The sequence below is a fragment of the Flavilitoribacter nigricans DSM 23189 = NBRC 102662 genome, from assembly GCF_002646595.1.
GTDB classification, from domain to species: domain Bacteria; phylum Bacteroidota; class Bacteroidia; order Chitinophagales; family Saprospiraceae; genus Flavilitoribacter; species Flavilitoribacter nigricans.
Genome location: NZ_PDUD01000037.1, coordinates 1 through 57,671, shown reverse-complemented (window position 1 = coordinate 57,671; position 57,671 = coordinate 1). Strand labels below are relative to the sequence as shown.

The 57,671-nt window shown below is 51.3% G+C and carries 32 protein-coding genes (1 of these 32 running past the window's edge); 14 read left to right on the top strand and 18 right to left on the bottom strand.

Annotated elements, in window-relative coordinates; all coding sequences use genetic code 11:
* The 7 genes from CRP01_RS30500 to CRP01_RS30470 all read right to left on the bottom strand — a co-directional run.
* Positions 1-3,518: the 5' portion of an Ig-like domain-containing protein gene (locus CRP01_RS30500; RefSeq protein WP_099153862.1), read on the bottom strand. The gene continues 256 nt to the left of window position 1, outside the view; the window shows 3,518 of its 3,774 coding nt (coding positions 1-3,518); the start codon lies at positions 3,516-3,518; the stop codon falls past the left edge of the window.
* 42 nt (positions 3,519-3,560) lie between these two features.
* The gene (locus CRP01_RS30495; RefSeq protein ID WP_099153861.1) at positions 3,561-6,398 is read right to left on the bottom strand and encodes an NPCBM/NEW2 domain-containing protein; all 2,838 of its coding nucleotides are present in this window, start codon (positions 6,396-6,398) and stop codon (positions 3,561-3,563) included.
* 172 nt (positions 6,399-6,570) lie between these two features.
* Positions 6,571-7,785, bottom strand: coding sequence for a DUF4998 domain-containing protein (locus CRP01_RS30490; RefSeq protein WP_099153860.1), 1,215 nt, complete (start codon positions 7,783-7,785; stop codon positions 6,571-6,573).
* A gap of 126 nt (positions 7,786-7,911) precedes the next feature.
* The gene (locus tag CRP01_RS30485; protein ID WP_099153859.1) at positions 7,912-9,117 is read right to left on the bottom strand and encodes a DUF5000 domain-containing lipoprotein; all 1,206 of its coding nucleotides are present in this window, start codon (positions 9,115-9,117) and stop codon (positions 7,912-7,914) included.
* Between the two features lie 18 nt (positions 9,118-9,135).
* Positions 9,136-11,094, bottom strand: a complete 1,959-nt coding sequence (locus CRP01_RS30480) for a RagB/SusD family nutrient uptake outer membrane protein (protein ID WP_099153858.1) — start codon at positions 11,092-11,094, stop codon at positions 9,136-9,138.
* Between the two features lie 26 nt (positions 11,095-11,120).
* On the bottom strand, positions 11,121-14,273 hold the full coding sequence (locus CRP01_RS30475; protein ID WP_099153857.1) for a SusC/RagA family TonB-linked outer membrane protein: 3,153 nt from the start codon (positions 14,271-14,273) through the stop codon (positions 11,121-11,123).
* A 419-nt stretch (positions 14,274-14,692) separates the two neighbouring features.
* Complete coding sequence (locus CRP01_RS30470; RefSeq protein WP_099153856.1) at positions 14,693-18,790, bottom strand: hybrid sensor histidine kinase/response regulator transcription factor; 4,098 nt, start codon at positions 18,788-18,790, stop codon at positions 14,693-14,695.
* Between the two features lie 770 nt (positions 18,791-19,560).
* Here CRP01_RS30470 and CRP01_RS30460 point away from each other — a divergent pair.
* The gene (locus tag CRP01_RS30460; protein WP_099153854.1) at positions 19,561-22,188 is read left to right on the top strand and encodes an MGH1-like glycoside hydrolase domain-containing protein; all 2,628 of its coding nucleotides are present in this window, start codon (positions 19,561-19,563) and stop codon (positions 22,186-22,188) included.
* A gap of 141 nt (positions 22,189-22,329) precedes the next feature.
* Here the strand turns inward: CRP01_RS30460 and CRP01_RS30455 are convergent, their stop codons facing one another.
* Complete coding sequence (locus CRP01_RS30455; protein WP_099153853.1) at positions 22,330-27,294, bottom strand: LamG-like jellyroll fold domain-containing protein; 4,965 nt, start codon at positions 27,292-27,294, stop codon at positions 22,330-22,332.
* A 394-nt stretch (positions 27,295-27,688) separates the two neighbouring features.
* Here CRP01_RS30455 and CRP01_RS30450 point away from each other — a divergent pair, with 394 nt between their 5' ends.
* From CRP01_RS30450 to CRP01_RS30415, 9 genes are all read left to right on the top strand, one after another.
* Positions 27,689-28,069, top strand: a complete 381-nt coding sequence (locus CRP01_RS30450; protein ID WP_099153852.1) for a hypothetical protein — start codon at positions 27,689-27,691, stop codon at positions 28,067-28,069.
* 159 nt (positions 28,070-28,228) lie between these two features.
* Positions 28,229-28,606 carry a hypothetical protein gene (locus CRP01_RS41995; protein WP_143473595.1) on the top strand — a complete coding sequence of 126 codons (378 nt, stop codon included), beginning with the start codon at positions 28,229-28,231 and terminating at the stop codon, positions 28,604-28,606.
* A gap of 119 nt (positions 28,607-28,725) precedes the next feature.
* Complete coding sequence (locus CRP01_RS30445) at positions 28,726-29,625, top strand: hypothetical protein (protein ID WP_143473594.1); 900 nt, start codon at positions 28,726-28,728, stop codon at positions 29,623-29,625.
* An 11-nt stretch (positions 29,626-29,636) separates the two neighbouring features.
* Entirely contained in the window at positions 29,637-30,071 is a 435-nt protein-coding gene (locus CRP01_RS30440; RefSeq protein WP_099153850.1) for a hypothetical protein, read from the top strand.
* 75 nt (positions 30,072-30,146) lie between these two features.
* Entirely contained in the window at positions 30,147-30,998 is an 852-nt protein-coding gene (locus CRP01_RS30435) for an MbnP family protein (protein ID WP_099153849.1), read from the top strand.
* Positions 30,999-31,100: 102 nt separating this feature from the next.
* Positions 31,101-32,159, top strand: coding sequence for a cytochrome-c peroxidase (locus tag CRP01_RS30430; RefSeq protein ID WP_099153848.1), 1,059 nt, complete (start codon positions 31,101-31,103; stop codon positions 32,157-32,159).
* 276 nt (positions 32,160-32,435) lie between these two features.
* Positions 32,436-33,290 (top strand): DUF6250 domain-containing protein, encoded by an 855-nt coding sequence (locus CRP01_RS30425; RefSeq protein ID WP_099153847.1) that lies wholly within the window; start codon positions 32,436-32,438, stop codon positions 33,288-33,290.
* 56 nt (positions 33,291-33,346) lie between these two features.
* The gene (locus CRP01_RS30420; protein WP_099153846.1) at positions 33,347-34,288 is read left to right on the top strand and encodes a tyrosine-type recombinase/integrase; all 942 of its coding nucleotides are present in this window, start codon (positions 33,347-33,349) and stop codon (positions 34,286-34,288) included.
* Positions 34,289-34,469: 181 nt separating this feature from the next.
* A complete protein-coding gene (locus CRP01_RS30415) occupies positions 34,470-36,620 on the top strand; it encodes a hypothetical protein (protein ID WP_099153845.1) in 2,151 nt (716 codons plus the stop codon).
* 35 nt (positions 36,621-36,655) lie between these two features.
* Here the strand turns inward: CRP01_RS30415 and CRP01_RS30410 are convergent, their stop codons facing one another.
* The 4 genes from CRP01_RS30410 to CRP01_RS30395 form a co-directional block, all read right to left on the bottom strand.
* Positions 36,656-37,372: a nuclear transport factor 2 family protein gene (locus tag CRP01_RS30410; protein ID WP_099153844.1), complete on the bottom strand. Its 717-nt coding sequence runs from the start codon at positions 37,370-37,372 to the stop codon at positions 36,656-36,658.
* 238 nt (positions 37,373-37,610) lie between these two features.
* Positions 37,611-38,582, bottom strand: a complete 972-nt coding sequence (locus tag CRP01_RS30405) for a glycoside hydrolase family 43 protein (RefSeq protein WP_099153843.1) — start codon at positions 38,580-38,582, stop codon at positions 37,611-37,613.
* A 744-nt stretch (positions 38,583-39,326) separates the two neighbouring features.
* Positions 39,327-39,980, bottom strand: a complete 654-nt coding sequence (locus tag CRP01_RS30400) for a hypothetical protein (protein ID WP_099153842.1) — start codon at positions 39,978-39,980, stop codon at positions 39,327-39,329.
* A 102-nt stretch (positions 39,981-40,082) separates the two neighbouring features.
* Complete coding sequence (locus CRP01_RS30395; protein ID WP_143473593.1) at positions 40,083-40,427, bottom strand: hypothetical protein; 345 nt, start codon at positions 40,425-40,427, stop codon at positions 40,083-40,085.
* Positions 40,428-40,649: 222 nt separating this feature from the next.
* Between CRP01_RS30395 and CRP01_RS30390 the strand changes: the two genes are divergently transcribed.
* Positions 40,650-42,083, top strand: coding sequence for a hypothetical protein (locus CRP01_RS30390; protein ID WP_099153840.1), 1,434 nt, complete (start codon positions 40,650-40,652; stop codon positions 42,081-42,083).
* A gap of 609 nt (positions 42,084-42,692) precedes the next feature.
* Here the strand turns inward: CRP01_RS30390 and CRP01_RS30385 are convergent.
* Positions 42,693-43,910, bottom strand: a complete 1,218-nt coding sequence (locus CRP01_RS30385; RefSeq protein ID WP_170110608.1) for a serpin family protein — start codon at positions 43,908-43,910, stop codon at positions 42,693-42,695.
* 707 nt (positions 43,911-44,617) lie between these two features.
* Here CRP01_RS30385 and CRP01_RS30380 point away from each other — a divergent pair.
* Positions 44,618-47,677 (top strand): SusC/RagA family TonB-linked outer membrane protein, encoded by a 3,060-nt coding sequence (locus CRP01_RS30380; protein ID WP_222845837.1) that lies wholly within the window; start codon positions 44,618-44,620, stop codon positions 47,675-47,677.
* 10 nt (positions 47,678-47,687) lie between these two features.
* Positions 47,688-49,436: a RagB/SusD family nutrient uptake outer membrane protein gene (locus CRP01_RS30375; RefSeq protein ID WP_099153838.1), complete on the top strand. Its 1,749-nt coding sequence runs from the start codon at positions 47,688-47,690 to the stop codon at positions 49,434-49,436.
* Positions 49,437-49,652: 216 nt separating this feature from the next.
* Here CRP01_RS30375 and CRP01_RS30370 read toward each other — a convergent pair whose 3' ends face one another.
* The 5 genes from CRP01_RS30370 to CRP01_RS30350 all read right to left on the bottom strand — a co-directional run bounded on the left by CRP01_RS30370 (position 49,653) and on the right by CRP01_RS30350 (position 57,095).
* Positions 49,653-50,960 (bottom strand): endonuclease/exonuclease/phosphatase family protein, encoded by a 1,308-nt coding sequence (locus CRP01_RS30370; protein ID WP_099153837.1) that lies wholly within the window; start codon positions 50,958-50,960, stop codon positions 49,653-49,655.
* Positions 50,961-51,010: 50 nt separating this feature from the next.
* Positions 51,011-51,562, bottom strand: a complete 552-nt coding sequence (locus tag CRP01_RS30365; protein WP_099153836.1) for a hypothetical protein — start codon at positions 51,560-51,562, stop codon at positions 51,011-51,013.
* Between the two features lie 32 nt (positions 51,563-51,594).
* Positions 51,595-52,599 (bottom strand): lipase family protein, encoded by a 1,005-nt coding sequence (locus CRP01_RS30360; protein ID WP_099153835.1) that lies wholly within the window; start codon positions 52,597-52,599, stop codon positions 51,595-51,597.
* Positions 52,600-52,611: 12 nt separating this feature from the next.
* Positions 52,612-54,333: a hypothetical protein gene (locus tag CRP01_RS30355; RefSeq protein ID WP_143473592.1), complete on the bottom strand. Its 1,722-nt coding sequence runs from the start codon at positions 54,331-54,333 to the stop codon at positions 52,612-52,614.
* A gap of 311 nt (positions 54,334-54,644) precedes the next feature.
* Complete coding sequence (locus tag CRP01_RS30350) at positions 54,645-57,095, bottom strand: histidine kinase (RefSeq protein ID WP_170110607.1); 2,451 nt, start codon at positions 57,093-57,095, stop codon at positions 54,645-54,647.
* Positions 57,096-57,340: 245 nt separating this feature from the next.
* Here CRP01_RS30350 and CRP01_RS30345 point away from each other — a divergent pair, with 245 nt between their 5' ends.
* The gene (locus CRP01_RS30345) at positions 57,341-57,523 is read left to right on the top strand and encodes a hypothetical protein (RefSeq protein WP_099153832.1); all 183 of its coding nucleotides are present in this window, start codon (positions 57,341-57,343) and stop codon (positions 57,521-57,523) included.
* The last annotated feature ends 148 nt before the right edge of the window (positions 57,524-57,671 follow it).

Here is a 57,671-nt window from a genome sequence, read left to right as displayed (position 1 = left end):
TAGACCACACTGAATTGCGCGGCCGCACCGTTGCCGTTAGCAGCTACGTCCACGGCGGCGTTTTCCGGGATATCCACCGTTACGGTTCCCTGTTCGACCGGTATCAGTTGTACGGTCCAAACGGTTCCGGCGCTAACTTCCTGCAGGCTATCCGTGGTAGCGTTGGTCACTACGATATCTTCCAGGCCGAAACCGCTAACACTTTCACTGAATGTGATCGTCAGCAGAATGGGTGAAACATCGGTCATTTCGCCCACCTCGGAAGTCAAGGCCACCGTCGGTGCCTGGCTATCGTAAACAATGCTAAATGAGGTAGCCTGCTTATTGCCGTTACCGTCGGTATCCATTACCACACCTTCGGCAATATCGACCGTAACCGTTCCGTCCGCCAGGGGTATAATGTAAGCTGTCCAGACCTTGCCCGGTGTTATTTCCTCCAGGGTGTAAACCACTCCGTTAGTCACTGTAATATCTTCCATGGTAAAATCCGCAACATTTTCGCTGAAAGCGATCGTTAGCGGGAACGGATTCATATTGGTCGCACCGTTGACCACGGATGACAACTGAATGGTCGGAGGCAGGTCATTATCCACCACGGCTCCAAACAATTCCAGCTCAGCAATATTACCGTAAGAAGCAGGGCCGCCGGCCCAGTATACGTAGCGATAGGGTGTATCGTCGGTGATCTGGCCGGTCGTCAGCGCATAGGCGGGCGGCGTTTCGGTTACAGTATAGAGTACGGTGTAATTGTTCAGGTAATTCGGGTCATTGGAGCCGCGCAATTCTGAATTAGAACCCTGACCGTCACTCAGACGCTGGGCCCAACCCGGACGCGGTGCGTATTTCCAGGACTTTAAGGTGGCTCCTTTTTTAGCTCCAAAATCGTATCCGACAAAACCGATGGTTTGCGGTCCTTCCACGTAGGTCTCAATATCGCCGTCGAAAGCTTTGTCATAAGTACATTCAGCGCACCATACGGAGGCGCCTTCCTGCCCGATCTGGGTGCCGATCAGCGGATTGCCGTCCGCATCGAGGAACTGCAGTTCCGCAATATTGGAGAAGGTACCGCCACCGCCAAACCAGTAGACATAGCGATAAGCGGTAGTGGAGTTGATCGTATCCTGCGTCAGGACACCTTCCACCGGAATAACTCCGATAGAATCCAGGCGCACATAATCGTTAAGGAAATCAGCGCTGTTGGAAGCCCGTAATTCCGAGCCATTCATCCGGTCGGCATATCCGGTACGGGGAGCATATTTCCAGTAAGCTACCTCGACCCCGGTGCCTTCCCCGAAATCGTAACCTACAAAACCCCAGTTTTCCCAGGTATCGATAAAGGAATCAAAATCACCGTCGAAAGCCTTGGTCAGATCCGCCGGATCATTGTTGGGCCAATTGGTCGTACTACCGATGAGGTCGGCAGAAGTGATCGGATCTTCCGTGCTGGCATTAAAGAAGACACTGAATTGGAGCGCCGCATTATTGCCCTTACCACCGGCATCGACCACTACATCCGCAGCAACATCTACGGTCACAATACCTTCTCCATCGGGAATAATGTCCGCGGTCCAGACCAGTCCGGCAGTAACCTCCTGCAGGTTGTCAGCAACACCGTTACCGACGGTGATATCCGACAATTCAAAACCCAAGACAGTTTCACTGAAAGTGATGGTTACCGGGATGGGTGAAACCGTTGTCGGCCCGTTTACACTGGACGTTATCATAACGGTAGGAGCTACATTGATGGCTCCGGAATACAGTTTCAATTCCGCAATATTACCATAAGAAGCCACTCCCCCACTCCAGTAGATATAGCGCCAGGGACCGTTGTTTTCCGCAATATTGGCCTCGGTCAACACATTTTCCGGCGGCGTTTCGGTAATTGTGGACAGTACCGTATAATTATTCAGGTAATCCGGATCATTAGAACCACGCAACTCCGTATTATAGCCCTGGCCATCACTCAGGCGCCAGGCCCAACCCGGACGGGGCGCATACCCCCACGCGGAAACAGACTGTCCATCCGGACCAAAATCATATCCGACAAAACCTATGGTTTGGGGTCCTTCCACATACGTATCCAGATCGCCGTCAAGAGCTTTGTCATAAGTGCATTCCGCACACCACTGGGAGCCACCTTCGTGCCCGATCGGCGTACCGCCCAGCGGATTGCCGCCGGCATCCAGGAACTGAAGTTCCGCAACATTGGAATAAGTGCCGCCACCGCCAAACCAGTAGATGTAGCGATACGATTCACTTGCGTTGATCATCACTTCGGTCAGAACGCTATCCACCGGATCCGTAGTGATGGTATCCAGGACCACAAATTCATTGAGGAAGTTCGAGCTGTTCGAGCCCCGTAATTGCGTTCCGTTCAGTCGACCGGCAAAGCCGCTGCGCGGAGCAAATTTCCAGGAAGCGATCGTTGCATCAGTACCTTCACCGAGATCGTAACCCACAAAACCCCAATTCTCCCATCCGTCTACGAAGGTCTCGAAATTATTATCGAAGGCATTGGTTAGCTGGGCCGGTTCGTTATTGGGCCAGTTCGTGGTACTACCGATCAAATTATCGGAGCTGAGCTCGTTGGTGTATAATTCCAGTTCGGCAATATTCCCGTAAGAAGCAACACCGCCACTCCAATAGATGTAGCGCCAGGGGCCGTTATCTCCGGCAATGGGAGATTGGGTGATCACATTTTCCGCCGGTGTCTCCGTAATGGTCGATAGCACGGTGTAATTATTCAGATAGTCCGGATCATTGGATCCGCGCAACTCCGTATTATAGCCCTGGCCGTCACTCAGACGATTAGCAAATCCCTGGCGGGGAGCGTAGCCCCAGCCGATGACCGATTGGCCGGCAGGACCAAAATCGTATCCGACAAAACCGATCGTTTGCGGTCCTTCTACGTAGGTATTCAGATCGCCGTCGAAGGCTTTGTCGTAGGTGCATTCCGCACACCACTGGGAGCCGCCTTCCTGTCCGATCGGGGTGCCGGACAAGGGGTCTCCGTCGGCATTTAGGAACTGGAGTTCCGCAATGTTGGAATAGGTGCCGCCGCCGCCGAACCAATAGATGTAGCGATAGGATTCGCCGGCATCCAAGGTAACTTCCGTCAAGATAGTATCCACCGGGTCCATCGTAATGGTATCCAGCACTACATAATCGTTGAGGAAATTGGAGCTGTTTGATGCCCGCAACTGAGAGCCGTTTAAGCGGCCGGCAAATCCCTGGCGCGGAGCGAATTTCCAGGAAGCGATCACCTCCTCGGTACCTTCCCCCATATCGTAACCGACAAAGCCCCAGTTCTCCCATCCGTCCACGAAGGTCTCATAATTACCGTCAAAGGCATTGGTCAGCTGGGCCGGATCGTTATTGGGCCAGTTCGTGGTACTCCCGATCAGATCAGCCGAAGTAACCCGGCTCTGAGCATTGAGTGCCGGTATCCCGCCCAGGGTGGTCAGGATGACGAGGACAGCGATAAGCTGCTTTTTGTAAAGTAGATATAATTGTTCCATAAAATCGTTTTAAATGTTCAAAATGAATAGTAATTGACCGAACTACGGTTGCACTGTCATCAGTGCGAACATATGCTTGTCAGTGGTTCTGATAACGAGTAATACAATTCCTTTGGCAGCCGCCGGGATCGGGACAACATCCGACCGTACTTTAAAGTCGGAAAGTTTTTGCCCCATCACATTGTAGACCTGTACGGCATCACCTACCTCCAAACCTTTCAGATACGGAGTACCTCCCTGCCGGTAAACGGTCACCTGCCGGGACGCTTCCGCCGCCGACTGAGTGGATGTGACCATCGTGCTCACTTCCAGGGTGGCTGAGGCCTTCGGATTGTACTCCGCATTTCCGCTGTAGCGGGCTACATAGGCAAATGTTCCGGATGTGGATAAAGAGGTAGAGTACTGCGCTTTTCCGGATTCATCCAACTGCAGGGTAGCCAGATCGACTCCATCCTGATAAAGCATGATCCATCCGCTTTGACTTACTGCATCGGCGGAGACCGCCATATCCAGCGTGAAATTGTCGCCGAGATCGACCTGGGTCGGACCGCTGAGCGTTACGGAGACCTCATCACTGCGATCCAGCGCAGCGATCCGGTATAGTTCCGCTCCGTGATTGCTGACCATCGGAGCGAATTCCAATCCGGAAAAGATCCCGATATCGGATCCAGCCCAGAGGTCCCGGACTGCACAGTCGCCGCTGAATCCCAGTTCCGGCAAATCCACCGGCAAAGTGATCGTACTGGTTTTCTGGGGCGACTCCGTAAACACCAGGAACTCCATCGAAACGCCTTCCGGCGCACCCAGCACTTCATCGTCAAATCCGCACAAGGACACAAAGCGGGTGTATCCTGCGGGCAGGTCGTATTCTATAATGGAATAGGAATTCACCCCGAGGCCATCGGCGTATACTACCCCGTTGACCGTGAGCGGGTTATTATCCAGACTGGTGTTCTTTTTCACCTGATCCCAACCGCTGGTAGCGCTCACCCAATCGAGGGAAGTTAAAGGCAGGGATTCGCCATTGGGTCCGAAAAGCGTCGGCTGGATCCAATCGGCGTGATCGTAGTTGAAGTTATCACCGGCATCCGTTACGACCAGGTAGAGTTTTTCCGCACCGGTAATATCTGCCGAAAGGTACTTACCGGCCCTTTGCATGGTCCGGCTGATCCTGCCGCTATTCGCAACCGCTTTATTGGGATCGACCTCCCGGGGGGTCGGATCGGCGGTGGCTACCATAAATTCCAGAGTAGGGGTACCCACCTGGCTGGTCCCGCCGATATCCAGCCCGGCAAAGGCGGTGAATCGCACGGTGTTGTCCGGAATTTCGTAAAGAATGATCGACTTGGAATGGGTACCGATCCCATTGTCATAGACAGTCCCGTCCACATTTAGCGGACCGCCCGTAACGCTTTGGTTTACCGCCACCGAACCCCATTCGGCCGTGGCGTATTCCCAGTCCAAGTCGGTGAGATTAAGGGTTGTTCCATCTTTCAGGTGAAGGGTCGGATTGATCCAATCCGCATGGTCAAAACTGATCCCGTCACTGGCGTCATCCACGATCAGGAACAGGGTATTGCTTCCTTCGGGGATCGGGATGTCGATATTCACACCGTAATCGTCCGTCAGGGTCGAGATCGGACCGCTCCGGTACAGCAGATGGTCTGTCGTTACAAATTCATTGCCCCCGGTATTGAAAAGCGCTACGTATTTATCTCCGTTGGACGGATCATCCGCAATCCAGGCAATTCCTCCGTCCTGACGGTACCATTGCTTATTGCCGACGGAGCTGTTGTGCATGAACAGTACCTCTTCGTTGGTTAGAAGCGCATTGGTAAAAGCATCATTATCCGGCAAATGCCCCCCAAACATAAGCGGTGATTTGAAAATGGACCAAAGACTCATCAGGGTATACTGTTCATCTTCGGTGAAATTGGTGTAGCGATCCACCCCGCGTTCTCCCCGGATGGCAATATGGCCCAATGGCAACATATCCGCGTCGGGCCAGGCCCCCGGAGAGATATAGGGCGCCCAATCGGCACAAACCCCGAACTGATAGTTCAGCTGACTCCAGTTGTCCCAGAAGTCGTCGACGGTACGCCACATATTGGCGTTCTCCTTTGCGTGCGCGTGCTGATCCAGCGGAGTTGCCCCCGGAGACATACTCAATACCATGGGCCGACCGGTATGGTCAATGGCCTTCCGGATCATTTCGATCTCCGGCGCATGGTAGGGCCTCGACAGGTCATCAATTTTGACAAAATCCACACCCCAGGCGGCATACAGCTCGAAGATGGAATTGTAGTATTCCTGGGCTCCTTCCCGGCTGGCGTCAATGGTGTACATATCCTTCAACCAGGTACATTCCAGCGCGGTGGAATAGATATCGGCGGCAGTTTTACCGTTCCCGCCCTTGATCGGCAGTTTATTGTTGATCGCTACTTTGGGTACTCCCCGCATGATATGGATACCGAATTTCAGCCCCAAGCCGTGCACATAATCAGCCAAAGGTTTGAAGCCCTGTCCGTTTAGTGAGGACGGAAAGCGGGTAGGTGACGGCAGGAATCTTCCGTATTCATCGTATATAAAAGTAGAGTTATTAAAGGCATTGTAGTGGCCGGAGGTTTGGTTGTCTACATACCAGCGAATATCGACCACAATGTATTCCCAACCGTGCGCAGCGAGGTTTTCCGCCATATAGTCCGCATTCGCTTTGACCTCCGCTTCCGTAACGGACGGGCCGAAACAGTCCCAGCTGTTCCACCCCATGGGCGGGGTTTTGGCCCACTGGTGGAAGTCCGGCTCGGTTGGGTCCTGTGCCCTGGCGTGCAGGACAAGCATAGTGGAAATAAAAAAGAGAATGGTTATTCTAATTGACATGGTCAAGGTTTGGCTTATTACGATATTCTGTGCAGTGTGAATGTCGGAATCCATACTACTGGACAAAATGAGAAACACGGGGTGACCAGGAGATTGGGAGAAAGGCAAAGCAATGCCCTTCTCCCCTTCTCCCTTTCTCCAAGTCTTCTTATCATCGGTGAATGTTCAGCTATTACTTGATCGCCAACTCAAAGGAGGTGATTACACAGTAATAGTTCCCCAACTGGGTCGTCACTTCTCCAATTGAGATTTCGGTACCATCTTCCGCTACGGTAAACTCGACGATATTCACGCCGGCACCGGTAATTCTTTTCGATCCCAAAACAGCTGGGCTGGTAGGGATCTCCTCCACGTCCGGCAAACCGTTTCCGGTAGCAATGGCGAGATAGGCGATAGCCTGATCATCACCGCTGCTGAAGTTGGTTTCGTAGACATTGACCTTCAACAGATAGGTGCCGGCATCTGCGGTAACGGTCTGGTAAATCTTACCATTTACGATCTCCGGCGATCCCCAGCCGGATTCGACATTGAAGGTATTTGCCGGCCGGTCGCAACATCCTCCATCCCAGCCGCCGAAACCGCCGTGGTTCTTGATCGGCTCGTTGGTAATCCAGGGTTCCGCCAGGATGCCCCATCTACCGGCATTTTCGGCAGCCATGAAAGGCGAAGCAGCGTTCCCTAAGGCCGGCACCCCGACCGGCTTGACCGAGAGGTAACCAGTGTAAAAGGTATCGATCGCGTTTCTTTCCGGTAAGTAAGCGGTACGAAGTTCATAAGAGGACCCTAGCATAAAATCGGTGATCTGGACACTGGCATCCTGGATGGGCACATATACAGTTTTCTGTTCCCCAGAAACGGAGGTATACAGCAACTCGGAACCGATCACCCCCGAACTTAAGTCCATGGAGGCAAAATTGACCGTGAGGTTATTCCCCACCAGTACATTATCGATCAATGGCCGGTTGAAGATCGAGTTAGCGTAACGTTCTCCGTATACTTCCGCCGTTACAAATTGAGATACCGAGCGATTGCCGACTCCATCGAAGGTCAAAAGCTCAAAATTGTAGATGTTCTCTTCCAGATCTTCAATCAGGACCGATACCGTGTCCACTCCGGCCGTTCGCACAATAGGGACCACGATGGAATCTCGTCTCAAATCCCAGTAGACTCTCAACTGTCTAACTTTGGGATCCGAGTTCAACAACCCATGAACACTGACCCGGTTTTTACCGGACCGGATTTCCACAGAATCGATCTTACCCGTATAGGTGATCTCACCACCCTGCGTGAATAGGTCGTAGTAATCACTTTCTTTGGTACAGCCACCTACCAGGAGCAGGGTGGCCAGGAAGAAAAAGCAGGAGTTGATTATGTTGTATTTTTTCATTGTTTTTTTTTGATGGTGGATGGTGGACGGTCGATGGTAGACGGTCGAAGGTGGACGGTAGACGGTGGTAATCTTCAGTTGAAGAGGTAACCGTCAACCGTCGACCCTCAACCATCAACCGTCGCCCTACTTCGGCGCACCATACATAAGCATCTCAGCAATAGCCAATGACTCCTGTCCGGCGAAATTCTCCAGGTTCTGAACCCGGATATAGCGGACGGGAGGCGCATCAAACGGTATTTCGAAATCCTCGCCCGCGGTTGCCGATAGTACGTCTTCATTACTCTGTTGGCCGTAAGGGAGGCCGGAGGGTTTGGTGACCTCATACTCTCCCAGCAAAGTCCATCCATCGAAGGAACCGGATGGGTCCGGTGTTTCGTTGGTTCCCCAAATCCTGAATTCCTTCATGGCACCCAGATAATAGTAGGTCTGCACGCCGCCGACCCATTCCGGGTATTGCCACATTTTTATCCGGCTCAACTTGGCCGTAGTACCCATATCCACCGTTACGGTGTGGTCCTGGCTGGGATCTGACCTCAGGGTCAACCAGACGTTTGGCCAGAAGAACTGACCGTCCCAGAGGTATTCCACCCGGTTTTCGGGATAGGGAGGCTGATCATTCAGTAACCGGACGGGGCGGTATCCGGAAGTGGGGATCAACGTTTCGTATAAAGGCTTGAGGGTAGTAAATAAGGTATCGGTAGTATTCAGCCAACGATCTCTGATGGTTATCGCAAAATCGACTGCGGTGGTATCGTACCCTCTAATACTCTGGTTAATGTCCAGACTGGATGTATAGATACTGTTGGGTAGCGGTTCCCAGTCGCCCAGATCATTCCGGTTCATCACCAGGATGGAAACGTCATCTTTGTCCTCATTCGTAGCGGTAATGCGCACGCCTCCGAAATCCGTTTCCACTTTTAGCGTGGAAAAGACATCAAAAATGGGGGCCAGCAGCGGATTCACCGAGATCTCTACCGGTTCTGATGCCACTTCACTGCGATTTACCGTACGTAATTGCACCGGCACATCCTGTTCGCCCCGAAACCCTTCCAACAGCATGAAGTTGTTGTAGAAAGAAGATTTTACCTCAACTGTTTCGCCATTTTCGAGGGTGTAATTCGCCCTGACGTAGAGTAGGTCTTCATCTTCCGGCAAAGTATACCTCAGCCGTACCTTACCTTTCAGATTCTCCACCTGAATATTCGTCAGCTGTCCCGGCGGATTGGAATTGCTTTCCAAAGGCACCGGACCTTCTTCGGCTTCGCAGGCGACGAACAGTAAGGCGGCCGATAACCAGATTGCTATATTTAAATAAAGTACCCTTTTCATGATGTTTGATGTTTTGAATTACCAGCCCGGATTTTGTACAAGGTTGGGGTTCTGTAATCTTGTATACTCACTGATCGGCCAGAAATAATCTCGTGGTGAAGCAAAACGCTGCCGGAAAATGGTCGTTACCTGGTAATAGCTTTCTTCATTCTCTCCGTAGATATTCCATCCCTGTACCGGCTCGTTCAATTCCTTGGCGGCTAATTTCCAGCGTCTGATGTCCCAGTAGCGTTTGCCTTCGAAGGCCAGCTCGATCCCCCGCTCCTGCTGGATGATCTTTCTCAAACCGTCTTTTGTGGTGTATTTGGAAGGATTGGTGGAATAAGCATCCCAGGACGCTTTCACCCCCTCCAGACCGGCTCGCGCTCTCACCTTATCCAGATAAGTGAATACTTCTTCTACGGGCCCCTGGGCCTCGTTGAGTGCCTCGGCGTAAGCGAGATACAACTCCGTCAGGCGCATTTCGGGCCAGGCGTATTCCCGGTAGGAATGAAAGCTGGTGTAGTTGTATCTGTAGTCGATGAGCTTTTTAAGGTAGTACCCGGTAACATTGTAATGGAAGACGTCATTGCTGCCGGCGTAGTCTTTAAACTTTGACCGGAGGTGGTACAGTTTTTCATTGGCCCCACTACTTTCGAGATAGTAAATAGCGCCATCAAAAGCGAGATCCGCGTAGAACCTCGGCTCGCGATCGAAATTCAATCTGGCCGTCCGGTAACCTTCCGCGATGTCCAGATTATCCGCTTCCTCGGCCGTTTGTACTTCGTCAATATCCGAGAAATCCAGTGTTTTATCCTCCTCGATCGGTACGCCGTTCTTGGTGTAGAACAAGCGGGCCATTTTCAGGGTCGGAGCCAGTATTTTCTGGGCGGTCCAATCCGGTTGCGCCGAGTTGATGGGCCATGCGCACTGGAGTTGCAACCACCAGGTCAGGCTCTGGGTGTTGCGCCAGATCACTTCTTTGCTCGTGCGGTCCGCCAGCGCCTGGGAGATCGACAACTTGGTGTTCGTCTTTGGACTCAGGGCGAAGGCACCGCCGCTGAACGTATACAACTCGTGGCCACTCGCTTCTGCCGTTTCTATGGCCGTCTTTGCGGCATCGGCCGCACGCTGCCATTTCTCGGTACTTTCGCCGGTATCAAAAAACGGTACGCCTTCCCGGGTGGTAAAGCCGGACATATCCGAATTACCGTTGAATAGGGGGCTCGCGGCCGTCAACAATACATCGGCTTTTAATCCCGTAGAAATGGATTTGGTGATGCGACCAAGTTCGTTCTGGCTGTCGGTGATGATCTGCGGTAAATTTGGTGTGGCTTCATCCAGTAATTGCACGATGTAGTCCACCACATCATCAACCGGTTCCCTGGCGACGAACAGTTCACTTTCCGGCGCATCGATGGGAATACTCTCCCGCATAATGGGGATCGGGCCGTACATCCGCATCAGATAGAAGTGATAATAAGCCTTCAGGAATTTGGCCTCGGCGATCCAGCGGAGGCGTTCGGCTTCCTGCAGATCGGGCACTTTCCCACGATCCTCGATATTTTCCAGAAAAATGTTGCAATGTCTGATACCGTCGAATAAAGGATACAGGTCATTCGGACCGCCCCCCTGCCAGCGACCTTCCCAGACATCCATGTAAGTATCAAAACTTCGCTGAAGCCCACGGGCTACGTCAAAGGCAAAACTATTGAGCGCCAGATCCTGCGGCGGTATCCAGAGTTCATCTCCGGACAGCATCGCAATATTATACAGTCCGTCTCCATTTTTAGGAAGGTAGGAATAGCAGGTAAACAGGTACTTCTCCGCTTCATTTCTCAGGGAAAAGGCCTGATCGACGGTGGCTACGTTATCCGGCACGACATCCAGGAAGCTGTCTTCACAGGATGACAGGAGCAGTAGGCCAAAGATCATAAAGGCCGAACCGAATGCCCGTAGTGGTAATTGGAATCTCCTTTGGAATTTTATATTTTTCATAATGGTCTTCGCTTGTGTTGCAGTGGTTAAAAATCAGCACTCAGGCCAAAGTTGTAGACCGCCTGTACGGGATATCCCAGGCCGTTGCCGCCCATCTCCGGATCCCATAACTTGAATTTGCTCCACACGGCCAGGTTATTCGCGCTGAAGTACAGCCGGAGGGCACTGATACCGATCCGGGAAGCTGCGCTTTCCGGTAGATTATATCCGGCCTCGATCGATTTCAGTCGCAGAAAAGCGCCGTCCCGCATCCACCAGGTGGATACCTGATTGTTGTTCTCGACAAATTGATCACTCAAACGCGGCCAGAAGGCGTAGGAATCCCGGTTGGACTCGGACCAGTAGTCGTTCGCAATGACATTCAACAGGCCATTCTGGTAGGGCCCGTTCAGTACGAAGGGAGCAATGTTTTCCGGATTGATGAAGATCGAAGTACGGGCTACTCCCTGAAAGAAAATGTTGAAATCGAAGTTTTTATAACCGATCGTTCCCCCGAAACCATAGACGATCTCCGGAACCGTAGGATGCCCGATCGGGATCATGTCGTTGCCGTTGATCACGCCGTCTCCGTTGACGTCGCGATACTTGATATCTCCGCCGGTATACTCACCTATCTGTAAAGGCGCATTGGCCGTCTCTTCGTAGTCGATGAAGAGGCGTTCGGCAATGAACCCGAAGGTCTGGCTGATATTGTGACCGATCAGGGAACGGTAAGCCAGGTTGTCCGGATAGGCCACTTCGTCGTATTCCAGGATCTCGCTGGTCGCATAGGTGAAATTGCCTCTAAGCTGGGTGTAGAAGTTACGGTTAAAGCTTTTATTGAACTGGAGCGTGCCGTCAAAGCCGCGGCTTTCCACCTTACCGAAGTTGGTGGCCGGCGTGGCGGTAAAACCGGCCGTTGAGCCGATATTCGTTCGCGGCTGCAGGATCTTATCGCGCGTCTGCTTGAAGAAGTCGACGACGACACTGAGGGAGTTGAACAATTCCAGATCCATCCCGAGGTTGGTCTGTTCGGATCGTTCCCAGCCGATATTGTTATTGGAATAGCGGGAGATGTACACCCCGTTCCTGTAGTAGCCGAAGTTCTCCCCGAAGCGGGCGCCGTAGTTGGCATCGTTCAGGTTGATATTAGACAGGTAGAAGAAGCGATCGTAGATATTACCGATCTGGTCGTTGCCCACGAAACCGTGGGTGGCGCGAAGTTTCAGGTCGGAAACGACATTTCTCAGCGGCGCCCAGTATTTTTCATTCGAAACGCGGTAGGCCAGTCCGAAGGACGGGAAGAAGCCGTAACGGTTGCCCAGAGCGAATCGCTCCGAACCGTTGTAGCCGAAGTTGAATTCCATGATGTAGCGATCATCGTAGCCGTAGGTGAAGCGGCCGGAGATACCGTGGTTCCGGTTGGGCAGTGAACTTTGCACATCTCCCGAGTTACCGGTCTCAAAGCTCGATACGAGGTTCAGGAGCATCCCGGATACCGCGTGTACGCCACCGAAAGTACGGTTGTAGTTGATGGCCGTCTCATTGTAGATCCGGGAGTCGAGCAGTTTGTCGCCTTCATTATAATCCAGATACTCCTGGCCGGTTACGCCCAGACTACCCTGCGAACCGTCATTCAGCACCTGTAGCGCCAGGCTATTGTCGATCGGGTTGATCTGCCCATTGTAGTAAAACGGATTGTACTGCCGGGATACATCGTAAAACGAGTACCTTCGGATATAGCCCATGGAACGAACGCTCAGGCCTTCGGTGATAAAGCTCAGGTCCTGTTCCAGCTGGATCTGCGATCCAATGGTGGAAGCTTTTCTGGTCTGATAGCCCCGTACCATCTCCGCGTAGGGATTGATCAACAGTGACTGGCTGCCGAACCCGGTGGGTGCACCGCCGAATAGCGGGTGGTTGATGAACGGCAGGTATTCGGCCGGATAAACTTTGGGGAATTTAACCGGATTGGACCACAGTGCCAGGTTAAAGATGCGCCCACCGCCACCGATGGGGCCGTTGTAGTCGTCAAACTGGCCGTATACCCGGACGGTAGCTTTCGTAGTGGGCGTCAGGTTCAGTGCGATATTGGAGCGGATGGAATAATTCTGGAGCTTGACATTGTTATTAAAATCATTGATGCCTTCTACGTCCAGTACACCGTTATCCACGTTGTAGGTACCGGAAAGGTGATAGGTCACCTTCTCCCCTCCCCCACTGGCACTCAGATTGTTGCGGTAGTTTACCGAATAATCCTTGACCAGTTCGTCGATCCAGTTATTATTGGGATAGAACAGGGGATCATCCCCGGCTGCGGTTCTTTCGATCTTATTCTGGCTGTAGGGTAACACGGCGTTTGGGTTCCGGGTCAGGGCCGCCTCATTGGCCAGATGCATATAGGTGATGTTGTCCGCAAAATTGAAGTTTTGCGTATTCGAGGAGACGCTGGTTTCGGAGCGCAGGTGGAAAGCCGTCTTTCCGGCGCGGCCCATTTTGGTGGCGATCAGCACTACGCCGTTGGCCCCGCGAGCACCGTATACCGCCGATGCCGCGGCATCTTTCAATACCGAAAAGCTACTGATATCATCGGGCTGCAGACGGGCCATATCAGTGGTGGTCGACTCAATACCATCGATCAGGATCAGCGGATTTACCTTTCCGGAACCGAAGGAGCCAAGACCGCGGATGAAGAAGTCCGAATTATCCGCACCGGGCTCGCCACTGCGCTGGAAGGCGATCATGCCGGAAACCCGACCGGCCATCATGGTGGTCAGGTTGCTGGTAGGTCCTTTGATCTCTTCCGGGGAGATGGCCGTAATGGAGCTGACCATACTCTCTTTTTTCTGCGTACCGAAACCCACCACGACTACTTCTTCCAGGGCCTCCGCACTTTCATTCAAAATGATCGTAAAAACGGATTTGTTACCCACGGAAATTTCCTGGGGCTCATATCCGATGTACGAGATCACCAGCGTTTCATCGCCTTCCTCGATATCGAGACTGAACTCTCCGTCAACATCCGTGATCGTTCCTTTCTGGGTATCCTTTACCAGGACGGTTGCGCCAATAAGCGGTATACCGGCATTATCCTTAACCACTCCGGTAATCGTGCGCACTTCCACAGGTACGCCGGGCAACCTATTATTGGCCTGAAGGTCTAAGTGGAGAAAAGGGGCAAAGATTAGTAGCAACCACATCACTTTTATACAAAAGCTACGATGCGGCAACCCTGCCTGCTTCGTTGTCATGCATCCCATCATTTCTGGTTCTAAAATTTGTTGAAGGTTTCCATTGCCGTACACTTTTAAAAAAGTGCACGGCAACGAACTTTAAATCTTACAATACTTCCTGGATACCGGTGTCGGCATCCACACTTCCATCATTCTGGTATTAGACTTCTCTAATCGTGTCAGATCGATAAAAAATGTAGGTCAAAGTAAGGTCGAAATGCAGAAATGGTAGAGGGGATGAGTGACCTAAAAGGGGGGAATGAGTGATCATTTGGGCGCTGAAGCCCCTATTTTAGGGGCCGGAGCGGGAAAAGGGGCGAAATAATCCAAGTTTGGTCTTTCCAGCGCCCGCCCGGATCATGCTGAAAAGACCAGTGCCTAAAAAATCAGATAGAATCTACTTCGATCTTTACATCCCCGGGTTTGGAGCCATGGTGAGCCTTATACTCGGACGGGGTCATTTTAAATTGTTCTTTAAAACACTTCCGGAAATATTTCAGGTCCGAAAAATTGAGGGAAAAGGCGATTTCGGAAACGGCCATATCTTCGGACAGCAACAACTGCGCCGCCCGTTTTATTCTTATTTTTTTGATAAAGATCTGAATGGACAGGCCCGTCAGCGATTTGATTTTCCGGTAAAGGGCACTGCGGCTCATGCCCAGTTCTCTACACAGCATGGGGATGTCAAACTCCGTATGCTCCAACATGCTCAGTATGACCGATTCGGCGTGGAGCACGAATTCTACTTCCCGTGGGTTTTGATCGCTTTCCGGATCGATCAATTCATTCGTTTCGTAGTGCAACTCCAGCATCTCCCGGCTTTTCAGCAGGTTGTTCACCCGGGCGATCAACAGATCGGATGCAAAGGGTTTGGTGATGTAGTCATCGGCGCCAACGCCATAGCTATCGATCTTATCCTGCTTGTTGTCCTTGGCGGTAAGCATGATCACCGGAACGTGACTGGTAGACATGGTGGATTTGATCTTTTTGCAAAATTCCTGTCCGTTCATTCCGGGCATCATCATGTCCGAAATGATCAGATCCGGCGTCTGGTCCGCCGCCAGTTCGTAGGCATCATTGCCATTGTGAGCAATCAACACCCTAAACTCGTTTTCAAAAAGCGTTTTCACATAGGCGGTGATATCCTTATTATCGTCCACGATCAGCAGTACCTTTTCGCCATCTTTCGGTTCCGTTTCGGATTCTTCCAGTGAGCCAAAATCATTGATGAGGATCAGTTCCTTTTCGTTGGCGTGGATGTAGCGCACATAATCTTTTTCCGCAAATTTTGCCTTATCCTTCGGGATGCGCACCAGCACACTGGTCCCTTTCCCTTCCTCACTTTTCAGCTCTATCGTGCCCATGTGCAATTCTACGATGCTCTTGCAAAACGTCAATCCGATCCCCGTTCCGCCCGTGCTGTAGGAATTGCTGGCCTGAAAGAACGGCGTGAAAATATTTTTGACTTCATCCGCCCGGATGCCTACTCCTTCGTCTTTTACCTCAATAACGAGGTCGTTGCCCTCCTCGAATACACCGAAATGGACCTGTTTGCCTTTCGGCGTAAATTTAAAAGCGTTGGACAAGAGGTTATTGATGACGATCTGGATCTTTTCCAGATCCACCCAGGCTTCGACCTCGCTCGAACAATAAAATCCGAACCTGATCTCCTGATCTTTAGCCAGATAACTAAAACTCTCCGCTTCCTCCTGGGCGAGGATCCTCAGATCGTGGCAGCCCACATTCAGTACATTCTTGTTCAGTTCAAACTTCCGGAACTCCAGCATTCTCCGAATGAATTTCAGGATTACCCCCGTGTTCTTTCGAACCAGTTTCAGATACTTTTGCTGCTGTGGGTCCTCAACGGTTTTCATCAGATCATTCACGGGGCCCTGGATGAGGGTCAGCGGCGTTTTAAGCTCGTGGGAAAAATTGGTGTAAAAACGCAGCTTCTCCTGCATGATCTCCTGGTCCTTTTCCCGCAATTCCTGTTCTTTTTCGCGCATCTCCTGCTCAAACTGCAACTTCTGTTTCAGCACTACCCTACTGTTGCTGAACTGGTTCCAGCGCCAGATCAGGAAACCCACGATCAGTGCGTAGAGTACATAGGCCGGCCAGGATTTCCAGAATGGTGGACTAATGGAAATGGCCAGGGACTGCTCCGCATTGTATTGCTCACTTCTCACTCTGAAACGATAGTTTCCCGGAGGGACATTGCGGTAAATGGCCAGGTTCGAGGTGGCGCCACGCTGCCAGTTATCTTCGTATCCCTCCAGCATAAAGAGGAAATCCTGCTCATTTTGCCGGTTAAAACCCGCCAGCGCATACTGGATGGAGAAGGTATTGTCCGCGTAGGTAAGATGGATCTCGTCGGTCAGAAAAATACTTTGCTTCGGGGGGAAGACCCGGGAGTTTTCGGGAGTTACCACCCGGTCGGATATCTTTAACTGGTTTAGAATGATATTGGTCGGCTGCTTTTCCATCTTTAGTTCTTCCGGATAGAAAAGATTCATACCATGGATGCCGCCCACCGCCATATAACCTCCTCCGGGAGAATAGAAGATAGAACCGTTATTGAAATGCCCCATCTGGAAGCCGTCTTCCGCTCCAAATTCCCGGAGTTCATCGCTTTCCCGATCGTACAATACAACACCGGTATTCGTGGTCACCCAAACGTTCCGGTCCCCATCCATTTGTACGCCGGATAATATACGACCGACCAGATCGTCCAGGGCGGGCACGGCTACAAATTGTTCGGTCGTTGCATCAAATACTACCAGTCCGTTATGGCGGGTACCTACCCAAAGCCGGCCGGATTCATTATGGATATCGTAGACGACATCATTGGCGTGCACCGGGTCTTCCTGCCAGACAGAAGGCATGATCCTTCGTTGCGGCACATTGTATTTTTGCAGGCCATCCCCGAAGGTGCCCAGCCACAATATTCCATCCTCCACCGACTCGATCGACCGGATGTCAAAAACGGGGACTTCTTCTATAAACCGGATCCGGCGGGATGGGACGTCGTAATAATATAGACCGCCGCGGTTAGTGCCTACATAGATCCGCCCCTTCCGGTCTTCGTAAAAGCAGCGAATGTCATTGATCCGCAATTCCGAATTGGGGTTGTCCTTCGCAAACTGCACCAGTTGCCCGTTTTGTTGATCCCACATGTAGATACCGTGGGCATAAGTACCGATCCAGACGCGCTGTTGCGTATCCTCCAGTACACTCAGTACAGCCTTATTTTCCAGTTCGGGAATGGCGTTTTTCCGAATTATTCCGGTATAGGGATCCAGCAGGCTGATCCCCTTTCCATCGGTACCGACCCAGATCTTCCCGTCGCCCGATTCGCAGATACCCCACACATTCTGGTGGCTCAGGGTAAATTCCGAATCGGTATTGCGTTTGGTGACCATACGTACGGTTTCTCCTCCCGGATTAAACACATTGACCCCGCCGTTATGAGTGCCTACCCAGAAGTAGCCGTTTTCCTGCCGGTAGATCTTACTAATGGTGCGGTACGAATTGCTGTATTCATCAAAACCGGGAGCGAAATGCCGGGCCAATTGATACGGGCCGCCGTTCTCTTTGGCGAGCAAAAACATACCGTGCTGCCGGGAGCCCACCCACAGCTTCTTATTATCGTCCAGATAAACGGTCAGATAATCGTCATCGGGTAGGATATCCACCAGGGTTTTATCGACCGTCTTCGAAAAATTTTCATCTACCTGGAGTGCAAAAACGCTTGATTCCGTTGCCAGCCATACCTTGTTGGGGCCATCTGCCAACAGATCAAATGAATTCAGGCGATCTTTACCGGCAATTTCCTGAGCGGTAAAAAATGCGATGGTGCCTTTTTCGAGATCATGACAGATCACGCCCAACCCACTGACCACTGCCCATAAATGACCTTCACTGATCACCATCTTGGCAATGCTGGATCGGCTAAAGTCCAGGCCGGTGTTCGCGTCGTACAGATCCAGCGTACCTACCTTTTCGTTCTCTACTTTTATGATCCCTTTCGGGTCGTGCTTCCCGAAATAAAGGTGCCCTTCCGCATCCACCGCCATGGAACTCACCCTACCCTGGATCTGATCGGGTAGATACCGGCGGATCACATCGGCCTCATAACTGTATTTGCCGACGCCATCATCCGTCATCAGCCAGACGTTGTTGTGCTTGTCCAGATAGAGTCGCTCGATGAAATTGTTGTGCAGCAGATCGGGATTCTTCCGGTTTTTAATGAACTGCTGAAACTCAAATCCCTGATAACGAAACAGGCCTTCATTGGTAGCTACCCAGACCTGGCCTAAAGTATCCTGAATGATATCATTGACTACATTGTTGATCAGTCCCTGTTCCTCATTTAGCTGGTAAAACCGGTGTTGTACGAATAGATCTCCCTGGGCAAAACCGCCCACACTTAACACCGTTAGTACCCATACCGCCAACCATTTATTCACGTAATTGATCTTGCTCATAATTTAAAGTGCATTTCAAATGCGAGATTAAAAGGTAATCATTTTCGGAATGACAGAGGGAGGTTGAAGGTGATTTTTGGTTTCAAAATTAACTGGTTTGGCGTTTTATTCCATGATCCCTGCAGTGATTGGGCTTTGTACCGGGCCCAAAGTAGTCAGCTTTTCCCAACCCAAATTTAAGTCAGGATATTATCGTCGGCCAGGACCAGCCATCTTTGCGGTCCTTCACCTCCCCAATGATTCCAGATCGCGATTTTACTCCACCCACTGCGGATACTTTGCAGACGTCCAAAGATTTTGAAAATATATACCTGCAAGTGATCCCTTAGAACTTTTTTTTGCGGCACCGGTTCTATCATCTCCGGGCGTCCTGATAAGAGGAACTGGTTTAAACTTATTCATCTGGACTGCGACCTAAAGTCTTGAATCTCCTGGACTTCAGCTTTTTCTCGTCCCAGACCTTCCAGGTATGAAACTCAAAAAGAGCTTCGCCAGTAAATCCAATACTTTGGCCTCGTCTGCAGCCAATAAGTTTAAACCAGTTCAAGTTCTGAAACCAGCGTTTTCAAAAAATTCCCGGACTTTTTACATCTTTACCGATCAAAGTCCTACCAGATACTTATTCCAAATAAACTGACGTACAATTGGTTTGGGAAATCCGAACCAATTTGAGTACAGCATATACTGACCGTAGCGGTTTAGAAATCCTGACTGTGACCAGCACCTCAGGACCAAACCACTTCGCGTCAAGTATAGTTAATCATGTGCATATGAAACATAATCCGGAAAAGGCCAGATTATTATCCTGTTCGGATGATAAGACGTGGAAGAGATGGGGACCTTACCTTTCCGAGCGGCAGTGGGGAACGGTCCGGGAAGATTACGGACCCGATGGGGAATCCTGGAATTTTGTTACCCACGACATGGCCCGAAGTTACGCTTATCGCTGGGGGGAAGACGGTATCGGGGGAATTTGCGATGTCGAACAGATCCTGTGTCTGGCACCGGCCTTCTGGAACGGGAATGATACCATCCTCAAAGAGCGATTATTCGGGCTTACCAATGGCCAGGGCAATCACGGAGAAGATGTCAAGGAACTGTATTTTCATCTGGACTCCTCTCCTACTCATTCCTACTGCAAATACCTTTATAAATACCCTCAGGCCAGTTTCCCGTACGAAGATCTGATCCTGAGCAATCAGATCGGAAGAACCGAACCGGAATACGAATTACTGGATACGGGCGTTTTCAGCGGTGGCCGGTACTTTGATTGCTTCATCGAATACGCCAAGGTCGATCCGGAGGACATCCTGATGAAGATCACGGTGCATAACCGGGGACCGAAAGCCCACCGGATCCACGTACTACCGCAGCTTTGGTTCCGCAATTACTGGAAGCACAATCCCCGTTATTCCCGGCCGGTCATGTTCCGGAGGGGTAAAGGGGTCATTACTACCCAATCGTCCCGGAACGGAGAATATAACTTCTATCATTCGGGTGGGGAGGCGCTCTTCTGTGAAAATGAAACGAATACGCAGCGGCTCTTCCATTTGCCGAATGAGCTTGCATACGTCAAAGACGGGGTCAATGACCACGTCGTCCTTGGTTCAGCTTCCGTCGACCCGGCTTTGAAGGGGACCAAAGCGGCTATCTGGTTTTCCGAAGAGATCGAGCCCGGCGGCTTCCAGGTCTTTCGGACCCGCTTATCCAAACGGGAACACTTTGATCCCTGGATAGATTTTGATGAAATTTTTGAAAAACGCAAGGCGGAAACGGACCTTTATTACGACCAGTTGATCCCGAAAAGCCTGAACGCTGATCAGGGCAAACTCCTGCGCAACGCTCTGGGGGGTCTCCTCTGGACCAAGCAGTTTTATTATCTCGACGTTTTTAAGTGGTTGTTCGGGGGGCCGGGAGAACCCAAACCCAATCGACTCCGGCAACGCAATTTTCAATGGCAACATCTGACTAACCGCGACATCATCAGTATGCCCGACAAGTGGGAATACCCCTGGTATGCGGCCTGGGACCTGGCCTTTCACACCACGACCTTCGCGGAGGTGGATCCGCAATTCGCCAAGGGGCAACTGCTGTTGATGCTCACCGAATACTACATGCATCCGAATGGCCAGATACCGGCCTACGAATGGAACTTTTCGGACGTCAATCCTCCGGTGCATTCCTGGGCCGTCTGGGAGGTATTCCTGAAGGACAAACAGCACAGCGGTAGAGCGGACTACAGTTTCCTGGAAAAATGTTACCATAAACTACTGGTCAATTTCACCTGGTGGGTCAATCAAAAGGACAAGGACGGCATGGCCCTTTTTGAAGGTGGATTCCTGGGATTGGATAATATCGGGGTATTCGACCGCAGCCGGATGCCGACGGGTATCCAGAAAATGCAGCAGGCCGATGCGACCAGCTGGATGGCCCTGTTCACCCTGAATATGCTCCGGATGTCGCTCGAACTAGCCATGAAAAATCCGGTTTACGAAGAATCTGCCGCTAAATTCTTCCGCCAATTCCTCAATATCGGCTGGTCGATGCACAACATCAGCGGACAAAATGTCTCCCTCTGGGATCAGGAAGATGCCTTTTACTACGATGTGGTGCAAATGAAAAGCGGCTTTACCGACCGACTGCGGGTGCGATCCCTGGTGGGCATCATCCCACTATTCGCCGTGGAAGTGATCCATAAAGACCTGATTGACCGGCTGCACGAATTCCAGGTCCGGGCTGAAGGCATCATCCGGACCCGCCCGGATCTCGCCTCACTGATCTCGCGGATAGAGGAAGTGAATAAAGAAGGGTCCTATCTGTTTTCCATTATGCGCGGATACCGGCTGGAACAGGTCCTGAAGTGGTTGCTGGATGAGAATGAATTCCTATCGGAATACGGGATCCGGTCGCTTTCGAAATACCATAAAGACCATCCCTTCGTCTTTGAACACCACGGGATGCATCGGATCGAGTACGTACCCGGAGAAAGCAATACCGGGATGTTCGGCGGAAATTCGAACTGGAGAGGTCCGATCTGGTTCCCACTCAATTACCTGATTATCCGCTCCCTGCTTCGATTTTACGACTTCTACGGTCCCGAATACATCTACGAATTCCCGACAGGTTCCGACCGGAAACTCAACCTAAGGGAGATTGCCATCGAGCTCACCAAAAGGCTGCTCAAGATATTTGAACGCAATGAAGAAGGCCGGTTTCAGTACCACACCGACGATAGCGATCATCTGTTCGCCACCGATGAACACTTCCGGGACCTGCACCTCTTCTACGAGTTTTTTGACGGCGATTCCGGTCGCGGGCTGGGCGCATCCCATCAGACGGGTTGGACGGCTCTTATTGCTAATTTGCTGTTGGAACTGGAGGAGATGGAGGGTGTGTAGGGGGTTGAGGGGTCAGGGGTCAGGTGGGGAGGAGTCAGGGGTCAGTTGGAGAGGAGTCAATTTGGGAGGAGTCAGGTGTCGGTTAGACGGTAGCCAGTTGTTAATAAACTAACTATCGTCTAACCGATCACTTGCGTTAAATTATCGGGCAATGATCAATCGCCTGCTCCATACTTCCTTTGAAGTAATTACACTCATCATATACACGCCAGCCGCAAAACGGTCGGATGATAGATCAATGGTCAGGGAGGAAGGAGACAGCGACTGATATTGCTGACGCCAGACAACCTGACCGGTATGATCGTTGATCACGATCTCTAAGGCCTGATCACTCAAACTTTCCAGCTTCAGGTTAACCAGTCCCCGCGTTGGATTCGGATAAAGTTTCAGGTTTAGCCGCAGCTCATTCGTTTGCGGATGGATCGTAGTGAGCGTACCGGTAGTGCTATTGCCTTTACGCTCGTGGATCTTGATCTTACCCGCGTCGATCACCTGGGTATCGTAGCCATCATCGTCGGCACCTACCTTATTATCATAAACCACTGCATCGCCGTTAGCCTTATCCCAGATCTTGATCCGGAATTTGTCCGGTCCGATGGGGTTTTTCAGGGCGCCATCCACGGCGGTCAACATAAAGCCGTAGTCACCCAGTTCATTGACCAGACCGGAACCCTTGAATTTGGCATTCTCTCCGGCTACTACCAGCCATTCGTAATCCGTACTTTCAAATTCAAAGTCGCCGGCTTTAAACTGGAAAGTCGTGATACCGGTCGGCACCGTAGTTCCTTTTTCGTATTTGGAAACAAAACCAAATTCCGCTTTTCCGGCCAGGTTGGGGTCCGCCGCATAGGCCCCTGCGGGTGACACTATCCAGCCACCGCCGGTCACGTAATTGCCGTTCGGATCATAGACCACGGCGAAATTCGCTCCGCTCAGAGAGCCGGAGTTGCCCGCGCCGTCGGTTACGGTCAGGGTAACGATATACACTCCGGGCAGCGCGTAAAGGTGACTGCCGCCGACTGTATTGGCGTCCTGATCAACAGTGGCTTCGGAGGTAGTGCCGTCGCCCCAGTTCCAGATGGCGGTGTGCTTATCAAATTCACAGGCATCCGAAAACTGCCCAATGAAACTCATGGTATTCCCCAGGGCAACCGGATCTACGGGCACGCTAAGGGCTTCAACCACCGGAGCTGTTTCATTATCCTCTACCGTCACCGCAAATGAACAGGCCGTAGATTTGCCGGCACCATCCGTGGCGGTCAGAGTGATCTGGTATACACCGGGGGCGGAGATAAGTTCGCCGGGAAGCGGGTATTGAATGACGGTCGGTTCGGCCTCACAATCGTCCGTTACATTGGTCGCCAGAGCGGTGAAATCCTCGACTGCGTAGGTACAGTTGCTATCCAGTACCCTGGTTTGATCGGCCGGGCAGGTGATGGTGGGCGGCAATTGATCGATACAGGTCAGTTCTCCGTATAACTCCAGTTCGGAGATATTCCCGTAGGAATCGGTGCGGCCACTCCAGTATACATAGCGATAAGGCGTCGGATCGTTGATCACCGCTTCGGTGAGCTGTCCTTCCGCCGGCGTGGCGTTGATGGTGGAGATTACGGTATAATTATTCAGGTAATCCGGGTCGTTGGAACCGCGCAATTCCGTACCATCCATCCGCCCGGCAAAGCCATACCGGGGAGCGTATTTCCAGCCGATTAGCGATAGTCCGTAACCTTCTCCGTAGTCGTAACCCACGTAACCGATCGTCTGCGGGCCCTCTACATAGGTATTCAGGTCGCCATCCAGGGCTTTGTCGTAAGTACAATCCCCACACCATTGGGAACCGCCCTCAAAGCCGACCGGCGTACCGATAAGTTCATTATTCCCGCTGTCGTACAGTTCAAATTCTGCAATGTTGGCGTAACTGTAAGCGCCTCCAAACCAGTAAACGTAGCGGTACGAAGTGGGGGCATTCACGGCAACTTCCGTCAAAACGCCCTCTGCCGGGTTATCCGCAATGGTATACAGTACATCGAAGTCATTCAAATAATCGGCACTGTTCGATCCGCGCAATTCCGTTCCGTTCAGGCGCCAGTTGAAACCGCCACGGGGAGCAAATTTCCAGGTGGCCACCGAAGCTTCCGCACCTTCCCCAAAATCATATCCCAGGAAACCCCAGTTTTCCCAACCGTCGATGGCGGTATTGAAATCACCGTCAAAAGCGAACTGGAGATCCTGCGGACCGTTATTTTGCCAGGTAGTCGTGTTACCGATCAGATTGACCGAAATGACGGGCAGATAGGAGGCATACTCTATGCTAAACTGCTCGGCCTCCTCACTGGGAAAGCCGGATAGGTCCGTAGCCGCATTTTCCGCCACATCTACCGTGACAATGCCATCCGCCAGAGGTGTTATATCCACTGTCCATACGGTCCCCGGGACCATTTCCTGCAGGTTGCCGGCAATTCCGTTGCCGACGGCAACATCCGTCAGATCGAAACCGGTAACTTCTTTTCCGAAAGTAATAGTGACCGGAATAGGCAACAGATTGGTTGGTCCGCTAACGCTGGAAGTAATGTGTACCGTCGTGTACTCTTCTGCTGGCGTAGCGGCCAGTTCAGCGACTTCCGGAGCCGACAAAGCGTAGTTATAGATCCGGAAATCATCGATCCTCCCCTTGAACAAAGGATCGGGATACTGGCTGCGGCCAATGTAGTTCAGCATGGGTTTAAAATCCAGCGGACTGATATTAGTGGTGGCTTCACTGGCTACCTCTTCTCCGTTGAGATAAAGGCGAACGCCGGATGCCCCGATGGTAACCGCTACGTGGGACAATTTCCGCGTGGGCAGGCCGGTGGCGTAGAGGTTTTGCTGCGTATTACCGTTCTTAATCCCGAATTGCATTCCCCCATCCCAGGTGGCCGGCGTTAAAAACAGGTTCTGCTCCGTTCCGTTCCCGAAATCAAAGATGCGCTGCCAGGGAGCTCCGCCATCCCAGTACACCCAGGTGGCGACCGTGATCTCCTGGTGATTGGCCACATCGGGAGGTAACTGCACAAAAGCATCGGTACCGTTGAGAGCCAGGGATTTTACATCCACTCCCCCTCCAATGTAGGAAGTCCCCCCGTAGGTAGCACTGTGATTGAGGTTGCTGGTTGCGTCTTTGGTGTCGTCTTCAAACTGGAGGTGCGCCACCAGTGCGGGATCAGCGGTAGCCGCTCCGGAAACCTGATTCGAATAAGTAGAGCGATTGAGTGAATGATCAATAGCTTTAACCGCATAGTAGTAAGTCACTCCCGGCAGAGCCGTATTATCGACAAAAGAGGTAACGCTCACGTCCCGGGCAATGGTATTGTAAGCACCCCCGGCCGACTCGGCCCGGTAAATGTGGTAACCGCTTACATCCGTGGCCGAACTGGCGGTCCAGTCCAGTTGGATCGATACGGCATTGGCGGTAGCTGTCAGGCTCGATGGTGCTGCGGGCGCCGAAAATTCGATCGGTGCATCTACCGGCAGCAGTCGCCACTGCTGATTCAGACCACCGAGCTTCTCCCACTGTGCGATATTCGCTCCGGGCGCGGTGCTCGCGCCGTTAACGTCAATACAGTGCGAGCTTTCCCGGCTGCGGATGTAGAACCAGCCGTCTTCGGCGTAATCCAGATACCATTGCTGATTGCCGCCGTTGCCGTTGTCCCACAGGTTGATATTCCCACCATTATCCAGTGAAAAGCCATACAGATCCGCCGATTTATTACTGTTGGCAGCCGGCTGGATGCGGTAGTAACTGAAGTCGCCACCAATCCGAGAATCGACAGGGTACACATCCCATTGCTGCGTGAGCGCTCCGGTATAATTACCCTGCTGCATATTGGCTCCGTTCTGATTGATGTCGCCGCTTACTTCCATCACCAGTCCACTGTTCCGATTGACGAGTTTATAACGACCGCCGATTGCCGGTTGGATATCGTCCCCCCAGGTAATATTGATCACTCTTTCCGCATTCGACTGGCCGGTCCAGTAACCGGTGCCCCCCGGCATTTCCAGGACAAATTCGCGCTGGGGGCCGTGACCGTCATAGTAGACGACCCGCTCTTTGGAGAGATAGTTGTAGGTGGTCGTCGCCGCCTGTCTTTCCGAAGTCCCCCCGAAGGCTTGTACCTTACCTTCCGGCGTGCGGTAAACGGCAGCAGCCGTCCAGTTGGGCCGGTGCTCCGCGTAGCCGATGCGCTGGCCGTCAAAGGCCTTTACCATCTCTCCGCGCGCCAGGTCAGCCGGTCCCCACCAGATCCCCATCTGCATACCGTACTCGTAACCGACCAGGGCTTCCATTACGTTGTGCAGCTCGTCATTCGATGCCCAGTCGCCGTTCGCTCTGACATTTTCGAAAAACTCGGCGTAAGGCGTAAACTCACCGGCCAGTTGGTGGGTGTTGCCCTCATTAACTCCGGCCGGGTGCAGATACTCGTACCACTGCGTAGCCAGATCGCAATTGAGCACGTTCCCGCCGGAAATGCGGATGTCGTCGAAAAAGGGATCGTTCCGCATGGCGACCACGATGTTATAAAAATCATCGATCGTACCCTGTTCTGTAGAATAATCCGGCTCGTTCATGGGGCCGACACTGACTACTTCGTAGCCGGCATCCTGGATCCGGGTAGCGGTGGCTTTGACCAGATCCCGCCAGTTTTGCGCGTTTCCGACGTAGGAAGGATCTATGGTCGGAGCATCGACATTCATAACGATCCGGGTGGTCGGAGCGGCATAACTCTGGACCAGCGATAACCGCCAGTTCAGGTCGATGATCTGCTGCCCCTGGATATCTCCATCGACCAGCGGATGGGTAGGCTGGTACGAAACTCTCGTCACATCAACCTGATCCTGCCCCATGAATAACAGGGCACGCCGGTAATTCTGATCGAAAGACCAGGCCAGGTCCGCACCGAACTCGACCGTTTTGGATATGCCCGGATCGGACAACATGAAGGGAACAAAGCGATCCGGTATCGGCTGGGCTACGAGCCGGTCACTAGCGCTTGCAGTTTGTGCATGGGTCTGGGTAATTACCATCCCGAGGAACCATAGCAATAATGTGGTGTTGAGGATTATTCGCATAATTTTGTTTTTAATGTCCTTTGCTGTGAATTTTTTTCTTTGGTAATTCCATCATTTTGTGTACCAGCAAAAGACTTAAGAATTTGACTGATGCGAGGGGAGCGATTGATCAATTAGAGGGGGTTGAGCGTTTATTTGCCCGTAACTTTGCTGCTATTGACCGAATTTGGCCGGAACGGCCCGCATTTTAGGGAAGTGTGTTCCGAAAGGACACAAAACCAGAGGTGATCGGAATATCGGGTAAGGTAGGATGAAGCCAGTCGGACCACATCCCGGTTTGCAGAAAAGTACCGCACCAATAGGATGGAGAGGACCGATTATTAAAAAAATTATCAGCCAGATGACTCAATTATGATATGATCTACTATAATAGTTTCGTACATTTGACCCGCTTATGAAGCACATTTGTACCATACTGTTGGCTTTTCTGCTACTGCTCCTGTCGGTGCGGGATATGGTCACAATTGCCAGTTTCAAGTTCCACCAAAAAGCTATTGCCGCTACTTTGTGCGTTAATAAAGCAGAGCCGATACCTATGTGTGCAGGTCAGTGTTTTCTGGGGCAACAGCTCGAAGAAAATCACCGGGGGGAAGAAGATCCTTTCTCGGCTTCCCAGTTCAACCTATCCGAAAAACCGGTCTATTTTCAAATCGCCTCGGCCAGCTCCGAGGATAGGGTTTCCAGGCCACTTCAAATTACAAATTTCGGCTACCAGGCTTTTTGTCCTTCCACCATTCAGGATAATACGTTCCGTCCTCCACGCCGGTCTGCTTAATTTTTACTGATCTTTCGATTTTTCTGGTATTGATCTACTCTGCTTTCCTGATCCAACTGGATGCAGGCAAGCTTACGGTGGATGTCAATTTCAGTCCATCCAGGTGATTATTGATCACTATCCTACCCTTTATTCTATTATTGGCGGTAGCAACAGGATATGAAAAAGTTTTTAACCATATCATTGTCTGTCCTACTTCTGCTCCTTTCGGTGCGGGATCTGCTGACTTTTGCAGCTTTTAAGTTGCAGCAGGAAACCATTGCTGCCAAACTCTGCATCAACAGGTACGAATCCGTTCCCATGTGTTTTGGTCAGTGCTTTCTTGATCAGCAGATCCAGACCAATATAGATCAGGAAGAGCACCCCGGCAGTGCACGCCTTCCGGAATTAAGTATTAAACCCGTTTTCTTTCAATTTTTATCCTCATTGCGTCTCCTGCAACATGCAGACCTGATAATAACTCGCAATTTTCACTATCAGGGACTGCTATCGCAAATTGTTGTAAGAAAGTTAATCGAGCCGCCCCGTTTCGGCTAATCCAGATTACTTCATTCTAATCTCATTTTTATTATTTTCCTTAGCTACGGGAGGCATCGTCATCGCTACTCCGAAGGTACGCGAGCGCACACTGCCGTGCTATGGTAATCGTAATTCATATGGCAAAAAGAATTGTCCTTTTGCTGCTCTTAACGCATATGGGTCAACAGTGGGCTAAGGCCTGCGATGCCTGCGGGTGCAGCATAAGCGGATCTGGAATGGGCTTATTGAGCAACTACCGGACCAATTACCTCAGTATTGGCTGGCAGCTCGCTCCTTTCAGAAGTATACCCGGCCACGGACTGGGTAGTGCAGATCAATTTCACACCCTGGAGTTTTCTCTTCGTTATCACCTCTCGGATCGGTTCAAGCTGCTGGCTTATCAGCCCTACCGCATCAACCGGCGAATGAACAATGATCAGCGGGTGCAACAATTAAAGGGGATCTCCGATACCCGTATCGTAGCGGCTTACACCTTAATAAAGGATGCTTCCCTGGGAGCAGTCAATGTTTTCTGGGAAACCGGAGCGGGCGTTAAACTACCCGTCGGTGCCTACAATGCGCGGATCCACGATGCAGATCTGCCGGAGAATTTCAACATAGGAAATGGCAGCTGGGCCTACCTTTTTCAGAATAATCTGGTACTGACTTACCGGCAACTGGGTTTGGTCGTGAATGGAGCTTACCAGCATCAACGTCCTTCCCGTTCGGATTATCAATTTGGACATCAATGGACCGGGCAGTTGTTGCTTTTCGCAGAAGCCCGGTTAGGTAATCAGATGCAAGTTGTCCCGAACGCCGGCCTGACGTTGGAGAAGATCACTTCCGATTATCACCCAAATGGCCAGTCGGTGGCCGGTACCGGCGGACGGGGAATCTTCGTTTCCAGCGGCATCAACTTCAAAGCCGGCAGCTGGATCATAGGAGCAGCGGCAGCGCTGCCTGTCAATCAATCTTATTCTAAGGATGAAGTGGAAGCCCGGCCCCGCCTGACTTCCCAGATCCTATTTACCTTTTAAAACCAAACAACATGAGAACAGTCTGGCGATCAGTATTTTTTCTGGTACTTCTCGTATTCGTTGCCTGTAAAAAAGAGGAGGACGAACCGATGACCACAGACTATCATTACCACGCCCACATCCTGCAACCCAATGCGGACGACAAACAGGTGGATGACAGCCTGCACATCCACGTGGAATTTGAAAGTCATACCGGGGAAACGGTACATCATGTCAATGTACGGATCTACAACAAAAACGATAATACCGAGATCTACAGTAAACCGGCCGATGCCCATGTTCATGAAACCAGCGGCGTCTACGAGTTTCAGGACGATTTCACGCTATCCGAAGCCAACGGCGTTACCGCCCATTCGGATTGGATTCTCGAGGCCAGCGTTTGGGGGCACGACAATCGGGAGGGGGAAATGATAGAACAGGTCGAATTTCATGTCCATCCGAAATAAGGTGCTTTGCAGTCATTAACCGCCCTTTTGGGGCTATTAAATTTAATTTTTTTTAAACCGTATAATGCAATTAAAATGAATCATCTCAATAAAATCAGTATCCTATTTTTTCTGCTATTGAATCTCTTCTTCACCGCTTGTGAAAAGGATAACCCAACGCCCGGTGAGGACTTTGGAACTTTTGACCTGATCTTTGACAATCGGGTGGGCGATCAGGCAGTCAGTTTGGTGAATGCCGACGCCACCGAGTTTCCTTACACCAATAATATGGGGCAATCATTCAATCTTACCCTTCTGGGTTACTATATTTCCAAAATAGAACTGGCCGGGCCAAACGGTGAATATTTCGCCGATGAAATCAGTACCGGCGCGGATGCCGCTCAGGTAAAAGGATTCTACCACGTGTTGGAAAGTGATCCCAATTCGCAAAATATCCGGTTGGACCGTATTCCTGCCGGTAAATACGATCAGGTTACTTTCACACTCGGCATTGATGCAGAAACGGTCCAGGAAGGAGCTACCGGTGGCGTTTTGGATCCGGCGGAAGGAGCCTGGCTCTGGAACTGGGATGCCGGCTACATCGCATTTGGTATAGAAGGCCGCTCTCCCGCCTCTCCCCGGGAAGCGGATCAATTCAATCCGGAGAACGGCGTACAAATCCATATCGGAGGATGGAAGGATATCGCCGGTAATGCCAATATGGTCAACAATGTAAAACGAATTACGCTTGATTTTCCTTCTGCGGTAAATATAGAGTCCCGGCTCAGTCCCAACGCCCACCTGGAGATGGACCTTTTGAAAGTATTGGACGGCCATGCCAATAACGTGGATTTCAGTACTACCTACGCAGTCCATGCGCCGGCAAAAGGGAAGGTTTTTGCGGATAACCTGGCGGCTGCCTTTTCCGTCGATCATGTCCACCAATAAGCAGTAGATCACCGAGCCGGTCAGCTGCAGATCCGAAGCTTTTACGATAAAATAAGGCAATGCTTCGACGGTCAACTGGCCGGCTCCCCAACGCCCAAAATCATGCACTTTTCAAATCTCTATTCCTTCAGCAATAGCCTGTTTGGTATTGGCTTGCTGGCTCTGTTATTGAGCAGTTGCACCCGGGAAAAGGGCATTGCACCGGTAGCTGTTGCTTACGAATTCGCAGCACCGGCAGAATTCCCCGACCCGATCTATACTTTTAAAAATAATCCCATTACCAAAGAAGGCTTTTTGCTGGGTAAACGGCTGTTCTTTGACCCGATCTTATCGGCGGACCACACCATTTCCTGTGCCTCCTGTCATATCCAGTCGCTGGCATTTGCGGATGTCCCGCTGCACGGTGTTAGTGTTGGGGTCAATGGACTAAGCGGTACCCGAAATGCACCGGCCCTGGCCAATCTGGCCTTTAAACCGGAATTTTTCTGGGACGGTGGGGTTACGCACCTGGATTTTGCGCCCCTGAACGCTATCGAAAGCGAATTCGAAATGGGTTCCTGCATCGAAGATGTGATCGAAAAACTGAATGCACACCCGCAATATCCGTCGCTGTTCAGGCAGGCCTTTACGACCGAGAAAGTCACTACCCCCTATTTATTATATGCTCTGGCTCAATTTATGAACCGGATGATCTCTGATCAATCTCCCTATGATCAGTACCTGGCTGGAACCGCGAAACTGAGCGAACCGGAGATCCGGGGGATGGATCTTTTTCAACAACACTGTGCGTCCTGTCATGACGGTATCCTATTTACCGACTATTCCTACCGTAATAATGGACTCGATTCCCTGGCGATTGATCCCGGCCGGGCGCGTATTTCGGCCTTTGCGGGAGATCATGGAAAATTCCAAGTGCCCAGTCTTCGCAATGTAGGAGTTACCGCACCCTATATGCACGATGCCCGTTTTCGAACGCTCGAAGCGGTACTCGACCATTACAGCGAAGGCGTGGTAGCTTCTCCAACACTCGATATGTCCTTACAGCGGGGAGATCAGTTGGGGATCCAGCTGACCGATTCCGAAAAAGCAGCTATCATCGCTTTTTTGCATACCCTTACCGACAGGGATTTTCTAAATGATCCTTTGTTTAGACGGGAATGACCTTTTTTACCAAAGCCGAGAATGACCCGAAGATCGCTTATACCGATCCTGATTGCTTGTACGGATTCCCGTAAACTCCTCTATTCCCCACCGAAAAATCGGACTTCGAAGTAATCCGAATAAAAGGCTTAATTTAATTGTTGTAAATAAGTGCAAACTGATCCGAATAAAGTTGCGGGACAATGAGGAGATATAAGTGAAGTCATTGCATCTATACTTAAATAAGGCAAACAGTTAGAGGGAAATGGGTTATTTTACCCGGAAAAGCGGCACAGCATGAAAAACAATTTAAAAGCACCTAGGTGGCGGAAACAGTTGTCAGCACCAGTGGATCTTTTGCCGGGAAGTTTACGTTCAGGCCCGACCGCCGCTCCGGTCCTTCGTATTTTTTTTCATTTGATCGGTGCGGGTATTTTGCTGCTGTCACTATCCTGTCATCCGAAAATCCAGCCGGTCGGGGACAGAACCACCATTACCCTCAACGACCAGTTACAACTGGAAGCCGAACTGATCGATACAGATCCTTTTACAACCGATCTAAGCCGATGGAAACCCGAGCTGGAGCCCGGTGGCACGATCGCATTGACCGACGGGAAACTGGAAATAACCGCTGCGGGGGGCTGCACCCTCTGGTTCAAAGAAAAACTGAAACAGCCCCTAATGATCGAATATACCGCTACGGTCATCGACGAGGGTGGACCCCACGACCGGGTATCCGACCTCAATTGTTTTTGGCTGGCCGATGATCCCGAGTCGGGTGAGCTGCTGGCTGATACCAGCCGCACCGGCAAGTTTTCCCAATACGATCGGCTGCGGCTTTACTACGTGGGTTTAGGGGGCCATAATAACACCAAAACGAGATTCCGGCGTTACCGGGGTACCGGAGAGAAACCCCTGCTGCCGGAGCATGACCTTTCCGACCCGAAGTATCTGATTACTCCGAATGCTCCGAATCACATTCGGATCGTGGTTTTTGAGGGCGAGGTCCAGTACTGGCGGAATGATCAGCTGATCTACGACTTTTACGATCCATCGCCTTATGTTTCCGGCTATTTTGGCTTTCGGACAGTTAGAAACCACATGACAGTAGAGGATTTTAAGATTTACAAAATCAATCAGTTACAACCTTAATTCTCATCCGTAAGTTGAAGCCAAATATAAAGAGCCCAAACAAAATTCTAAAGACTATGGAGCTTATCAATTTCAATAATTTTGACCAGGAAGTCACACTAAAAGGCCCGGAACTCGATCTTTTCGTGCAGCTGATCAAGGCCAATGCCGAGCGGATCATTCAGGGTAAAGGCGTCTTGGACAACAGTAAGCAGACGTACTGGAAAAGCATCCGAGTGACCTTTTTTGAATTTCTGGATGGGCTGGACGAGTTGAGCAACCCCAAACTGATCCTGCGACGCTATAAGGAATACCTGCAGCACCAGGAATTGAAGCAGAATACCAAATACAACGCACTCGCAGCCGCCAAGACTTTGTTTAAAGAAATGTACGATCTGGACCTGGTGCCGGTCCGGCTGGACGACCGGGTACGGAATTTCCCACAGCAGTTCGGCAACCGCAAAGCCTATTCCAGAGACGAACTGGACAAGATCTTCTGGGTGATCTCCCACACCGAAGACGCCTACCAACGCAGCCGGATGCAGGCGATCTTTTCGCTATTTGGCTTCAGCGGGCTGCGTTCGCAGGAGGTCTGCAATATCCGGATCGAACACATTGATCTGCATACCGGTGATTTCGAAGTCCTGGCCAAGGGGAACCGCATGGATTTCCGCTCCATGAACGCTCCTACCCTACACGCCGTATCGGAATACCTGCAACTGGACGGTCGGAACAGTGGATTCCTGTTTCTATCCCTGTCCAAAAGGAACATCGGCGGGCCGATCGCTACCAGTACACTGCGCAATTACCTGCGGGACCTGTGTCGCCAGGCCGGGATCAGCCTGAAGGGTCTGCATGCTTTCCGGCGCGGCGTAGCCGATGTCATGGACGAGAACGGCGCCAATCTGCAACAGATCGCCGCCTGGCTCGGTCACGGCGATAATATTGCGACTACGGTGCGGTATTTCCGGCAAAAGGAATTGCGCGACCGGGTCCGGGAGGGCAAAGGTTTTGTGTAAATTGGGATGGTGCGGTGATGTGATCGGATGGAACATGGTCACGTCCTGCCTCGTGCTGCAGATCAATGGTTTGCTCTTTGACGGTGCTTGCCAAACCTAATGAGGAAAAGGCGTATCACCTTTTATTTTTCTTCAGTATTCCGTCCAATCTTACGATCTTCCGGCAAAACGATAGCCTGGTATGAAGACCTTACTGCCTCCCCTTTGTTGGTTTATTATTTTCTCGCTCTGGCTGGGTGCCTGTTCCAAACCCTCCGGGACCGTGGTCATTTACGGTACTGTCGACAATGACCTAAATCAATTACTCACCAAAGCCGGCGTTCCGACGGAAGTGTACGCCGACCTGGAAGCGGCTCTCGCGGAAACGGACTTTCAGGGTACTCTACTGGCTCTCGCCAAAGACTATCCCCACACCAAAACGATTATCCCCAATGACTTCTACGAACGGGCTAAAGCCAAAGAGCTGAAAGTTTACGTAGAATTTCCCGACCGGATCCCCTCCGGCCCTGCCGGAGACATCGGATCGACCCAAAAAGAAAGGCTGGTGGTGAACTCCGATCTTTTCGGCCCTACCCTGCCGCCCGGCCAAATCCTCGATGCCGGCCGTTTTGCCTATACCAATTTTCCGGACCGCCCAGCCCACCTGACCGGCGCTACCGTGGCCGGATTCCGGGAAGCGGTATATGGACTGTCGGACAGCCCGCAGTTTCCTATCCTTTTCGCGGAAGATAATGTCCTCATCGCCACTACTAAGTTGAGCGACTTCCGAAAGAGCCGCTTTTCACCGCTGGGGGCCTGGCAAAAAGCTATTCATGGCATCCTCGCCCAGCTGTCGATAGATCTGAACGAAGATGCTTTCTTTTGGGATCCACTGGTGCAGCCGGCATTTCCCGCCGAAGTCTCCCTGCCCGCAGATGCCTACCAACAAGCGGTGGCGCGGGGTGCCGACTGGTACCGAAAAGGGCGACTGCTCATCCATCCCAGCTGGCGGGATCACTGGCGGCAATACGATACTTTGAATCCGCCACTCGGGCCGCCGATGAACCTCAAATTACCGTCCGGCGACGGCTCGCTCGGCGTCATGGAAGGTCATTACTCCTACATCAACCCCGACGGTAGCCAGCCTTATCGCTACTGGCTACGAGCCGACTGCGTGGCGGAAACTGCGATGACCTTTGCCGTGGCCGGACAAGTCAGCGGCCAGGATCAGTACGCCGGCACCGCCAGCAATCTAATGGACTTTCTCTACGGTAGCGATACTTTTCGGACACCAGCCAGTCGCGATACCACCCGTTCGTCCTACGGGCTCATTGGCTGGGCCGACACCCATCCCCACCGTTACTACGGAGATGATAACGCCCGGGTGATCCTGGGATCCATCCTGGCGGCACATTATCTACAGGAAACCCGCTGGGACCAATCTATCGCCGAAGCCATACTCGCCAATTTTCGGACTGCCGGGAAAAAGGGATTCCGCAGCAATGCGCTCAATGGCGACGACATCGAGCGGAAGAGCTGGCAGGCCCTGATGGACCGGGAACTGGTCAACCCGGCGCCCCATTACGAATCCTGGTTGTGGGCAAACTATCTGTGGCTCTACGATAAGACCGGCCACCCGCCCTTACTGGAAAAAGCCAAGGCGGCGATCAGCGCGACCATGAGCCGCTATCCGGACGGTTGGATCTGGACCAACGGGATCCAGCAGGAACGCGCCCGCATGATCCTGCCCCTGGCCTGGCTCGTCCGGGTGGAAGATACGCCCGAGCACCGGGAGTGGTTACACCGCATCTGCGATGATCTCCTGCAGTGGCAGGTAATTTGCGGTGCGCTGCAGGAAGCGCTCGGCGATAGCAGTAAAGGGAAATACGGTGCGCCGGCCACCAATGCAGCCTACGGACACAGTGAAGCCCCGGTGATCCACTCCAACGGTGATCCCGTTGCGGATATGCTATACACTTCAAATTTTGCATTCTTCGCCCTCAATGAAGCAGCCCACGCTACGGGGCATCCACCCTACCAGGAAGCGGTGGACCGGCTGGCCGACTTTCTGGTCCGGATCCAGAGTCGCTCTACGGGCCGTGCCGACCTCGATGGCTGCTGGTTTCGGGCGTTCGATTACGATCACTGGGAATACTACGGTTCCAATGCCGACCACGGCTGGGGCGCCTGGGGTACCCTTACCGGCTGGACGCAAAGCTTTATCACGACTACCCTGGCCCTGAAACTCCAGGGAACGAGTTACTGGGAAGCGACCGCAGAATCGACAGTGGGACGTACCGTGGAAGATTGCTGGGCGCGGATGCTTCCGGGGTTTGTTTATGAGGGGGAGTAAAGAGAGATCTACAAAATTTTGGAAATTTTGCAGATCTATTGCCCATCCAGGATCAGCACGGTCGGTTTGCCGATCACGCCGGCCTCCGTCATGGACTTTTGCAGGGCGGGATCTGCAAAGAAGTTTTGGAAACTTTCCAGGGAGATCCATTCGCTGATGACGTATGCCGTAGTGGGGTCATCGTGGAGAGTGCCCACTTCGGCATGTAGTTCTCCGGCTGCCATCCGCTGGGGTTTCCCTTCATCAAAGACCGACTTCCACTCGTTAAAGTCCTTGACTTTATGGTAGACGATCACCTTAACGAGCGGAGTGAGCACAGATCTCGCTATTTTCCATTCCCCTTTCTCTTTGATCATCGTATTGGCGTACGCCCCCGCATCGTGGATCCCGATGTCATAAACGACGGTAGCACCAAAAACTTCGTAGGTGCCTCTGGCCACAAAGGCATGTTCGCGATCCGACCAGGTAATGCTCGTTGGCCGCAGCAGCAAGGTAGTATTGTTGTGAATGAATTGCTGATCGAAGTATTCGCCAATCTTATCGGCACCACGGATCTCGCCTTTAATCGGATCGACGCGGACCGCATCTTTCGTGTACATATTTTTCAGTGCCTTAGCATCCTGCAGATTGTAGGCCGCAAGAAATTTGCGGGTGAAGTTCTGGATCTCAAATTCATTCGATGCGGTCTGAGCTTGCAGTTGACCGCCAAAGATGGTGATCAATACCACCATAAGTAGTAATAGATGTTTCATGTTGCTAGATTTTACGGGTATACTGGATGAAAGATCGGTAACTGATCATTGTCAGATGAAGGGAACGCGACGGCCCGGATTTCCGTAAATGCCCCGAGCGATCTTGGCCAATGGCGAGCGCAATAGATTATCCTAAATGAAGATAAATGTTTTAACGGATTTGGTGGATATTTTTTAGTACGTGGCATTGATCTGGGACTGGTAATCAATCGAGATTTGTAAGTACTCAAAGGCCACCTTATTTACGGATCACCTCCAGGGGTACGATCCGCCCGTCCAGCTCCACCGAAATATCGTAAATGCCCTTTTGTTCATTCCATTCCAGTTGCAGTGGAATGATCCGGGTACGACGCGGACTCACCTGTTCCGCACTGTTGTGGACATGGTAGACATAATAAAGCTGCTCATCCGGTCCGGTAAAGACATCGCCGTGGCCGCTACCGTTCTCACCAACAATAGAGCGGTAAATGATCGGACTGCCGGGATGTTTTTCCCAGGGTCCGTAGGGGGAATCAGCCGTTGCGTAACCCACCGCATAGTCGATGTTGCGAAAGTGATTGGCGGAATAGAACAGGTAGTATTTTCCCCGCATCAACAATACCGTCGGACCTTCCAGAATGGGGTCGGAAGGAAAATTGGGGGTAGCTTCCCAGGGCTCTGTCTGGGCAAAGCATTTGCGAAGGGTTTCGGGTTTGATGCGGCCGGTTGTCAGATCGAATTCCGCTACCCACAGGTAATTGCCCCGGTCAAACCGAACGTGGTAGAGATAAAAAGTACCGTCTTCATCCCGGAAAAGGTAGGAGTCGATGTTTTTTTCGGAATCGTCAATGGGCCGGACATCCTGCTGCCGGTAAGGCCCCAGCAATGCGTCCGATTGAGTCAGGACGGTCTGTTCGTTGGCCGTATGGGTAAGGTAGTACTGCCCGTTTTGCCGGAGGATCTGGGGCGCCCAGAAGCCCTGGCTACCGTAGGTGTGATCGCCCCGGCGGAGGATCATGTGTAGGGTATCGGCCGAAGGGGACTTCCAATAGCGCAGATCACGCGATTGCAAAACGGCAAAGCCCAGCGGCTCGCGGTTTTTGGTGCCGGTCAGATAGTAGGTGCCATCCTCCTCAAAAATTGTGGGATCGGCGAAAAAGATCTCTCTTTTAGTCGTGCAGCTACCGCAGATCAGTAGCAGCAGTAGGGCGGTACAGTGGTATTTTTTCATATTGGGTCGGTGCCGGAAATGTCTTTGCGTAAGGGCTCATCCGGGAGCGCCGCCAAGAAAGCATTTATTTGGGAATGCAACGCTATGGAAGGGAGGTTAATTCCGGTGAAGGGCAAATGAGTAGGGAAGATCCCAGATTGATAAAGGCAGAAAGCAAATCATTTTTCACCGAAGCTTTGCTTCAGGGTCGCCGTATGATTTTACATGGCGTACTTACAGCACGCCAAGCCGTAAAATGGTCGCTTTGTTACCTAGATTTTGTGCCTAATGGCACATCCCTTCTAAATCTAACTCCGGATTCTAATGATTTTTGCTAATCAGGGTTAAGGGTTTTCGCAGGGACGAAATTCAGCTAACCCGGCTAAGAATTCGGTAGGCTCAGCGTATCGTAGGTCGCAATAGGATTTTACATGGCGTACTTACAGCACGCTAAGCCGGGAACTACGCACTTGGCTACCTAGATTTTGTGCCCAATGGCACATGGCTTCCAAATCTAAATCCTGATTCTAAGAATTCCTGCCAACCGGGGTTAAGGGTCCTGTAGGGACAGAATGTAGGTAGCGCGTCCAAAAATCGGTAGGTTCAGCGTGCTGTAAGTACGCAATGTGGTTTCTCATGGCGTACCCACAACACGCTTAAGCCAGGAAATGGCCATCCGGTTACCTATACGTTTTCCAAAGACATATTCCTTCCAAATCTAACTCCGGATTCACATCATCCATGTTGATCCGTATAGGCCATACTTTATTCTAATCGGATACAACCGTTTTTCGCATCACCGGGCGCATCGGACAGATGGGCGATCAAGGTTTTTTCCGCTCCGGTCTCCGTTACGATCTTTCCGGTTCCCTGCAGGATCCGGGCATTCGGACTGTCATTGGTCAGGATCGTTCGAATCGTCACGCCAATTGCGGGGATATACAATTCAAAATAGGTACCGGTATACTTCACGTGCATATTGCCATTTTCGCCTTCGTATTCTTCGCCCGTTTCGGTATTTAAATAGCTGAAATAGGCTTCCTTCGAAGTGTGTTGCACCGAAACGGTGCCATCCGGATTTTCCCGGTAGAAATCATTGTTATCAAAAGGCGCATCAAAAGACACGATCTGACCATTACAGGAAAGGAGAAAACCGCCCGACAACCAAATCGGGACGGGATCCGTAAATTCGGCACTCTTGGCTTGGCCACCTTCCGCTTCGGAATTTTGCGTTAGCGCTTTGTTGATCGCTTCAAAAAATATCGTTCGGTTGGCCGGGTCCTTTAGCTGGCTCATCAAATCCTGCAACTCCTCCCGTTGGGTGTCGATATCCGCAACCGATTCTTTTTCACAGGACAGGAAAGCCGTCATGACAAAGAGTAACAAAAATGGTATGAATAAATGTTTAATGGTTTTCATGCTGATAGATTTTGGTATTTGTAAACAGTAATGTACAGTAGGAATAGAACCTCCGGGTAACAAGCCAGAGGAAGATCCGGTAGTCGCTCCGGTTCGTTTGGATTATTGATCGGCAGACTTAAAATCCTGGACGCAATCTCCGTAGTTGTCGTAACCCGCCACCCCCAGCAGCTCATTGAGCTCCAGGATCTCACAGAAGCAGGCCGCAAAATTGCCGGCCGCCGGATCAAGATTTTCTCCGCAAGTGGCAAATAATTTGACGCATTGGCCCAGGTTGTCGAAATCGGGACGTACGGGAAGGATCTCCTTGCAGATCTCCACCGCGTAGGCATTTCCCTCATTTTCCATCGCCATTGACGGGGCGGGAGTAGTGGTTTCCCGGGGGGAAAAAGCGAATGTGACAAGCAGCAAGGCACCGGCCAGCATCGAATAAAGTAATGTTCTCATAAAATGGATTTTTGATGTTATTGATCAGTTTCCCAGTGGACTTTTGTCCGTAAAGAAGTGTTCAATATTACCAGAAATCGCTTTTTATTACAGAGACAATTTTGTTTATTTGTTTTGAACAAATTAAATCAATAACATTATTTTTTAATTTGTAATTAACTGTATTCAAAAGCCAAAACATTATCCCCGCGCACCTGATGGTGTTTCCAAAAATCAATAGGGATGTACAGTAGTAAGTTGCTGAATTTATTGAAGACCCTCTCTGCCGAAGAAATGCGCTGGATGGCCAAATTCGTACGGTCACCTTACCACAATAGCAATAAAGAGGTTATTGCCTTATTCGATCACCTCCGGAAATTCCATCCCAAATGTGATTCCGCCAGCCTATCCCGAGACAGGATCTTTCAGAAGATCTGGCCGCAAACGCCCTACCAGGACCGGCAGTTGCGCCTGCTCATGTTCCGTTTATCCAATTTGATCGAAGCCTTCCTGGTGGCCCAGCAGGTGAAGCAGGACCAGATCCGTTACGACCAGTTGTTGGTCTCCGCCCTGGCCGAGCGCGATCTGTACGATCTGTTTGTCCAAAAAAATCAGGCGCTGACCGAAACCCTGGAGCAGCAGCCCCTCCGGGATGAACGGTACTATGAATTGCTGTGGCAACTGAAATTGCAGTGGACCAGCCATCCCGAAACGGTCCGGCTGCAAATTCCCACGAAGCACCTGCACGAAACCGGCGAACTGCTGGACAGCTTTTACGCTATCGCCAAACTCCGGTACAGTAGTGACCTGCTGAACCGGCAGAATATCTTGCCGGAAAACTACTCTATTTTCTTATTGGAGGAATTGCGAAAACTGGCGCCGGAAAATGCCGCCTTTCAGGATAATAAGGTCGTACTGCTCTACTGCGATCTGCTGCATTTGATCGAACAGCCGCTGAATGAAGCCTACTACCGCCGGTTCGAAGCCAACTTTACGCTCCACCAGGATCTGTTGAAAAGGATTGACCGGGGAGCCATGCTCAGATGTCTGATCAATGCTGCCACCCAGTTGTACATCGCCGGAAAAACCAGCTATCTGAACAATCAATACCAATGGTTTTTAAGCGGACTGGAAGCGGACTTATTCACCGAGAATGGTAGGTTGCCCGAATCAACTTTTTTAAATATCGTAGTTACCGCAACCATCCTGCGGAAGGTAGACTGGACCCGGGATTTCATCGATCAGTACTCGGCATTAATGAGTGCCAACATGCTGAATTTTGCGAAAGCGTACTGGCATTTTTCGCGGCGGGAATTCCAGGAATCCAACACCTTCCTGGCCCGGGTAAAGGAGCAGGACTTTTCCCACCAATTGCGCAAAAAATTACTGTCGGTACGCAATCATTTTGAGATCTTTTGCAATGACTACAGCTACTATTCCCTGTTCCTGGATGAAAGCCGGGCCTTTGAAAAATTTGTCCGGCGAAACGAGCAGTTGACGGAAAGGAGGGCGAAGGCCTATTTGAATTTCCTGACCTGCGTGCGGAAGATCGGCAAGTTGAGATCAGAAAATAAAAGAGTAGAGGAAAAACAGAAAGCCAGGCTCATAGAGGAAATTGCAGGTTTACAACCTCTGGAAGCCCGGCCCTGGTTGCTGGAAAAAATCAATGAAGTTTAGCTTTATCCACCGATGAAATCTTCTGTAATGATAATGTTAGCTCTATTCCGTTTTGCCCCGGAATACCCGGATAAGTAAGCATGGGGAATAAAGTGGTTGCTGTACAAAACATCTAAACTGGGTAACATAGCATCGTGTTTTAAGTTAATCCTTTCAATCCTCTCCCCTTTCGGACATACCGATCCCTTTGGCGCTGCGCGCTTTTGCGGCAGTCCGATCTTATTGGAAGAAAATGAATTGGTCTTTTTCGGAACTGTTAAATGACCGGCAAGCGAATGAGCATTTTAGTCTTGCCCCGGTTCTTTTGTTCAAGAACTTAACGACATGGACAAAATTAGAGGGTGTCGGTATAATTCGATAAAATAACGGCGCGAAAATGCTGCCTCCTCGTTGCACGGAGCAACAAAAGTTGCTCTATTGGTTGCACGGAAGGTCTAGATGGCAGAAAACCAGTTCTTTGGGAAGCGGTCAGAATGGTAGGAAGTTAGGATCGGGAGTCATACTGAAATTTCGGACATTTGGATCTGAGATACGTTATCAGTGTCCAAATGTCCGAAAGTCCATTATTGGTGGATGGGTAAAAAATGAGTCGGTCCGGTTCAGCAAAGGCTACTGTTCCGACGTCGGATCTTCGATCTTGCCGACGAAGATGGGCGTTTTAGTGGCCTTGTGCAGCAGCACCGTTAAGAACGGCCGGTTGAATTTGATGCTGGGCGGCAGAGAGGTAGCTGCAATACCCACGCTGGTGACGGCCGCTCCTTCCGCTCCTTTTTCATCGATCTTTAAAAAGGTCTTGTGTTCCACCCGGGAGATATACAGATTGCCGGTAGCAGTGCCCAGATTGGAAAAATCTGCCTCCATGGGATCAAAGGCGATTTCCATTCCCATCGCTTTCAGCACATCATTCAACTGGATCTTATAGTTGATCTTAAACTTGGGCAGTTGGAGGTCCAGCCGTCCCGTGATCGCCTGGGTGTTGAAGCGGTCCACCAGATCGTCGTAGGCCAGGGAGGCGATGAACTGATCGATATCCTGATCAGCCGGAGGCAGCACGAACCACATCGCCAGACTGGTATCCGCAAACGTACAGGATACCCCTTTGAAATCCGTCCCGTCGTAATATTTGAACTGACTATCCTGATACATGGTCGGCACCATGATCTCCCGCCCGTCGCTCGTGGTGAAGGGGCGATCGGAAGTCTGATCGGGATCGAAAGGTTTATCCCAGTCGCCGATGAAATAAAGCGCATTGATCAGGAACATCACCTCTTCGGGATTCAGTTCTTCGAGTATTTTTTCGATCCGTCCCTCCGTTTCCTCATTGACCCAGGCGTTGATCTTATTCAGCACGGCATCCGGATTGTTCCGGAAGTCCTCTGCAAAGGTTTCGGCCTCGTAAAAAGCGGTCAGTTTAGCCAGAAAGCTCTCCGCGGGATCTACCCGGTTCTCATCCCAGAATACGGCGTTGGCCGATGACAGGCGCACCCCTTCCCGGGTGTTTTCGAGCAATTCGGCCAGTTGACGGTAGGCCGCATTGAGGCTATCCACGGAAATGCCGTTCAATTTCAGGGTTTCGTTCATGGCGGACCGGGTCTCCCCATCGGCCCCATTATAGGTCATGTATAGCGCTGCGGCAATACTGAGCGGGGAGATCACGGTATTGCTCGTTTCATTGGCGCGTTGTAGGGTCTGTTGCACTACCTCCCATCCAAATGATCCGAGCGGATAGGTCACAAGTTCGGGTTCCACGTCACCGGTTCCGGGATCAGTAGTTCCGGGGATGACTTCATCCGTTATATTACACCCCAATAGGGTTAAAACGGTCATTAGACAAAAAATTTGGATCGCTTTCATATTGATTTCTTTATCGGTTTCTAAATAGAGAGACGTATTTATCTCTTAAAAGCGTTGGGCTCCCTTAATGTTCGACCGGCTACGGGATCCATCGAACGGGCGGTGCCATAGATCGAACCCGGGGAGTACCTGCTATCCGGCGCAGCGCGATCCCCATTTTACGACCAGTCTGGACCTTGATTATGAATTTCTGATACTTTTGTTTACATTTACTTAACATTGGATCGACCAATTGTTATTCCGCAACATTGTGCATTATTAGAATAAAATTTCAAATTCAAATCTTACATTTTAGTTAACACAGGATCGCATCCAAATTAACATTGCCAACCTAGTTTTGGGCGATTTTTAGATCTCATGACCTATCAAATTTGAGCACAAGGCCTGACAACAGTCCCAGGTAGTTTGTGGCCGCATGTATTTTCCACAAGTTTTATCGGGTTGTCGAAAAACCGGCAACAGCGCAAGTAAGGAATGGAAATTTCCACTATGCGTCCATGGATTTCTATGGCTTTTAGGTCGTAACCTCCGATGCCCACGGGCCTCGAAAACAATACTTTATGAAACGAATGCCTAACAAAAAGCACCTATGCAGCTTTTCCCGGGCCCACCTTTCTGGTGCAGCCTTTGGAAAGCATCCAATTATTTCAATCAAAAACAGATCATTTACACCTGCACAAATGAATTTAAAGTACATTATAAGTTTCCTTTTCCTGATGTGCCTGATGTCCGACGTCATGGCCTTCAGTCCGGAAAGCAACAACAGTTTTCCTTATTCCAGCTGGAGCCCCGGCAACGGGCCTTCCCTGGCGACCATCATGAACATACCGCCACCTGCGGTAAAACCTATCGACGGCGTCATCACCGATGAGGATGGCGAGCCGCTGGCCGGTGCAACCGTCCAGGTAAGAGGCACCGAAGTCGGTACCATTACGGATATAGACGGCCGGTTTTCTCTCTCCGCCGACGAAGGAGCCGTACTAGTGGTCTCCTATCTGGGTTACGTCACCCAGGAAGTAGTCGTGGGCAGCGAATCGAGCCTGGAGATAAAAATGGCATCCGACGCCACCGTTTTGGAAGATGTGGTCGTCATTGCCTACGGTTCGCAAAAAAAGGAAGACGTGACCGGAGCCGTCGGCTCGGTAAACAGCGAAGATTTCAACCGCGGCGTCGTGGTCAACCCCGGGCAACTCCTGCAGGGTAAAGTAGCGGGCGTGAACGTGTCTTCCGTAAGCGGGGAGCCCGGAGCTGCCCAAAACGTGATCATCCGCGGGGTGGGCAGTTTGCGGTCCGGAACCACACCACTCTACGTGATCGACGGTTTTGTGATCGATAATGCTTCCACTGGAGTAGCGACCAATCCGCTGAACTTTATCAGCCCCCAGGATATCGAGTCGATCAACGTCCTGAAAGATGCTTCGGCTACTGCCCTGTACGGGGCCAGAGCCGCCAACGGGGTAGTCGTGATCACTACCCGGAAAGGCCAGACCGGAAGAACCGAAATGAACCTTTCCGTCTCTACCGCCTGGTCTTCCCTGGCCAATAAAATAGATGTATTCAGCGCCGATGAATTTCGTCGGCAGGTGCCCGCTGCCGGCGGTACGCTGTTTGACGGCGGCGGCAATACGGATTGGCAGGACGAACTGACCCAGACCGGCATCTCCAACCGGGTGCACTTATCCATGGGCGGTGCCGCCAGTGAGAAGTTCGGCTATTTCATCTCGGCGGGATACGATAAGCAGGAAGGTATCTTCAACAACAGCACGCTGGAGCGTTACTCCGGCCGGGTGAACCTGAACCAGACCGCGATCAACGGCCGCCTGAAGATCGATTACAATCTTACCGGCGCCCGGACGTTCAACGCACGGCCCGATGCCGGTTCGATGGCACTGGACATGTTGCGGCTGAACCCGACCATTCCCAGTAAAACGGGTAACGATGCGACCCTCCTGGACGGGATTCTCAACCCGCTGGCCCGGAATCAGATCTACAAGGACGAGGCCAGCAACAACCGCATCCTGGCCAATATTTCTCCATCATTTGAGATTGCCCGGGGATTTAGCTATAAATTGAATCTTGGGGTAGATTATTCCAATACGGACCGGATCATCCAGCTGAACCCCTACGCCCTGCTGGAAGGCCTGGACCTCGGCTCGCTGACCTCCATCACCGCCAAAAACAACAATAATCTGGTAGAGAACACTTTTACCTACCTGTTTGAGCAGGGTGAGCACGGAGTAACCCTCCTGGCGGGGCATTCCTACCAGAAGACCTTCGAACAACAGAAAGTATTCTCCCTGACCGGTTTTGCCAACAACGGTATAGAACCCGTCTACCAGGATCAGATCAGTACCCAGGAGCAACCCACCAACTATTCGGCCTATGCCATCGAAAACGAACTGCAGTCCTTTTTCGGTAGGGTCAACTATAACTTTGCCAGTAAATACCTGGTGACCCTGACCATGCGGGCGGACGGATCCTCCAAGTTCGGGGAGAACAACAAATACGGCTACTTCCCATCGCTGGCCCTGGGCTGGAACCTCAGCAACGAAGATTTCATGGCGGGCGGCGCGTTCGACAACCTGAAACTGCGGGCCAGCTGGGGACAGACCGGTAACCAGGAGATTCCCTCCAAGATCACGCAGGCAAGTTTTACCGAAAGTAAAGCGAACAACGATACCTACCCGCTGGATCCCAACGCCAGCACGCTGGATGATTATCCCTACGGTTCCATCTTTACCCGTTTGGCCAATCCGGACATTCAGTGGGAAGTATCCACCCAAACCAATATCGGGGTGGATTTCGGCCTGTTCGACTACCGCCTGACCGGTACCCTGGACTATTTCGACAAGCGTTCGGAGAACGTACTGCTGGAAGTAGTCCCGGCGGATCCGATCCAACCTACTGCCACCTACTGGACCAACGTGCCGGATATGGTGATCAAGAACTCCGGTTTCGAGCTGACGCTGGACTACAACAGCGGCGACCGGAGCGCTTTCACCTACAACATCGGCGGTAACCTGGCCTATACAGATAATAAGGTGGAAAATTCTCCCTTTGCGGTACTGACTACCGGTGCGGCCCAGGGCGCGGGGCAGACGGGCGCTACGATTAACGGTTACCTGAACGGCTACGCCATCGGTTCTTTCTATATGAAGGAGTTTGCGGGTATCGGTGAGGATGGCCTGAACCGCTTCAAGGACCAGAACGGCGACGGACAGGTGCTGGAAAACGACCGGATCGTTGTGGGCAGCGCACTGCCCGATCTGCTGTATGCCTTTTATGTAAACTTTGGGTATAAGCAGTTAGACCTGCGGTTCAACTTCAACGGCGTAGCGGGCAACGAGATCTACAACCACACCGCGATGTCGATTTTTAACCGGGGTAATCTGGCTTCTTCCTTCAATACTACCGACTTTGCGGTCGAGTACGATAACGAAGCAATTACCAACTCCAATGAAGTTTCCACACGCTATCTGGAAGACGGCAGCTTCCTGCGGCTGAATAATGCCACCATATCCTATACACTGCTTCCCGCGGACCTGGGCGTAGGCGACTGGTTTTCCAGCGTAAAGATCTCCCTTACCGGGCAAAATCTGTTCACCTTTACCAATTATTCCGGTTTCGATCCGGAGGTGAATACCGGCAGCTCGATCAGCGGCATTCAGACTTTCGGGATAGACCGTTTTACCTATCCCACCGCAAGAACCATATTGTTAGGCCTAAACGTAGCATTTTAAACTTACTATCATGAATAAAAAGATCATCACCATAATCGGTCTCGGCGCTTTTCTGTTCTTTCACATGAGCTGTACCGATCTCGAAGAAATCGTACTCGACGAATCCCTTACCGGCTCGGGCCTGGCCGAAACGGTCAGCGGGGCCATTGCACCGGCCTACGGTCAGGTATCCTGGACGTGGAGACACACCAACTATTACGGATTGCAGCTCATCCCCTCCGATGAAGCCATCCTCCCCTACCGCGGGGGAACGGACTGGTTCGACGGCGGTAAATTCCTGGATGCGCACCGGCACACCATCACTCCGGGTAACGATCTGGTGGGCAGTTCCTGGAATGAACTGACCAAAAACATTTCGAGAGCCATTTCCGCGATCGAAGTTTTAACGCCACTGGCCGATAACGGAGATAACGAAGCAGCCGGTGCCCTGTACGAAATGAAAGCCCTGCGGGCGTACCTGAATATGCTGACCCTGGATAGTTGGGGGCTTGTTTTCGCCAAAGACCGCTCGGATGAACTGTCGCAGGTACTTCGGGGCGACGAAGCGATCGCCTATATCCGGGATGAACTCCTCTCGGTAGTCGACCTGATCAATACGGATAAAGGGCCCGGTCGCCTGACCCAGGGAGCCGTTTGGGGCTTTCTGGCCAGATTGCACCTGAACGCCGCGGTTTACCGGGATCCCTACGGTACACCCAACTTCACGCAGGTGGACATGGACAAAGTGATCGAGTATACGACCAATATCATCAACTCGGGGCAGTACCAGTTGTCTCCGGAATACTTTGCGCTTTTCAACGACGAGAATAACTCCAACAAAGAGTTGATCTTCGCGCTGGACCAACGCGGGGTATTGAACCGGGAACACAGCCGCTGGGCCTACTGGTCGATCGCCGGTTCCATGTTTCCCCGCCCTGAATTCCCGAGTGCCGACGGAACGGACGGCCCGGCTATCACTTCTGACTTTTACCAGACCTGGGTAGATGCCTACGGTGATACGGACCCCGCCGAGGCGGACGCCCGTTTTTACCAGCGAAATACGCTGGTTCCGGAGCAGATCCAGGACCTGACCGGATTGTCGCCACTTAACGATGAAGAGAATTATTACTGCGTAGTTCCGGAGGAATTCGAAATGGACCGGGGTATTCTCCGAGGCATCCAATGGGGTCCCAGAAAGGGCTCGGACGGCCAGTTCATAACCTGCGACGGCGGTGTCCGGATCTATCCCGTGAAGCAGGTCAAAGGCAATGGTCCGGATAAGGATGTCGGTTACGTCAATCACGTACTGCAGGTGGATTTCACCAATGAAGGCAGATTGCACAATACCGGTTACCGCGCTTCCAAGTATCAGTTCAGCCGCACTTCACCGAACGGCAACAACTTCAGCAGCGTAGACCTGGTGTTGATGAGACTCGCCGAGATCTACCTGATGCGCGCCGAAGCCAGACTGAGAAACGGTGATACCGCCGGAGCCCTGGAGGATGTCAACACCGTCCGTACCTCCCGGACGGCACGTCCGGAACAAACTCCGGCCGCACTGTCGGAGATCGATCTGGATATCCTGTTTCGGGAACGCGGATTTGAATTGTATTGGGAAGGTTTCCGCCGGGGAGATCAGATCCGTTTTGGCAAATACGAAGACACCTGGACCGAAAAGACGGATCGGGATGTCAACAAGCGTCTGTTCCCGATCCCGCAGAGTGCGATTGATGGGGCGTCGAATGTGGAAGGATTTTTGGTGCAGAATGCCGGTTATTAACGGCAATAAATTACCGATCTACCTATTCCGGTAGAACTTCCTACGGACAAATAGGCTTAAAGCGCCTATCCAAAACTTATTTTATGCCGAAAAGGACAAAAGTGGGTTTGGGATAGGCGCTTTTTCATTAAGTCGATCTTATCTAGAGCTCCCTGAGCGGAGCACTGCCTGCCGGGTCAAAATGCAGCAACACCTGGCTTAGCCTCGCAGGGAAGTTCATATTTTTCTTGAAACAATCAACGTGGTTTCGAGCCCAAGGTGATCGGACAGATAAAACATCTCTCCACCGGAACCTTCCCGGGTGAAATTCACCCGACGGGGCCGGGTAAAATCAAGATTAAGCGAGTGGGCTTCACTGGGGCGCTCGACAAAAATATAGTCCAGACGACTGCGGTTGGGGTCCCGTTGCGGGATCAAATCATTACAGCGATGTCCGTCCAGGGTACAGATAGTCTCGCCGTGCTCCCGGTATACATATGATTCATCATCTCCCATGTAAGTAGCTCCCGGTAATACGTTCCCGTCTGCATCAAATCCTCTTTGCGGCCAGAGATCATAGAGATTGACTCGTTCCATTTCCTCGACCAATGCCTGGTACCGCGGTTCCTCCAGATTGAAGCCGTCCCGGTTGAAATCCCCCACCAGAATTGCGATGTGTTCCGGTTGCTTATGGGCCTGAATAAACTCCCGGAGTTCCCGGTATTGATCGGTTTTTACCCGATCCCGATCTTCCTCAGTAAGCGTTTCATCCAACAGGCTGCCGCCGCTGTGGATATGGGTACAATACAGTTCGATGTTTCCACCGGAAAAGGGAATAACTACTCTTAAAACCCCTTTTGAGGCCCAGAAGTCCGCATCTTTAGTAGCTTCTCCTTTACTTTCGAACACATGGGTCGCTGCCGACGTGAACGGAATATCGCGGCCCATCAGAAAAAGTCCACTGCTTTGGGTGGTCCCTTTAAGTGTAGGGCGGAGTAGATGTCCGAATGGGCCCAATAAATTTGCAAACGGTTTCAAAAAACTCCCGGCCACAGGAAGATGTTGCAGCGTATGGCGGATCGTATCCCACAACATGGGTGGTATCGGCACTTCAATATCAATAAGTTCGGCGGGACCTGCCACCGTAGTCAGGGATCCATCAGGCCAGGGGCGTCGCAATGCCTGCTGTTCGCTTTCCCGGAATACCTCGCACAGGGCTGCTATATCATATTCCTCGCGTTGGATGGCGCGGGCGATCTCTTCCCGGCGCGAATCGATTTCGGGTATTGCTCCGATCGGTGCCGGTTCAATATCAGGAAGGAAGGCATCCCCTAATTTACCGATGGAATACTCTACTCCCGGCAACAAGTAAGTATTGTAAAACAGCATTTTTTTGCTCACGGATCCGTGGTGACGATCCATAATTTCCCGCAAGGACGGAACACCAGTAGCATCCACCCAACGATGCAGGGCCAGCAGGCCCCTTAGCGTTCTGGGCGGCAGGAGCTCGTCCATTTTCTCGGCAATTTCGCGTACACTGTGCATGATGACGGTTTTGGTTAAGCAAGGTTGTTAGGAAAACTGCAGCGGCCTATTTATGCATTGCGAAGGCGTTGTACTTCCCGTTCTAAGTCCTTGATCTTTTCCGCCATTTCCTTAATTACTTCCACCAGAGATCGGGGGGCGATTGAAGTGGGACGGGAGGGATTTAACCGTCCCGGTAGATTTATACCGGATAGCGGGCCGCCGCTGCTGCCGCCTGTGGAAGAGGTCTCCAAACCCAAATCGTATAGTCGGATATCTTTCGCGGTGATCCGGCCATCAAAGCCGGCCGAACCCTTTACGGTCATGCCGCCCTTTACGTCGAGGCCACTCTCGGCCTTGAAGGTATCGGTAGCCCGGATACGCCCTTCGAGGATGGGATTGATGATCTTGCCGTTGTTGACGGTCACGCCGCCCGGATAATCGCTACCGTAGTTGATCGTGAGGCCGTCATTATGATCGTGTACGAGCGCCCGCCGGGGACCGCTGGGATTTTCGGGACCGCGTCTGGCCTGACGATCGAGCATCAGGTCATGACCACGAAACTTGAGGTAATCTCCTTCAAGAACCAGGTATACACCGTCCAGTTTAATGTCGCTTTGCATAATAAAAGGTTTTAGTTAAGGTATTTGGTAAATTAAAAATGCCGGGTCAGGAAGACGCGCAAAGATGACTCGGGATCGATGGCTTCCGAGACAAAAATGTTGTCCATTATAGCGCGAAGAGACCCATTTCCCGGGCCGGGGATAATCCCGTCGCGTACTAATCTCCCGGCTGTTTCTCTCCAAGTAAGGATTGGGTTGAAAATTGCTACCAATCGATTTTTCTCTTCCGGGCTCAACAATTGCCAGATCCGTAATTTATAGCGATTGATAGCATGATCGGTATAGTCCGTTGTTGGCAAATGTTCATCCACAGGATCTACGTGATCCAGGTGAATGGTTCGATGGGGCCAATCAACGTAATTAACCCTACCGACAGAAGTCCAAATCGGACTGAGCGGAATAATTATCGGGACCTGTATCGTGAAAGGTAGCCGGGGCGCGGGATCGTTGGTATTCACCCATCGTTCGGCCAGTTCGGTCAGACCGGCGGCTGCGGCGCTTGCTTTCCAAATCAATCCGCCCACCCGGGGGGCGCCGTACGTTATTACTCCCTGTGGCGCCCGTCCGAGGGTGCACAAGCGGAAACTTGCCAACTGAGCGATCGCTCCGCCTAAACTATGTCCGGTCACCCATACCGCGCGATCGCGACCGGCAGTTTCTACCTCTTCCGCTACGACGTTCATGACGGCCAGGGTAGCATGGGCAAAACCACTGTGTACTTTAGTCCCAAAAAAAATCCCCTGGGCCGCTAAGCCATCATTTAAAAGATCAAGGATATTCCTGATTTCCGTGGTATCGGTTTCGGTGCCGCGAAAAGCAAACAGTAAAATATCGTCCCCTTCGATAAGCGTGCACTCCGTATCCGTAGGATGCGGAGCGGGGTTGGGTGCTCCAATCCACCGTCTTTCCTTTAGGCCCCAGGCTAATAGTCGTAGGCTACGTTCCTCGGCTTCGGCTTCGTACGCCAATTGCGCCATTCCCGCTAACAGGAAAGCACGCAGGCGGACTTCTTCGTTAAGTAATGCAGCGGTTATCATGTCGCGAAGAGATCAGGGCTTAATCACGCACATTCCGGCCCGTACGGGTTGAATCAACGTACCGTCAGGTAAAATGTATGCCGGGGCCATCGCAATGCGATAATTCATGCCGCGGCCGAGGAAGACCTCTTTTACCTTGCGGCCCGTTTCGAAGTCGATATACGTCATGGCGTATTCGGCGCGAACGCGGTCCGAGGGCAACTGAACCGTACCGTATAATAAACCGGTAGCCGTTGACAGGCGAATCGTCGCTGTGGAGGCAAAATCCTCGTTAAACCAGCATTCCTTCACATATTCATTTTCGGGTCCGGAACGGGGATCCCATTCGATATATGGATAGCTCTGACGATCAGGAAATAAGTCGTACCGGGCCAGGCCCGGAGTCAAACCTTCCATATTTTCATCCATCGCCGGAGCATTGTGCCAGTTTTGGACGACTACGCTATCTTCGTAAGCGACTACGGTATTTTCATTCGCGCTGAGGTTAGGGTGGAATAAGGGGATTTTATACAATGGCCGACCCTCTTCGCGGGTGTACACCATTAAATTGACCCGTCCGTCGGCATTATCGGTAATAGCGATGAGGTCGTCTTTCTTTCCGAATAAAGTCGGCGTAGAGCCGGAACCAAATTTGGAAAGCACTCCCGGTTTTTCCCGGTCTTTGCTGGAGCGCTCGTAGGCGGTACGCCAGTTTTGTCGAATCCGGCCGGAACGATCGAGCGTAAATTTATATAGCGCCCAATCCGTTGCAATATATACGCCATCCTGATCTATGGCCATACCATTCTGAATAACTTCGTGGCGGATCTCAGATTCGATGGCCGGATTAATTTTATCCAGGAAAGCAATGGCGTCCACTACGCTTCCCGTATCATCGACAAAAGCTAAAAAGGAAGGTATCTGCTCACTGTCTTTTCCTAAACCCATTACCCAGTAACCCGTATCAAAGGTCGGGATCACCTGGGCTATTCCATGGTTCGCAGCTGCTTCACTCAGGAAGGGTGACAGTCCCTCGCGAATATTCCAGGATCGTTCTACCACTAAATGGTTCTCAGGATCTTTTTTTACAAATTCAATCCGGGTGCCGTCTTTGACAATGATCACCCTTCCCTCATGATCCATGACGAAATACCCCAGATTGATTGGGAGATCATCCGTTCCCATTACGCTGGAAAGAAATTCTACGATGAAATGTTCATCGTGTTTTTTAAACTCCTCATCAAATAAGGCCAGTTTAAATATGACGTTTGCATCTACTATATCAGCAAGGCTTATCCCTTCTGCAACAATTTGACCTACTATATTGGCTATATCTCCGACAAGTCCCCGACCTACAACTTCCCCTACGATTATTTCACTCAGGTTTCCTCCGAATCCATACGTATTACCGTGCTCATCCTGCATGAAATTTAAGCAAGTCCCCAGGAATAAGCCGTGTCGGGAAAGTTCACTCGTGGAATCCGTCCCAGACGAATCAGGTGTGCGCCAGTTTACCACCGATGAGTTGTAATGATCGAAATGGATAGCGGGCAACGGCGACAGGCGGGGATGGGGAGCAATACGTTTGGGAGGCAGGGCAAAATCACCGTATTCCGTAGCGATTCCCTGTAATTGATCCCTTAACGACCAGACCGCAGAGTCATGGCCTAAGCGTATAAACAGATCGGAACGAACAGCAACGTCAATATCCAGACCGAGATGGCTGAAAACAACATTTCTAGTACTTATAGCCACAGTGTATCATTTTAGGGGTTAATAGATCTTTGGGCATTTTTGGGAATTATTAATTGGGCTGCAAACGCCACCAAGAAAAAATCCCAAACACACTTACTTTCTTCAGAGACCTCCAACATCCTAGCGTTTGCCGACATCCCACTGAAAGTCAGGGGCCAGACCAGGATACAGGTTCTCAAAGCAGTGTTCCATTTTGTTTACTGAAAGATGGGCATATCGTTCGGAAGTTCCCAGCGCAAGTGAGTATTCAACGTCTTTCGTGATTAACTGCCGGTAAGACCTTCTAAGTCTCGGAGACTTAGAAGGTCTGCCTACCCGCCCAAACTCAATTCCACCCGCGTCCCGGCAGCCCGGCCATTGGTCATCTTGTCGACGATGTTCACCATAAAACTGCTGTGGTACAATTGTCGGTTCACCTGCAGGCGATCCAGAATGAGCCGGGTACCGAAGGAGCGGTGCTGCCCGGATCGCTGGAGGTTCAGGGTGGCCGACTGGGTCCGCCCGATACCGTTATCCTCCACAATGCAGATGATCCCCTCCCCTTGCGGGTGTACGATCAGTTTGACTTCCCGTTCACCATCCTTGTGCATCAGACCGTGCCAGATTGCGTTCTCCAGGAAGGGTTGCAGGATCATCGGAGGCACTTTAAAAAAGCTGGTATCTACAGCCCGATCCACTTCAACCGTATAGATAAAAGATCCCTCGAAACGTAACCGTTCCATTTCGATGTACAATTTTGACATCTCCAGCTCCTCCGCTAGACTGATCTGTTTTTCTTCAGAATGCTGCAGCACCCGACGGATGAATTTGGAAAATAGCGTCAGATAGTGGATCGCCTGTTTGTGGGCAGCCTCCTGGATCAGACCTTTGATGGCATTCAGACAGTTGAAAATGAAATGGGGGTTCATCTGCGCGCGCAGGGCCTTGCTTTCGATCTGAAGCAGTTCGTTTTGCAGCTTGATCTTTTGCTGGGCGGCCTGCGACCTTTCCATCTGCATGCTTTTGAAGCGGGCGCCGACGATCAGACCGAACAGGACCAGTGTACCGAACAGTCCCAAAAGAAAGAAGGTGAACTTTTCATAATAGTAGAGCCTGTTCAGTTTAAACAAGAAATTATACAATATCGGGAGTAAAACCGGTAGCAAAGCCACTAAAAAGTAGCCGCTCAGAGGGATGTTCTTCCGGTAGGCCCACAGCCCGGCAATTATGATATAGAGGGCCATTACCGGATTGAGCCACACCCTTACGCTATTGGCGTAGCAGCCAAAGCAGATATCATCACTGGGCCGGCCCGTCATCCAAAAGCGAAAGAAATCCAACACAAAGAGCAGACTGAGTACCAGATAGGCGACAATCATCACATTGGCGATCCGATGGAACCGGGGTGAATGGCTTTTAAGATCCAATACGATCTGGGAGAATTTTAAAAGTCCAAAAACCGTCAGAGCCGGGGCGAGGATAGATAAGGGATCATCAAGCATCTTTGGAATGGATAATACCGATGGTGTAAACCTAAAAAGCACAGGGTCTTCCAAACCCAAAAAAGCCAAAAGGATGCACCCCAGTATTCCCAAAACATAGTAGAATAACAGCCGGTCGCGAAAGAGCAATAGCTGCAGGAAGGAGTAGATTAAAAAGAAAAGAAAACCTCCCAGCATCAGATATTTGTACATGGTCTTTTGCTGCTCCCTACGAAGATCATCCGGGTGGATATCGACCATACTTCCATTGATCGCATAGGTATTATCCTGATTGCGGGCAGCATAGCGCACATAGAGAATTATGCTGTCCTGCGGCGGTACGGAAAAAGAAAAAGCTTCCTGGCTATTGGCATCGGGTGTTGCTTCGTATCGACGGTAGTTCCCTTGCGCATCGGGCAGGAAATAGCTTATCTGTTTCCAGCGGGTGTCCAGATACGCCAGGGTTCTGGTCCGCTCGAAGGTATCGGTATTGACCACCCGCAGCCGTACCCAATGACAGGTATCGTAGGGGAAATCCTTCAGCTTGTAGCCGCTTAAATACGAGCCCTTGTCCCAGTCATCCAATACGCTATCCAGACCCTGCCGGCAACTGGCATCCGAGTAAAATTCCAGGTACGGTTGCAAGTCAACCATGCGAACCTCATTGTGGATGCCCGGGGCTTTTCTTTTCGGTAGCTCCTGCAGTACGTAAGCATTTTCCGGATGGACAAGGGATGCCGGATCTATCCGGTAAACGGAAACGGGAAATTTGGGCGGTTGCCGCCAGCAGTAAGAGCAGTCGCCGTAGGTATTATCCACGCGGATATAAACGGTCCAAATAGTATCGGCCGGCAGGTAAACCCAAAAATAAGAACCCGGACGGCGGACGGCTTTTTCGGCCGGCCTTCTCCTAAATCCCGATCGCTGATGGATCAGTGAGTCCCCGCTTTCGTAATAGATATCCACCAGATTGTGATCTTCGGAAAGTTTGCCGACAGAAAATAAAAAGGAGTCCCGTTCCGGGGATTGCAATTGCAGGCTCACCCAAAATACCTTTCGAAGATCCTTCTGGGAGCGGGTCGTGTTCGGTCCGAAGGCATGCTCTTTAGTCAGGATATCCCGGTAGGTCCATTGCCCGTTCGGATCTTCCAGCACCCGGGTATACTGGTACAGATCGTTAGCGTGTTCCCGCTCGGCCTTAAGCCCCTCGAAGTTTACAGTAAGCCGATACACCGGCGAGGATTGGGCAATCACAAAAGTTATGCGGAAAGTAAGGGCAATAATGAGGATCCCGGTTCTCATAGAAGTGTTCAGTTCTATTTCCTGAAAGATAGGCATATCAGGTGGGAAATTCCCAGCGCAAATGAGTATTCAACGTAGGCGGTGATTAACCGCCGGGAATCGCCTAAATCCCTGAATCTGCGAAGAATAAATGGTGCTCAACTTAAAATACTAAGGAATACCCCCTGATAATAATTACCGGTAGTATCCACTCCTTTCTCCTCCTAATTTTGAACCCATCAACCAACAACAAAAAACTTTTGATCATGAAACCTACTCCTACCCAAGATTCTTCCTTTGTATTTACCAGTGCCTTTCTGATCCTGATGTCCGTATTGCTGCTCCTGGCGTTTCCGCTGCTTCGATCGGCAGTGGAATTGATCCAGGCTACTATTGGGGATTTTTTAGCCGCTTTTGGTGCTGAGCTGGGGCGGAGTTATGGGCGGTAGAGGCAATTAAGACCTTCTAAGTCTTCGAGACTTACGGTATGCACACATTTTGTGTAAGTTCTTTGACAAGATTGCTACCTGAATAAATAATATCCTTCGAGGATGTTATAGAAGCGGTTTAAGCCTCTAATAAAAGTAATGGGCCCTG

Bases quoted from the DNA above. Each gene is read 5' to 3' on its own strand.
- CRP01_RS30420 (WP_099153846.1), top strand. From the start codon at position 33,347: ATGGAGCTTATCAATTTCAATAATTTTGACCAGGAAGTCACACTAAAA.
- CRP01_RS30445 (WP_143473594.1), top strand. From the start codon at position 28,726: ATGGCAAAAAGAATTGTCCTTTTGCTGCTCTTAACGCATATGGGTCAA.
- CRP01_RS30480 (WP_099153858.1), bottom strand. From the start codon at position 11,094: ATGAAAAATATAAAATTCCAAAGGAGATTCCAATTACCACTACGGGCA.
- CRP01_RS30380 (WP_222845837.1), top strand. From the start codon at position 44,618: ATGAATTTAAAGTACATTATAAGTTTCCTTTTCCTGATGTGCCTGATG.
- CRP01_RS30345 (WP_099153832.1), top strand. From the start codon at position 57,341: ATGAAACCTACTCCTACCCAAGATTCTTCCTTTGTATTTACCAGTGCC.
- CRP01_RS30400 (WP_099153842.1), bottom strand. From the start codon at position 39,980: ATGAAAACCATTAAACATTTATTCATACCATTTTTGTTACTCTTTGTC.
- CRP01_RS30365 (WP_099153836.1), bottom strand. From the start codon at position 51,562: ATGCAAAGCGACATTAAACTGGACGGTGTATACCTGGTTCTTGAAGGA.
- CRP01_RS30405 (WP_099153843.1), bottom strand. From the start codon at position 38,582: ATGAAAAAATACCACTGTACCGCCCTACTGCTGCTACTGATCTGCGGT.
- CRP01_RS30435 (WP_099153849.1), top strand. From the start codon at position 30,147: ATGAATCATCTCAATAAAATCAGTATCCTATTTTTTCTGCTATTGAAT.
- CRP01_RS30415 (WP_099153845.1), top strand. From the start codon at position 34,470: ATGAAGACCTTACTGCCTCCCCTTTGTTGGTTTATTATTTTCTCGCTC.
- CRP01_RS30485 (WP_099153859.1), bottom strand. From the start codon at position 9,117: ATGAAAAGGGTACTTTATTTAAATATAGCAATCTGGTTATCGGCCGCC.
- CRP01_RS30395 (WP_143473593.1), bottom strand. From the start codon at position 40,427: ATGAGAACATTACTTTATTCGATGCTGGCCGGTGCCTTGCTGCTTGTC.
- CRP01_RS30375 (WP_099153838.1), top strand. From the start codon at position 47,688: ATGAATAAAAAGATCATCACCATAATCGGTCTCGGCGCTTTTCTGTTC.
- CRP01_RS30430 (WP_099153848.1), top strand. From the start codon at position 31,101: ATGCACTTTTCAAATCTCTATTCCTTCAGCAATAGCCTGTTTGGTATT.
- CRP01_RS41995 (WP_143473595.1), top strand. From the start codon at position 28,229: ATGAAAAAGTTTTTAACCATATCATTGTCTGTCCTACTTCTGCTCCTT.
- CRP01_RS30360 (WP_099153835.1), bottom strand. From the start codon at position 52,599: ATGATAACCGCTGCATTACTTAACGAAGAAGTCCGCCTGCGTGCTTTC.
- CRP01_RS30475 (WP_099153857.1), bottom strand. From the start codon at position 14,273: ATGTGGTTGCTACTAATCTTTGCCCCTTTTCTCCACTTAGACCTTCAG.
- CRP01_RS30385 (WP_170110608.1), bottom strand. From the start codon at position 43,910: ATGACCGTTTTAACCCTATTGGGGTGTAATATAACGGATGAAGTCATC.
- CRP01_RS30410 (WP_099153844.1), bottom strand. From the start codon at position 37,372: ATGAAACATCTATTACTACTTATGGTGGTATTGATCACCATCTTTGGC.
- CRP01_RS30450 (WP_099153852.1), top strand. From the start codon at position 27,689: ATGAAGCACATTTGTACCATACTGTTGGCTTTTCTGCTACTGCTCCTG.
- CRP01_RS30455 (WP_099153853.1), bottom strand. From the start codon at position 27,294: ATGCGAATAATCCTCAACACCACATTATTGCTATGGTTCCTCGGGATG.
- CRP01_RS30490 (WP_099153860.1), bottom strand. From the start codon at position 7,785: ATGAAAAAATACAACATAATCAACTCCTGCTTTTTCTTCCTGGCCACC.
- CRP01_RS30495 (WP_099153861.1), bottom strand. From the start codon at position 6,398: ATGTCAATTAGAATAACCATTCTCTTTTTTATTTCCACTATGCTTGTC.
- CRP01_RS30460 (WP_099153854.1), top strand. From the start codon at position 19,561: ATGAAACATAATCCGGAAAAGGCCAGATTATTATCCTGTTCGGATGAT.
- CRP01_RS30390 (WP_099153840.1), top strand. From the start codon at position 40,650: ATGTACAGTAGTAAGTTGCTGAATTTATTGAAGACCCTCTCTGCCGAA.
- CRP01_RS30425 (WP_099153847.1), top strand. From the start codon at position 32,436: ATGAAAAACAATTTAAAAGCACCTAGGTGGCGGAAACAGTTGTCAGCA.
- CRP01_RS30470 (WP_099153856.1), bottom strand. From the start codon at position 18,790: ATGAGCAAGATCAATTACGTGAATAAATGGTTGGCGGTATGGGTACTA.
- CRP01_RS30350 (WP_170110607.1), bottom strand. From the start codon at position 57,095: ATGAGAACCGGGATCCTCATTATTGCCCTTACTTTCCGCATAACTTTT.
- CRP01_RS30370 (WP_099153837.1), bottom strand. From the start codon at position 50,960: ATGCACAGTGTACGCGAAATTGCCGAGAAAATGGACGAGCTCCTGCCG.
- CRP01_RS30440 (WP_099153850.1), top strand. From the start codon at position 29,637: ATGAGAACAGTCTGGCGATCAGTATTTTTTCTGGTACTTCTCGTATTC.